A 57671-nucleotide genomic window follows, 5' to 3' on the forward strand; every position below is an offset into this window, starting at 1 on the left:
GTTTGGCGGCTACCGGCAATCGGGCAACGGGCGCGAATATGCCGATTGGGGCATCCATGACTTTACCGAAGTGAAGGCCCTTGTCGGCCATGGCGGGGCCTAGGCGATGCGGTACGGCTATATCGGTCTTGGCAATCTGGGCGCGAAATGCGCGGCCTGCCTGCTGCGCAAAGGCTTTGCCGTTACGGTGACCGATCTGGACCGGGCGCTGGCAGAACCCTTGATCGCGCTGGGCGCGGACTGGGCGGATGATGCCGCCGGGGTCGCGGCGCGGGTCGATCACGTCATCACCTGCCTGCCCTCGCCTGCCGTCTCGGCCCGGGTGCTGGACCAGATTCTGCCCGCCCTTCGACCCGGCGCGACATGGCTGGAAATGTCCACGCTGGGGCGTGACGATGTGCTGGCGCTGGGGGCAAGGGCAGAGGCGGCGGGCGTGCGGATGCTGGAACTGCCCGTGACGGGGGGCGTGCATCTGGCGGCGCGCGGTGAGATCACCATGCTGCCCGGCGGCGATGCCGACGTCGTGGAATTGCACCGCCCGGCGCTAGAGGCGATGGGCAACCGCATCTATCACATGGGGCCGCTCGGCTCAGCCTCGGTCATCAAGGTCATCACCAATATGCTGGCCTTCATTCACCTCAAGGCCTGTTCCGAGGCGCTGATGCTGGCCAGACGCGGCGGGCTTGACCTTGGGCAGGCATGGGAGGCGATCCGGGCCTCGTCGGGCAATTCCTTCGTGCATGAAACCGAAGGCGCGCTGATCCTCAACGGATCCTATGACATCGCCTTCAACATCGACCTTGCGCTGAAGGATCTGGGCTTTGCGCTGCAATTCGGGCGCGAATTCGGCGTGCCGCTAGATCTGGCCTCGGCCACTGAACAGACCTATATCGCCGCCCGCGCGGCCTATGGCGGTGACGCGCAATCGCCGATGATTGCGAAACTGCTGGAGGATCTGTTAGGCACCGATCTTCGTGCGCCGGGCTTTCCGGCGCGGCTGGAATAGTCTGACGCCCCGGAGATGACCGTGACCACCTATGACTATATCATCGTCGGCGCGGGCTCGGCGGGATGCGTGCTGGCCGAACGGCTGAGCGTGAACGGACGCTACAGCGTTCTGGTGCTTGAGGCAGGTGGAACGGATCGCCGGTTCTATGTCCATTTGCCTTTGGGCTATGGCAAGCTGTTCTATGATCCGGCGGTCAACTGGCTTTACCGCGCCGAACCCGATCCCGGCCTTGCCGGAAATGTCGATCACTGGCCGCGCGGGCGCATCCTTGGCGGTTCAAGTTCAATCAATGCGATGGTCTGGATCCGGGGCCACAGGACCGATTACGACGACTGGCAGGCATCGGCAGGCGGCAACTGGGGCTGGGAGGCCGCGCGCGACGCCTACCGCGCCATCGAGGATAATGAGGCAGGCGCGGATGACTTTCGCGGGCAGGGGGGCCCGTTGTTCATTTCCGCCAATCACAGCGATCTGCACCCGCTTTGCGAAACGTTCATCGCCTCGGCGCAGGCGGCGGGCCTGCCGCGCAATCCCGATTTCAACGGCGCGGAACAGGACGGCGCCGGAATTTACCAGATGACGATCAAGGGCGCGCGCCGCAATTCCGCCGCCCGCGCCTTTCTGCGCCCCGCGATGAAGCGCAGGAATGTCACCGTTCTGACCCATGCGCAGGCGACGCGCGTGCTGCTGGAGGGGCGCCGCGCCACGGGCGTGGAATATCGCCACAAGGGCACGCTGCATCAGGTTCGCGCGGGGCGTGAGGTGATCCTTGCGGGCGGTGCGATCAATTCACCGCAACTGTTGATGCTGTCGGGGATCGGCCCTGCCGCGCATCTGCGCGCGCAGGGGATCGAGGTTGCGCTGGATGCGCCGCTGGTAGGGCAGAACCTGACCGATCATCAGGGTATCAACTACACTTGGCGGATGACGGTGCCGACCTATAACGACGCGCTGCGCCCGTGGTGGGGCAAGCTGCGCGCCGGGCTGCAATATGTTCTGGGCGGGCGCGGGCCGCTGTCCAAGTCGATCAACCATGGCGGCGGGTTCTTCCGCACCTCACCCGACCTGACCCGCCCCAATATGCAGCTGTATTTTCAGGCATTTTCAACCCTGCTGCCGCGTGCGGGGGAAAGGCCGATCCTGCGGCCCGATCCGTTTTCGGGCCTGTCCATCGGTCTGTCAAACTGCCGCCCCGGCAGCCGGGGGGAAATCACGCTGGCCTCGTCTGATCCCTTTGCCGCCCCCCGGATCACGGCCAATGCCTTTTCGACCGAGGACGACGTGGCCGAGATGCTGGCGGCGGTGAAGATGCTGCGCCATATCGCGGCGCAGGATCCGATTGCGCCGCTGATTGCCGAAGAACTGCGCCCCGGCCCGCAGGTGCAGACGGATGAGGATCTGATCGCCGATTTCCGGGCGCGGTCGGGCACAGTTTATCATCCATCCTGCACGGTCAGGATGGGGCAGGATGCGGCGACATCGGTTCTGGACCCCGATCTGCGGGTCCGGGGCATTGCGGGGCTGCGGGTCTGCGATGCCTCGGCCTTCCCGACGCTGATCGGCGGCAATACCAACGCGCCCGCGATCCTGACCGGCTGGATCGGGGCGGCGCGTATTCTGGCGGATGCGGGCTAGTCCGCGCTCGTCAATGCGGCAATCTTGGCCCGCAGGCCCAGATCGGCGGTCAGCAGCGCGTCTTCCGCCGCAAGCCGGGCCAAAAGGTCCGGGCTGACCCGCTGCACGGCGTCATAGAACCCGTCCACCCCCGCAGGCCCTGCCGCCATCAGCCAGTGCTGCAAGACCTCGTTGAAGGAATAGGCCCCGCGTTCCAGCCGGAACTGCAGTCGGTCCCTCCAGCGCAGGGGATCTTCGGCATGGAAATGCAAAAGCGCGATTTCCGGCCCGAAATCCCCGCCCTTCACCCGCTCACCCGCCCGGAATGCGCCATGCAGGCGCGGCTCAAACCGCGAAAGCCCGGTGCGGAAGAAGCATTTTCCGGCCGAATGGCTCAGCACCCCCTGCGCCAGCAGCGGCGCAAAAGGGCCGAAGACGCGTTCGCGCGCCCCGGCCTTGTCCGCGCCCGACAGCGCGGCACGGAACTGGCGCGCGGTGAAGATGTCATCGGGCAGGGACGGATCATGCAGCGCCTCCCATGGCGCGATGCGATACATGGGTCGGTCTGCGGGCATCCGCGCCAGCACCGTGCCGATATCCTCGGATGCCAGAAGGTATTCATCCACGTCGATATGCCCGACCCAAGGCAGTTTGGTGGATTTGTAGACCGCCTGCATGTTGCGCCCCTGCCGGTTCTGATGCCGGTCGGGGCGCTTGTTGATAAGCGTCGTCCAGTAATCCATATCGCAGCGCGTGGCTGTTACCCGGTCGATCCCGGCAATTGCGTCAAAGGCCGGATCATCGGGATCGTCCAGAAAAATCCAGATATGCGCGGCCCCAAGGCCCAGATGATGTGCGATAAAGGCAAGAAGCTGATCCTGCGGCGCCTTCACCGTGGCGCAAAGCCCCCATGCCTCCCGCGCGGTCATCCGGTCACAGCCTGTTCAGAAGGTCGCGAGTCGGCCAGGCATCGGCGGGCAGGCCAAGGCGTTGCTGTTCCTTCTGCACGGCGGGCCGGGTCATCGCGCCCAGGATACCGTCGACGCTGCCCACATCATGCCCGCGCGCCTGTAATTTCTGTTGCAGCGCCTTCATGTCCCCCTCGGACAGTTGCGGATCGGGATTGCCTGCGTTGAAGACCGGCGCGCCCTGCAATCTTGTGCCGAAATAGGCGGCCGTCGTGACATAGACAAAGCTTTTATTCCATTCGAACAGCACGTTGAAATTTGGATAGACCAGAAAGGCCGGTCCCTTGCGCCCCTCGGGCAGCAGGATGGAGGCAGGCAGATTGCCGGCCAGTTTGCCATGGCGCGGCACAACGCCCATCCGGCCCCATTCCGCCGCCGACAGTTGCTTGTCCAGCCCGGTTTTCGACCAGTCCAGATTGGCCGGAACGGTCACTTCCTGCAACCACGGCTCCCCCTTGCGCCAGCCCAGATCGCGCAGCATCCGCGCGCCTGACAGGATCGCATCGGGGACGGATGTTTTCAGCGTCACCTTGCCGTCGCCATCGCCATCGACGCCGCGTTCCAGAATATCGCCGGGCAGCATTTGCACCATGCCGATTTCACCCGCCCATGCGCCGGTCGTGCGTGCGGGGTCCAGCATGCCGCGTTGCCACAACTGCATCGCGGCATGGATCTGCGGCTGAAACAATTCCGGGCGGCGGCAGTCATGACCAAGGGTCGCCAGCGCATTGACCGTGTTGAAATCGCCCTGCACCGCGCCGTAATCGGTTTCAAACGCCCAGAAGGCCAGCAGGATGCCGGGCGGCACGCCATAATCCCGCGCCGCCCGGTCGAAAATCGCCTTGTGCCGTTGCGCATTGGCCGCGCCGTTGCTGATGCGTCCCTGACTTATCAGGCGGCGCGAAAAGTCGGTAAAGCTCATCCGGAACACGCCTTGGGCGCGGTCGGCCCGGATCACGCGCTGATCCTGCTGCACGCCTGCAAAAAAGCGGTCCGCATCGGCCCGGGAAAAGCCACGTTGCTGCGCCTCGGCCTTGATCGCCTCGATGAAGCCCGGAAAACTGCCGCCGCACGGCGCGGCAAGGGCCGGGGCCGCGATCAGGGACAGGCCCGCCGCAACAAGGGGGGCCGCAAACAAGCGTGCGGCGCAGGGGGGGGCAGCAAATCGCATCGGTAAACTCCTCAGGTCACTTGCGGGCCAGAGTATCAGCGCAGGACCGCAGGGCAACCGTCAGATCAGCCAGAGCAGGATCACGATCCCGAGCATCAGCCCCCATGTGCGCCACAGTGCCCGCACGCCTGCGTCGATATCGGCCGGGCCGGGGTCGCGGCGGCCCTCGGGCCAGACCCATGGAAAATCCTGCCATTTTCCGCCATAGCTGCGCGGCCCCGACAGGGCACAGTTCAGCACCCGCGCCAGCGCCGCTTCGGGCCAGCCCGCATTGGGCGACCGGTGCAGCCTTGCATCGCGCAGGATCGGGGCGGGGTCGGTATGGCCATGCGCCAGCGCGATCAACAGCGCGGTCAGCCGTGCGGGGATCCAGTTCAGCCCGTCATCCAGCCGCGCCGCCGCCCAGCCGAATTGTTCATGGCGCGGCGTGCGATGGCCGATCATGCTGTCGGCGGTATTGGTGATCTTGTATATCATCAGGCCCGGCAGGCCCGCGACCAGAAACCAGAAGGCCGGGGCCACTACCCCGTCCGACAGGTTTTCACCGGCACTTTCAATCGCGGCGCGGGCCACATCGGAGGCCTGCATCGCGCCGGTATCGCGCCCCACGATCTGTGCTACCGCGCGCCGCCCGTCGCCCAGCGACAGGCGCAGCGCGTCAGCCACCGCCTGGACATGCTGCACAAGCGATCGCTGCGCGATCAGCACCGCCGCCAGCAAAACCTCCAGCAGACCGTAATCCGGCAGCCATGCGATGATCGCGCCGATCAGCCCTGCCGCCAGCGCCAACCCGGCCATGGCCAGCGTGCCCTTCAGCCGCCGCATGTTGCCCCGGTTCAGCCGCGCATCGGCCCAGCCGACCGCGCGCCCCATCAGAACCGCCGGATGCGGCCAGCGATCCCAGATCGCGCGCGGCTCTCCGGTGGCGGCATCCAGCAGCAAGGCCAGCGCCAGCATGCCCGCACTCATGCCTGCGCCTGCTGTGCCATCCGACCGATTCGCGCCTGCTGTCCGTTCATCCGCATCCCCTGTCCGCCATTGCGCCCAGAAAACCGATTTACCGGGAACTGGCAACGTCCCTCGGGCGTTTGACGCACAACCTTTGGGGGAAAGAGGATGTGAAACCCGCGCTGTCGTCACATTGTCTTGATTTTAAGAGATAAGGCCGCACACTCTGGACTCAGGGGAGAAGTGAGATGTTGGAATTCCTGTCGAAAGAAGTGGCTGAAGGTCTGGCGCTGGCGCAGCAACGGGCCGCGCGGCGCAAATCGCGCCTGCGTATCCATGTCGGTGGTGAGATCTATCCGGTCCTGCGGCTGTGGGACGACGGGCTGGCGCTGGACGCGTCCCAGATCCCGGCGCTGCGGGGGCTGATCGACCTTTATGATGGCGGGCGGCATATTTCCCAATGCCTCATCATCGCGTCCGAGGCCGAGAATGGCGAGTTGATCTGCGATTTCAAACGCTCAACCGCCGTGGCCGATCACGCGCCGCGCGATTACTGGCTGGATGAGAACGCCCCTTCGGGCTATCTGCCGCACAACTGAGGATTGCTGCCCTGACACATGGCCGCTGGCGGACCCGATAGGCCCCGCCAGCAGAAATCAGATGTCATTGCAGGTCGGCAAAGGCCGCCTGCAGTCGCGCCACTGCCGCCTCGACCCGTGCGCGCGGCGTTGCGATGTTAAAGCGCAGGAAGGTTTCCCCGCCCGCGCCAAAGGTTTCGCCATGGTTCGCGGCGATTTTGGCGGTGCCCTGCACGCGGGCCTTGAATTCATCCGGGGCCATGCCGGTGCCCTCAAAATCCACCCAGGACAGATAGGTGGATTCCAGCGGCATCGAGGCCAGACCGGGGATTGCATTCACGCCGGCATCGAAAATCCGGCGGTTTCCGTCCAGATAGTTGTTCAGCGCATCGACCCATGCCGCCCCGTCGGGGGAATAGGCCGCCTCGGCCATGAACAGGCCAAAGGAATTGGCCGAAATGCCCAAGGCCCCCATCCGGGCGGCAAAGCGCGACCGCAGGCCGGGATCGGGAATGATGACATTGCCGGTATGGCCGCCCGCGATGTTGAAGGTCTTGGTCGTCGCAGTCAGCATCACCAGACGGTCCAGCATATCGGGTGCCGCCAGCGGCATCGGGATATGGCGATGGGCGGGATAGACCAGATCGTGATGGATCTCATCCGAGACAAGGATCAGCCCATGCCGCTTGCAGAAATCGGCAACCCCGCGCAACTCTGCCTGCGTCCAGACCCGCCCCCCGGGATTGTGCGGGGAACAGAGGATCAGCATCTTCTCCCGCCCGGTCATCTGCGCGTCCCAAGCGTTGAAATCCATCTGATACCGGCCATCGCGCCGGGCAAGATGACATTCGACCACCTCACGCCCTGCCATGCGGATGACGCGGGCAAAGGCGTGATAGACCGGCGTCATCAGCACGACCCCATCACCGGGCGCGGTGAAGCTATCGACACAAAGCGCTGTGCCATTCACCAGCCCATGGGTCGTGAAAATCTCATCGCGTTCGACCGACCAGCCATGGCGCGTCTGCATCCACCAGCGGATCGCGTCACGATAGGGGGTATCATCGCCGTAATAGCCATAGATGCCATGATCCAGCATCCGTTGCAGCCCGGCCTGCACACAGGCGGGCGGGCGGAAATCCATATCCGCAACCCACATCGCCAGCCCGTCCTGCGGTGAGACGCCATAAAGCGTTTCCATCATGTCCCATTTCACGGAATGAGAACCGCAGCGGTCGATTTCTTCGTCAAAACTCATCTTGAACCCTGTTGTTTTTTGGTAAAGCTGCCGCGCCTTCGGGGCGAAGTCCAGCCCCGTCGATGGATAAGCTGTCAGCCTTTCTGCGCGGCGGCGCGCAACGCACTCAGCGTTTGCCCGGTGGTCAGCATTTCGGGATCCAGCCGCAATTCAATGACCGCGACCTTGCCCGAGGCCCTTGCACGCCCGAAGGCGTCAGGGAATTGCGCCTGATCGGTAACCGTTTCGCCATGGCCGCCATAGGCGCGGGCCAGCGCCGCGAAATCGGGATTGGCAAGATCCGTGCCGGACACGCGGCCCGGATAATGGCGTTCCTGATGCATCCGGATCGTGCCGTAACGTCCGTTATTGGCGACGATCACGATGGGGCTGGCCCCGTGCTGCACCGCGGTCGACATCTCGTTCAGCGTCATCTGGAAACAGCCATCGCCCGCCATGCAGACCACTATGCGGCCCGGATGTTCCAGACTGGCCGCCACCGCCGCCGGAAAGCCATAGCCCATGGAACCCGAGGTCGGGGCAAGCTGCGTGCCCGCGCGGCGGAAGCTGTAATAGCGATGCAGGAAGGCCGCGTAATTGCCCGCGCCATTGGTGAGAATCGCCTCTGGTGGCAAATGGGCGGCAAGCCATGTCACGACATCTTCCATCCGCACCGCGCCGGGGGTGGGCAGGGGGCGCTGCCAGGCCTCATACTCTTGCCGCGCGGCGGCCCGCCAGTCGGCCCAGTTGCCGGGTTGCGCCGGAACCCCGGCCAAGGCCGCCAGCATCTGCGGGGCAGGGGTCATGATGCCGGGATCGGGGCGGAAGACGCGGCCCAGTTCATCCGGGTCGGCATGGATATGCACGATGCGGGGACCGGGGCGGGTGGGGTCCAGCCGCTCATAACCATCGGTCGCAATATCGCCCAGACGGGAGCCCAGAACCAGCAGCAGATCCGCCGCCGCCAGCCGCGCGCCCAGTTTCGGGTTCATCCCCACGCCCAGATCCCCGGCATAGCAGGGATGGGCATTGTCCATCCGGTCCTGACGGCGGAAACTGACTGCGACCGGCAGATCCCAGGCGGTGGCAAAAGCGGCCAGATCATCGGCGGCGGTCTGGGTCCAGCCCGGCCCGCCCGCGACAACCAGCGGGCGTTTGGCACCGGCCAGCGCATCGCAGACCGCCTGCACCTGTGCGGCACTCACTGCGCCGGGTTGCGGCGCGGGGGCGGGAAGGTCCGCAACCTCGGCCCGGCTCGACAGCATATCCTCGGGCAGGGCCAGAACCACCGGCCCCGGACGCCCCGAACGCGCGACATGGAAGGCCCGGGAAATATATTCCGGCAGGCGCTCGATCTGGTCCACCTCGGCGGCCCATTTCGCCAGCGGGGCGAAAAAGGCGCGGTAATCCACCTCCTGAAACGCCTCACGGTCGCGGTGATGGCGCGCGATCTGGCCGACGAACACCACCATCGGCGTGCTGTCCTGCCTTGCCACATGGATGCCCGCGCTGGCATTGGTGGCCCCCGGCCCGCGCGTGACAAACAGAACACCCGGTTCCCCGGTCAGCTTGGCATGGGCCTCGGCCATCATCGCCGCCCCGCCTTCCTGACGGCAGACGATATTGGCGATGCCGCTGTCGCGCAGCCCGTCCAGCGCGGCAAGGAAACTTTCCCCCGGCACCGAAAAGACCCGCCGCACGCCCTGTGCAACCAGTTGATCCGCCAGTATCTGCCCGCCATGCCGCATCGGTCTCTCCCATCATCTGCGGGCCGAGACTGCGCCAGCGCCGCGCGGGGCGCAAGGGCGCGGCAGGGCCCGCATCACAGAAGCAGCGCCAGAACGCCGCTTAACGTCAGGAATGAGGCCGCTGTCGCCAGCAAAAGCGCGAGTGAGGCAAGACGCTCAAGCCCCTGTTCCTGCGCAAAGATCGGATAGACGCCGATCATCGGCACGGCGGTCGTGACCAGAAGGCTGATGCGCAGCGCAGGGTCCAACCCGGTCAGGCCAAGGGCTGCGACCAGTCCCAGCCCCGCCAGCGCCATGGCCGGATGCAGGATCAGCTTGGCCGTCGCGATCTGGCTGGCCCGGGCCAGATCGCCCCGGGGCGTGACCCCGGCCAGCGATCCGCCGATCACGAACAGCGCCAGCGGCACCGAGGCGGTCGACAACATCCCCGTCACCCGGTCCAGAACCTCGGGCACCGGCAGGGCCAGCGACGCCCAGACCAGACCTGCCGCCATGGCGATTGTCAGCGGTCGGCGCAGCAGATCGCGCGCGATATGCAGCACAAGGGCCGCCTTGCCGCCCGGGCGTTCAGATCCGGCCGCAATCAGGATCAGACACAGCGGGATCATCACCAGATTTTCCACCATCACCCCCATGGCCAGCACGGCGGGGGCGGTCTCGGGCACGGCAAGGGCAAGGATCGGAAAGGCGAAATAGCCCGAATTGGCACAGGAGGTGCCCATGACGCAGATCCCGGCCTCGGGAAGCGGCAGGCCCTGCACCCGGCGGAACCAGACCAGCGCCACCAGCAGCGTGGCGACCGAGGCGCCGGCATAAAGCGCCAGATAAAGCGGGTTCACGATTTCGGCCGGGTTGCGGCTGGCCAGCGCGTTGAACAAGAGCGCGGGCAGGGCGATATTGATGACGAAGCGCCCGATGATGCGCATGTCCGCGCCCGAGAACAGACCCGAGCGCACCGTGCCCCAGCCAAGCGCCACGATGGCAAAGATCGGCAGGGTGATGGCGGCGATGGTTCCCATTCCCGCGCGGCCTCAGCCGATCCGCCCGCGCAGCCCCCCGGTCTGGCCCCGGTCCAGCAGGATATGGTCAAGGATTACACAGGCCATCATCGCCTCCCCCACCGGAACGGCGCGGATGCCGACGCAGGGGTCGTGGCGGCCCTTGGTGACCAGTTCGGTCTCCTCCCCCGAAACGGTGACGGTCTGGCGCGGGGTCAGGATCGACGAGGTCGGCTTGACCGCAAAGCGCGCGACCACATCCTGCCCGGTCGAAATGCCGCCCAGAATGCCGCCTGCATGGTTCGACAGATAGACAGGTCCATCCGGCCCCATGCGGATCTCATCGGCATTGTCCACGCCGGTCAGGGCCGCGGCGGCAATGCCCTCACCGATCTCGACTGCCTTGACCGCATTGATCGACATCAGCGCTGCCGCAAGGTCGCTGTCCAGCTTGCCATAGACCGGCGCGCCGATTCCGGCAGGCACGCCCGAGGCGGTGACTTCGATCACGGCACCGACCGAATTATGTGATTTACGCAAATCGTCCAGATAGGTGGCCCAGTCTTTGGCAGCTTCAGCATCGGGCACCCAGAAGGGGTTCTGTTCGATTTCTTCAAGATCGAACCGCGCCCGGTCAATGCCGCGCGCCCCCATCTGCACCATATAGCCGGTGATGCGCAGCCCGGGCACCAACTGCGCCAGAACTGCCCGCGCGACGCCGCCCGCCGCAACCCGCGCCGCCGTTTCCCGCGCCGAGGACCGCCCGCCGCCGCGCGGATCGCGCAGCCCGTATTTCTGGTGATAGGTGATATCGGCATGGCCGGGGCGGAAGCTTTGCGCGATCTCGCTGTAATCCTTGGACCGCTGGTCGGTATTCTCGATCATCAACTGGATCGGCGTGCCGGTGGTCCGCCCCTCATAGGTGCCCGACAGGATGCGCACCTCATCAGCTTCGCGCCGCTGGGTGGTGTATTTGTTCTGCCCGGGTTTGCGCCGGTCCAGCCAGGGCTGGATATCGGCCTCGGTCAACGCCACGCCGGGCGGGCAGCCATCGACCGTCGCGCCAAGGGCTGGTCCATGGCTTTCGCCCCATGTGGTGACGCGGAAAAGATGGCCGAAACTGTTGAAGCTCATGGCGGTGCGGTTCCCGGTGCTGGCTTTTTCGATCCGCCCCGGCATAGGCCATTCGCGGGTCCGGGGCAATCGGCCTTGCCTTTTTGCGCCCCGTCCCATCTTGCAGGAACGGAAGGGCGGTTTGCGCGTTTTCCAGTCCCGCAGAGCGGGCAGGCAAGGAAGGGACAGCCATGAAAGACCGGATCATCCAGATCGCGGGCGCCGTCGTGATTGTGGCGCTTGGGGCGCTGATCGGCACCAGTTTCACGCCGGGCGCGTGGTATGAGGGGCTGACCAAACCGTTCTTCACGCCTGCTCGTTGGGTCTTCGGCCCGGTCTGGTCGGTGCTTTATGCGATCATAGGCTGGGTCGGTGCGCGGAAATTCCTTTATGGCGGCGCGCGCGGGCTTTGGGCCGCGCAGATGGTGGTCAATTTTCTGTGGACCCCGGTTTTCTTTGGCATGCAGATGCCGCTCGCTGCCTTGGCGGTGATTGCCGTACTCTGGTCGCTGATCCTTGCCTTCATCCTGCGCGAATGGCGCGCCGATCGGATCTCGGCGCTGCTGTTTCTGCCCTATCTGGCTTGGGTCAGCCTTGCCACGGCGCTGAATGCCGCGATTGTGCTGCTGAACTGACGGGCGGCCTTGGCAGGAAGATCTCAGCCTTCGCTGCTGCGGATCGCGTCCAGAAAGGCGATTCCGAAACGCTCGGTGCGCTGCGTGCCCATGCCGGGAAGGCGTTCAAGCTCGGGCAGGGTGGCGGGCCGGGCCTCGGCGATCTGCCGAAGCGTCGCATGGGTGCAGGACAAGGGCTTGTCGATCCCCAGCGGCCCCCGCGCCAGCCGTTGCTGTGCGGCCTCCAGCCGGTCATAGACCGCGCCCGCATCGCGACCCGCCAGCCGCATGCGTTGCGGATGCAGGCCGTCGGCAGTGCCGTTGATAACCTCCAGGAAGGCGCGGCCATAGCTGTCCAGCTTTTTCGCGCCGACGCCATTGATGCGCGCCATGCCATCCAGATCGCGCGGCCGGGTCTCGGCCATCTCGATCAGGGTGCGGTCGGGAAAGATCACGTAGGCCGGAACACCCGCGCCTTCAGCCAGTGCGCGGCGCTTGGCCTTCAGCGCCGACATCAGCGGCGCATCTTCGTCCGAGACCAGCGCCTTGACGGCCACCCGGGGACGCGCGGTCTCGACGGTGTCGCGGCGCAGGGTGACGGGTTCTTCCCCGCGCAGGATCGGGCGGGCGGCCTCGGTCATGCGCAGGGCACCATGGCGTTCGGCATCGGGGCGGACCAGATCCAGCCCCATCATCTGCCGGAACACCGCGCCCCATGCGGGTTTCGTCAGTTCACGCCCGACGGCGAAGGTGGGCAACTGGTCATGGCCGCGCTGGCGCACCTTTTCGGTCGCATTGCCGGTCAGGATATCGATCAGATGGCCCGCTCCGAAACTTTCGCCTGTGCGCAGGATCGCCGACAACGCCTTGCGCACAGCATCGGTCGCATCGAATACCAGCGCCGGACGGTCGCACAGATCGCAATTGCCGCAGGCTTCGGCGCTTTCCCCGAAATATCCCAGCAGCACCTGACGGCGGCATTTCACCGCCTCGGCAAGCCCCAGCAGCGCATTCAGCCGCCCGTGATCGGCCTCTTTGCGTTCGGGCGGGGCCTGCCCCTCGTCGATCTGGGACCGGCGCAGGCGAATATCGTCGGGACCATACAGCGTCAGAGTTTCCGCCGCCGCCCCGTCGCGGCCCGCACGCCCGATTTCCTGATAATAGCCTTCGATGGATTTCGGCAGATCCGCATGGGCGACCCAGCGGATATCGGGCTTGTCGATCCCCATGCCAAAGGCGACCGTCGCCACCACGATCAGCCCGTCCTCTCGCTGAAAGCGGATTTCGGTGGCGCGGCGGTCCTCGGCATCCATGCCGCCATGATAGGCGGTCGCGGGATGGCCCGCCTCACGCAGAGCCTGCGACAGGGTTTCGGTCTTGGCGCGAGTGCCGCAATAGACGATGCCGGACTGGCCCTTGCGCGCTGCCGCGAAGTCAAGGATCTGGCGGCGCGGGCTGTCCTTCACGGCAAAGGCAAGGTGGATATTGGGTCGGTCAAAGCCGCGCAGGAAGGTCGCGGGGGCCACCCCGTCGAACAGCCGCATGACGATCTCGGCGCGGGTTTCTTCATCTGCGGTGGCGGTAAAGGCGGCCAGCGGCACATCCAGCGCGCGGCGCAACTCACCGATGCGCAGGTAATCGGGGCGGAAATCATGGCCCCATTGGCTGACGCAATGCGCCTCATCCACGGCGATTGCCTGCACGCCCACGCGCCGCAGCATCTGCACCGCCGAGGCCGAGGCCAGACGTTCCGGTGCCATATACAGCAGTTTCAGCCGCCCCTCATCAAGGGCTGCAAAGACCTCTTCGGTTTCGGCATCGGTATTGCCCGAGGTCAGCGCCCCCGCCTCTACCCCCGCCTCGCGCAGGGCGCGGACCTGATCACGCATCAGCGCGATCAGCGGTGAGATGACGACCGTGACACCGTCACGGCACAGCGCGGGCAACTGGAAGCACAGCGATTTGCCGCCCCCCGTGGGCATGATCGCCAGCGTGTTCTGCCCGGCAAGCACGGCATCGACGATCTCTTCCTGCCCGGGACGGAAGGCGGAGAAACCGAAGACGCTGGATAGATGGTCGGTGGGGGTGGGCATCGGGTCAGTAAAAGGCCGCCGCGTTGTTGATCAGCACGATCCGCAGCGCATAGACGCCCAGAAGCACGATCAGCGGTGCCAGATCAAGGCCGCCCATCTGCGGCAGCACTGACCGAACCCGGCCATAGACCGGTTCCAGCAGGCGGTTCAACCCGAACCAGATCTGTGCGACAATCGGCTGGCGCAGGTTCAGCACCTGAAAATTGATCAGCCAGGACATGATGATATGCGCGATGATGATGAACTGCGCCACATCAAGGATCAGCAGCAATATCTGCAACAAAGAGGTCATGCGCGGCTCCGGTCCACAAGAGGTTGTGGATTGGTAACGCGCGCCCCCCAAAAGGGCAACAGGTTCCGCAGCGTTTTGCTTGACGCGCCCGCTGCGGCGCGGCATCGCGGGGCAAAAGGAGTGCGCGCATGTATCCCTATCTTCGCATGGTCAAGGAATTGTGGAAATTTCGCAACGCCCCCGCCTTGCCGATCCTTGGCACCCATGTCAGCCATCACCGCTGCTGGCCGCAGGATATCGACCCCTGGATGGAGTTGAACAACGGGCGCACTCTGACGATCTATGATCTGGGCCGCCTTCCCTTAGGGGCGCGGGTGGGGTTGCACCGGGTACTGAAGGCACGCGGCTGGGGCATGGCGGTGGCTGGCAATTCGCTGCGCTATCGCCGCCGTGTGAAGATGTTTGATCGGGTCGAAATGCGGTCGCGCTGCATCGGCTGGGACAACCGGTTCATCTATATGGAACAAAGCATGTGGAAGGGCGGTGAATGCAGTTCCCACATGCTGCTGCGCTCGGCGATCACCTCGAAGGCGGGGATCGTGCCACCTGCCGAAATGCTGAGGGCGCTAGGGCAGCCGGAGGAAAGCCCGTCCCTCCCGGACTGGGTTCAGGGCTGGATCGAGGCCGATGCGACGCGGGTCTGGCCACCGCTGCGCGGCGAAGACTGACCGCAGGGTGGGCGCCGCCGCGCCTTGTTCGTCGGGCTTTGCCGGTCTTCAGGGGGCGGACAGGGGCGTACCCCTGTCCGATTTCTTAAGGCGCGCGCGAGCTGTCAGGCCGCGTTCTTGCGCGCCGCGGCACGGGCGCGCATTGACTGAATGCCCTTGAACAGGGTCCACGCCCAGAGCAGCAGCACCGCAACCCCCAGACCCGCCGCAACGGGGCGTTCGAAGAACTCAAGGAACGACCCGTCGGACTTGATCATCGAGGTCAGGAACATCCGTTCGAACATGCCGCCCAGAACCAGACCCAGAATGATCGGCGCCACGGGAAAGCCGTTTTCTTCCAGCACCCAGCCCAGAATGCCCATCGCCGCCATCAGGATGATGCCATAGACCGAATTGGTCATCGCAAAGGCCCCAACGATGCAGAGGCTGAGCACGATGGGCAAAAGCACACGACGCGGCACGCGCAGCACCGGGCGCGCCACCTTCACCGCCGCCCAGCCCAGTGGCACCATCACAAGCGCCGCCAGAATGAAGATCATGAAGACGGCATAGATCAGTTGCGGATTCATCAGGAACACGGTTGGCCCCGGATTCATTCCCTTCATATACAGCACGCCGATCACGATGGCGGTGATGCTGTCGCCGGGAATGCCGAAAACCAGCGCCGGGATCCAGGACCCCGCAACGGCCGAATTGTTTGCCGCCGAGGCATCGACCAGCCCTTCGACATGGCCCTTGCCGTATTTCTCGGGCGTTTTCGAGAAGCGTTTGGAAACGGCATAGGACATCCATGCCGCGATATCGGCGCCTGCGCCCGGCAGCGCGCCGATCAGCGTGCCAAGGGTCGACCCGCGCAGGATGTTCTTGGGATAGGTCCAGATCACCCCGCCGACGCCCTTGAAAAGCGGCCCGCTGGTGGGTGGCACATCCTGATGGGTTTCCTGCCCGCCCAGCCGGATCATGCCGCGCAGGATTTCCGCCAGCGCGAAAAGCCCGATCATGGCGGGAATGAACTCGATCCCCGACAGCATGTCGATCTGCCCGAAGGTGAAGCGTGGCACACCGGATGTTGGGTCCAGCCCCACCGTTGCCAGCGCCAGCCCGATCATCAGGGCGACCGCCGCCTTCAGCGGATCTGTCGAGGCGATGAAGATCGCGCAGGACAGGCCAAGGGCTGCCAGCCAGAAATATTCGAACGAGGTGAACAGCAGCGCGAATTCCGCCAGAACCGGCGCCCCGAGGATCAACACCGTCACGCCGAACAGCCCCCCGATGCAGGAGACGATGATATTGGTGCCAAGGCTGAGGTTCAGCTTGCCCGCGACGGACAGGCGGTAACTGTCCTCGACATAGGCGGCGGAGGCGGGCGTACCGGGGATGCGCAGCATCGCGCCGGGAATGTCGCCTGCAAAGATTGCCATGCCGCTGGCGGTGACGATGGCCGCCAATGCCGGGATCGGATCCATGAAGAAGGTCAGCGGCACCAGCAAGGCAACCGCCATCGTTGCGGTCAGGCCGGGCATCGCGCCCATGAACATGCCGAAAGCCCCGGCGAAAAGAACGACCAGCAGCACCTGCGGGTCCATGACCAGCAGGAAGGCCTGCCCGAGAACATCGAGGGAGGGCAACATGTCAGAAGAACCCTTCGATAAAGCCGCGGGGCAGGGGCACGCGCAGCAGCACGGCAAAGGCCCACCAGCAGAACAGCGTGGTGCAGATCGCGGCGATGATCGCGGTCAGCGGGCGCACCTCGTGCCACAGGAAGATCGCGAGCAGGGAAATTACCGAAACCGGCATATAGCCGACATGCGGCGCGACAAGGATCTGGCCCAAAATGGCCGCGAAAATCAGGATGACCGACCCGATGCCCGCCACCTGCCGCAGGGGCGGCAACAGCGAGATCATTGCATGGCGCACACCTGCGCGCCGCCATGTCAGTTCCCGCAGACCCAGAAGCACGCCCGCGATGATGAACCCGCAGCCCAGCAGCGTTGGCAGCAAGGAGGCGCCGTAAGGCTGGCCCGAAAAGGCCGGAAAGCCGGACGCCGTCCAGATCATGAACAGTCCCAGCAGGATGAACAGCGCCCCGGACAGCGCATCTGACAGTTGCATTCGGTCTCCCCTTCCCGAGATGCGGACAGAGGCGCCGCAGCGCCTCCGTCCCCGTGGTGATCAGGATCGTGGGCCGATCAGCCCTGCACAAGCCCTGCGGCGCGCATCGCAACGCCCATGGTTTCATCCGTGGCGGCCATGGTCGCGGCATGTTCCGCCGGCGGCTGATGGATGACGCCAAAGCTGCGCGAAGCCATGAATTCGGTATATTCCGGATCCGCCGCAATCTCCGCCAGCGCGGCAGACAGTTTGTCGGCCACATCGGCTGGCAGGTCCTTGGGACCGCAGATGCCGCGCCAGACCGCGATCAGGAAGTCGCCCGCATCCGATTCCATCAGCGTCGGCACGTCGGGATGGGTGCCCAGACGCTCTTCGGCCATGATGGCAAGGTTCACGGCACGGCCCGCATCGACCATGGCCTTGGTTTCGCCAAGCGAGACCGGCACCAGATCGACACCGCCCGCGATCAGGTCCTGCATGCCCGGCGCAGCGCCTTCCGAGGGCACCCAGGTCACATGGTTCGGCTCAAGCCCCAGCGCTTGCAGCCAGCCGACCAGCGCAAGGTGCCAGATGCCGCCCTGTCCGGTGCCGGTGGCCTTCATCTCGCCCGGTGCCGAGGCCTTGATCGCCTCGACCAGTTCCCCGATGGTGGACCAGCCGGAATCGGCGCGCACAGTAATTGCGGGCGCATCGGCATTCATCAGCCCAAGCGGCGTGAAATCGGTCGAGGTCAGTTCGGTCAGCCCCTGATGGTGCATCATCGCGATTTCCACGGTGACGACGCCCAGCGTGTAGCCATCCGGGGCAGAGGTCGCGATGGCCGAATGGCCGACAACGCCCGACCCGCCGGTGCGGTTCACCACGTTCACGGGCTGGCCCAGACGCCGCTCCAGCAGCGAGGCGATCACCCGGCCGCAGGCATCGGTGCCGCCGCCGGCACCCCAGGGCACGATCATGGTGATCGGGCGGCTGGGATAGTCCTGCGCGAAGGCGCGCATCGGCGCGGTTCCCGCCGCCGCCAAGGCGGCAGCGCCAGCGATCACGCCACGGCGTGTCGGTTTGAAAGATGTCGTCATATCGGTTCCTCCCAAGTGAACGACAACCCCTCACGCGTCATGCGCGGGGGCCTATTTCAGGCGATCTCTGCCGCCCGGAATTCCTGCTCGGCCTCCAACAGGGACCGCGCGGCCAGGGCAACCCTGCCCCGGTCACGATCTGGAATCGGTGATGATGGTGCAATGATCATACCAGTATCCGCAATACCCGATTGTCTGATTGCCTCGTGCAGCACGCGGATTTCATTGATCTCCCCGCGCAGGGCCTCCAGCGGCAGCAGCGGTTGCAGCAGCGCTTCGGCCCGCGCCCGGTCACCGGCCTGCAGGGCCCGCAGGATGGCCATCGACAGGGCAGGCGCGATGCAGACACAGCCCGCGGTAAAGCCCGCCAGCCCGTAATCGGCCAGATGCGGCAGGGCAGGCGGCTCACCAAAGCCCGAGATGATGCGCTCGGCCCCGATCGCCGCGATGATCGCATCCAGATAGGCGTCGCGCGCCCCGTCGCTGCGCGGAACCGCATATTTCACGCCAAAGACCACACCCTCGGCGCAAAGCGTGTCCAGATCCGCCGCAGCGATATAGCCATCGGTCTTGATGTAGATCAGCAGTTGCACGCCCGATCCGGCATGAAAATTGCGCAGCGCGGTCATCATGCCCTCCCGAGTCAGTGGCGGACCCATCGGCAGCAGCAGGGCCACCGGGAAATCACGGGTTCTCAGAATCTCGGCCTGATCGGCCAGCTTGCCGCCATCCGGCCCGACCGATGGCAGCAGCCATGTATCGGGCGCAACCAGCGCCGTCAGCCGGTCCAGCCAGTCGGCATAGCGCGACATCGGCCAGTGATGGACCAGCGCATTGCCGCCATAAAGGATCGTCGAGACGCCCCCCGCCTCAAGATGCCGGATGATCGCGCCATTCGCGGCATCACTCATATCGCCCGCCGCATCGCGGGCAAAGGGTGGCACGGCCATCACGGCGCGGGCCAGATCGGCGGGGGTGACTGTGCGGCGCATGGCTTGGCTCCGGTAAAAAGCAGTTGGGCCACCTAGCGATGATTCGCATAATTAGTCAATAGTTGTAAAATCCGTTTTGCCGGGCTATGGCAGGCCGCGACAGGGACTTCAAGGCGCCCCATGGCGCGGGAGACAGGCAGAATGAAACCAATCCGGGTGGCGATCGCGGGTGCAGGCGCGATCAGCAGTTTTCATCTTCACGGATGGCAGGCCCAGCAGGGTGTCGAACTGGTCGCGATCTGTGACCCCGACCGCAACCGCGCCGCGGAACGCGCCGCAGAATTCGGCATTCCGCAGGTGTTTGACGATGTGGCGCTGATGCTGGATGCCACCCGCCCCGATGCGCTGGACATCATCACCCCTGTTGCCAGCCATGCGCCGCTGGTGCGGTTGGCGGCAGACCATGGCATCCACGTCATCTGCCAGAAACCCATGACCCCCACCGTGGCCGAGGCCGAGGCGCTGATTGCCGAGGTGGGTGAGCGTATCCGTTTCATGGTGCATGAGAACTACCGCTTCCGCCCGCATTACGCGGAAATGATCGCCCGCCTTGCCGCCGGCGCGGTCGGCCGCATCCGCCATGTGCGCCTGACGGTCCGCGCCTCATCGTTGCATGACTATCCGGGCCGGGTGCCCTTCCTGCTGGGCCGCCAGCCCTATCTGGCGCAGTTCCCGCGTCTGCTGGTCTTTGAGGTGCTGATCCATCATCTGGACGCCCTGCGCGCCATGCTGGGGGAGATGGAACCGCTGGCCGCTATACTGGACCGGATCAACCCCGTGCTGGCGGGGGAGGATGCGGCGCTGGTGACGCTGCGCACGCAGACGGGCGCGCTGGTCCAGATCGACGCGAATATCTCGGCCCCCGGTCATCCGCCCCTGCCTGCCGACCGGCTTGAGGTGATGGGGGAAACCGACACGCTGATCCTTGATCATGACCGCATCACCCTTCTGTCCGACCCCGATACCGTGTCACTGCATGATCTGGCGGCGAATTATCAGGCCTGTTTCACAGGGGCCGTCACCGAATTCGTCACCGGGCTGCGCACGGGCGGCGCCTTTGCCACCGACCGGCTGGACAATCTGCGGACCTTGCGCCTGATGGAAGCCATCTACAGACTGGCGGGCGTGGCGATCTGAAGGAAACGGGCAATGCAGCGCGAACCGACATTGGCCGATCAGGTCTATGACCGCCTGCTGCGCGCGATCATGACAGGCGATTATGCGCTGAACGCGCGCCTGCCCGCAGAGGAGTCGCTGGCCGTGGCCTGCGGCGTCTCACGCCCTGTCCTTCGCATGGCACTGGCCCGGCTGCGCGATGACGGGATCGTTGCGGCGCGGCGCGGATCGGGCAATTATGTTCTCCGCCGTCCTGCGGCGTCGGTGGTGGATTTCGTGCCGCTGGGGTCGATCACCGATATCCAGCGCTGCTATGAGTTCCGGCTTGAGGTGGAATCAGCCGCCGCCTTCTGGGCCGCCCAACGCCGGACCGAGGCCGATCTGGCCGCGATGCGCGCCGCCCATGACCGGATGGAAGCCCTGTACACCGCCCGCGACAAGGGGGTCGAGGCCGATCAGGCCCTGCATCTGGCCGTAGGGCGCGCCACGCATAACCCGTTTTTCGCCTCGGTGCTCGATTCGCTGGCCAGCCAGATCGGTTTCGGGATGAACCTGTCGCGCAGCCTGACGCTTCAGGCCGCCCCCGACCGGCAGGCCGAGGTCATGGCCGAACATGCCGCCCTGATCGACGCGATTGCGGCCCAGAACCCCGATGCGGCCCGCGCCGCCATGCAGGCCCATATCGCCGCCGCCCGCGACCGGATGTTCGAAGGGGGCTGAGCGCCCGCGCCCCCCTTTTTCTGTCCGTAAATATCCCGGGGGGTGAAGGGGGGCTGGCCCCCCTTCCTGAGGCGATCAGTTCACAAGACCCGCATGGCGCATGGCCGCGTCGATCCGGCCCTTGGTCGCGTCGGTCAGCCCGACCAGCGGCAGGCGCACCTCATCCGAACAGAGGCCAAGCCGCGACATGCCATATTTCGCCCCCGCAAGCCCCGGTTCAAGAAAGATCGCCTCATGCAACGGCATCAGCCGGTCCTGATAGTCCAGCGCGCGGGCATAATCCCCCGCCAGCGTCGCCTCCTGAAACTCGGCACAAAGCCGGGGTGCCACATTGGCGGTGACCGAAATGCAGCCCACGCCGCCATGGGCGTTGAAACCAAGGGCGGTCGCATCCTCCCCCGACAGTTGAATGAACTCCGGCCCGCAGGTGATGCGCTGCTGGCTGACGCGTTCCAGCTTGCCGGTCGCGTCCTTCACGCCCACGATGCGGGGCAGCCTCGCCAGCACGCCCATCGTTTCGGGTGACATGTCCACGACTGAACGGCCCGGAATATTGTAGATAATGATCGGCAGGTCGCAGCAGTCATGCAGCGCGGTGAAATGCGCGATCAGCCCGGCCTGGGTGGGCTTGTTGTAATAGGGCGTCACGACAAGGGCGGCATCGGCGCCCACGCGCTCGGCATGGCGGATCAGGCGGATGCCTTCGACCGTGTTGTTCGATCCGGCCCCCGCGATCACGGGGATGCGCCCGGCGGCGGCCTTCACCACCTCTTGCACCACGATCTCATGTTCTTCATGGCTCAATGTAGGGCTTTCGCCGGTCGTGCCCACCGGCACGATGCCATGGCTGCCCTCGGCCACGTGCCAGTCGACAAGTTTCTTCAGCGTGTCCAGATCCAGCGCACCGTTCTTGAACGGCGTCACCAGGGCAGGCATTGACCCTCTGATCATGACACGCATCTCCTTTGACATCGGGCCCCCGGTCCTCGAGTCGCCCTTCTTGGTTTCCTCGCGCCTTCTAGCCTTCGCCCGGAAGATTGCCAAGCGCAGGCAGGGCTTTGCCGCAACCGGCGCGTTGGCGCGGATGTGAGTTGCGGCGGCCCGGGCGGAATGGCAGGTTGCGTCCCATGAAAACGCATTCGTTCCGACTGAGCCGCGCCCTGCCGCTTTTTTCCGCCATCCTGTTGACGGGGCTGGCTTCTTTTGCCGTACCCGCGCCGCTGCGGGCCGATCCCGCCGCCCTGCGCGCGGCATTTGAGGCGGCATCGGCGCGCGACTGGGACCGCGCCCTTGCGCTGGCCCCGCAGGGTGTGGGGCGCGATCTGGTGGAATGGCAGCGCCTGCGCGCAGGTGAGGGGCTGCTGGGGGAGTATGAAGATTTCATCCGCCGTCATCCCGACTGGCCCGGCATGGACTATCTGCGGCGGCAAGGGGAAACCGCCGTCGCCCGCTCAAACACGCCGGACCGGGTTCTGGCATGGTTTGCACAAGGCGATGCGGTCACCGCCGAGGGTACGATGGCGCATATCCGCGCGCTTCAGGCGCTGGGACGCGGGGATGAGGCGGCGGCGGTCGCGCGCCGTGCATGGGTCGGTCTGCGTCTGACGGCGGCCGAGGATTCGGCGCTGCTGGCGCAGTCGGGGCAGGCGCTGGCCATCGCGCATGAGGCGCGGCTGGATGCGCTGCTCTGGGCTGGTGAGGCGGCCGAGGCTGAACGGATGCTGCCCCGGGTTCCGGCGGGCTGGCAGGCGCTGGCCCGGGCGCGCATGGCGCTGCGGGCCGATGCACCGGGGGTCGATGCACTGATCGAGGCGGTTCCGGCCGCGCTGCGTGATCATCCCGGCCTAGCGCAAGAGCGGTTCACATGGCGGATGCGCCGGCAGTTCTGGGACGGCGCACTGGATTTGCTGACCGAACGCTCGGCCAGTGCGACGGGGCTGGGCCATCCGGCGGAATGGGGCAGGCGGCGGATCCAACTGGTCCGGCAGTTGCTGTCCGACGGTCGCCCCCGTGACGCGCTGCGCGCCGCGACACCCCATCATCTGACCTCGGGCGGCGATTTTGCCGATCTGGAATTCCTTGCCGGCTGGATCGCGCTGCGCCATCTGAATGACCCTGAACGCGCGCTGGGCCATTTCCGCCATCTGCGCGACGGGGTCTCGACCCCGATCAGCCTGTCGCGCGGCCATTACTGGGAGGGCCGTGCGCTGGAGGCGCTGGGCCGGGCCGATGCCGCGCAGGCCGCATATCGCGCCGGGGCCGCGCATCAGACGGCCTATTACGGGCTGTTGGCAGCAGAGCGGCTGGGCCTGTCGCTGGATCCCGCGCTGGCCGGTGGGGGGCAGAGGGTCGACTGGCGGCAAGCGGGTTTTGCGCAAGGATCGGTCATGCAGGCCGCGCGGCTTTTGCTGCAGGCAGGTGATCGCGGGCTGGCGCGGCGCTTCCTGCTGCATCTGGCCGAAGGCCTTGATGCAAGGGGGCTGGAGGCCTTGGGCGACTACGCGCTTGAGGCGGGTGAGCCGAATTTCGCCGTGCTGATCGGCAAAGAGGCGGCAGGGCGCGGCATCATCCTGCCGCGCGCCTATTTCCCGGTGCCTGAACTGGTGCCTGATGGCCTGCCTGTCAGCCGGGCCCTTGCCCTGTCCATCGCGCGGCGCGAAAGCGAATTTGCCGCCGATGTGCGCAGCCCCGCCGGGGCGCTGGGGCTGATGCAGGTCATGCCGGGCACGGCAAAACTGATGTCCGACAAGCTGGGCATTTCCCATTCCGTGCCGCGCCTGACCTCTGACCCGCCCCATAACGTGCGCCTGGGGGCGGCCTATCTGGCGCAACTGGTCGAGGAATTCGGCCCCTCGGTCGCGCTGATCGCCTCGGGCTACAATGCCGGGCCGGGACGCCCGCGCCGCTGGGTCACCGAATTCGGTGATCCGCGCCAAAGTTCGGTCGATATGGTGGACTGGGTTGAAACCATCCCCTTTGCCGAAACGCGGACCTATGTGATGCGGGTGGTGGAATCGCTGGTCATCTATCGCGCGAAACTGCGCGGCAGCCCGGGGCCGGTGCGGGTGATTGCAGAACTGCGGGGCGGATAGATCTGTCGCGGCGCAAGGGGGGCGCTGCCCCCACCTCTTTGGCTCTCGCCAAATTCACCCCCCGGGTTATTCGGTGACAGAAAAAAGGCCGGAGGGAGCCGAGGCGACAGGTCCGGCGCCGCATTGCGTCAAGGATTGCGTGGCGCGCGGGCTTCGCTTAAATCGGCGGGCATGAAACGCCCTATCCTGATCCATCCCGACCCGAGGCTGAAAAAACGGTGCGATCCCGTCGGCGACGTAACGCCCGAGATCGGCCAATTGGCCGAGGACATGCTGGCCACCATGTATGACGCGCCCGGCATTGGGCTGGCCGCGCCGCAGATCGGCGTGATGAAACGGCTGCTGGTCATGGATTGCGTCAAGGATCCGGAACTGCCGCCGCGTCCGATGGTGCTGGTCGATCCCGAAATCACATGGGCTTCGGAGGATCTGAACCAGTATGAGGAGGGTTGCCTTTCGATCCCGGACCAATATGGCACGGTCAGCCGCCCGGCCATCGTTCGGGTCGCATGGACCGGGCTGGACGGCCTGCGCGCCGAGGAGGAGTTTTCGGGTCTCTGGGCGACCTGCGTGCAGCATGAGATCGACCATCTGAACGGCAAGCTGTTCATTGATTATCTGGGACCGCTGAAGCGCCAGATGATCACCCGCAAGATGGAAAAGCTGAAACGGGATCTGGCGCGGCGCGGCTGATCCGGGCCTGTGTCAGGGGTACAATATCGCTCTCGACAAGGACACGAATGCGGCGCAGGGTGCGGCCCGTCCGGATCGGGGGGCGGTTTTCGTTCCGTCACGACCCGGGGGCGGTGTCACGCCCAGTCCTGAAAACAGCGCCCGAAAGCCGAAGATGACCCTTGCAGCCCCTGTTCCGACGCGTGCCCGAACCCATCTTGCCGTTCTGGTCGTCCTTGGCATCACCCATCTGCTGAACGATCTGATGCAGTCACTGATCCCGGCGGCCTATCCGATCCTGAAAGAGGCCTATGCGCTGGACTTCGTGCAGATCGGGCTGATCACCATGACCTTCCAGATCGCCGGATCGCTGCTGCAGCCGGTGATCGGCATGGTGACCGACCGCCACCCCGCGCCCTATTCGCCGGTCGTGGGCATGATGTTCACCCTGTCGGGGCTGGTCAGCCTTGCCTATGCGCACAGCTATGCGCTGATCCTTGTCTCGGTCGCGCTGATCGGGATCGGTTCCTCCATCTTCCACCCCGAGGCGACGCGGATGGCGCGCTATGCGGCAGGCGGGCGGCAAGGGCTGGCGCAGGGCATCTTTCAGGTCGGCGGACAGGCGGGCGGTGCGCTGGGGCCGGTTTTCGCCGCGCTGATCATCGTGCCATGGGGCCAGCCCAGCCTTGCGCTGTTCGCGGTGGCGGCCCTGTGTGCCATGGCGATGCTGACATGGATCGGCGCGCAGCAGCGCGCGATCAGCGCCGAATTTGCCGCCCGCCGCGCCAGTGCGGCGGCGGCTGGCGGCGGGCTCCGCCATGCGCCCATGACCATCGCCGTCGGGCTGGTCGTACTGACCTTCCTGATGTTCACCAAGAACGCTTATGGTGAAAGTTTCCGGTCCTTCTATACCTTTTACCTGATCGACCGCTTCGGCCTGTCGATCCCGGAATCGCAGATGATGCTGTTCATCTTCCTTGCCGCCGCGGCGGTGGGGGTTCTGATCGGCGGCATCGTGGGCGACCGGATCGGGCGCAAGCGGATCATCTGGATTTCGGTTCTGGGCCCCTTGCCGCTGACGCTGATCCTGCCGCATGTCGATCTGTTCTGGACCGGGGTTCTGACGGTGCTGATCAACCTCATCATGGCCAGCGCCTTCGCCTCGATCCTGATCTATGCGATGGAATTGCTGCCCAACCGGATCGGGTTGATCGGCGGGCTGTTCTACGGGCTGAATTTCGGCCTTGGCGGCATTGCGGCGGCCCTTCTGGGGGTCATGGCCGACCGCTATGGCATCGAGACGGTCTATCACATCTGCGCCTTCATGCCGCTTGCGGGTCTGATGGTCTGGTTCCTGCCCACGATCGAGGAGGAACAGGGATGACCGCGCGCCCCTGTATCCCATGGCCCGACCCCCGCCTGCGCCGCGCGGCTGCACCGGTTGAGGCGGTCACGGATGAGATCCGCGCGATCTGGGCCGATATGGTCGATACGATGGAGGCGATGCCGGGTTACGGCCTTGCCGCGCCGCAGATCGGGGTGATGCTGCGCCTGGCCGTGGTCGATTGCTCGACCGCGCGTGGGCAGGCGGTGCTGATGGCCAATCCCGAGATCCTGCATGCCTCGGGCCAGCTGCGCGAGCATGAGGAAGTATCGCCCAACCTGCCGGGGGTTTCCGCCGTGATCCGCCGCCCGCGCGCGGTGACGGTGCGGTTTCTCAACGCGGGTGGCGCGGTCGAGGAGCGCGATTTCGTGCATCTCTGGGCGACAAGCGTGCAGCATCAGATCGACCATCTGGCCGGGCGGATGTATTTCGACCGGCTGGGCAAGGTGAAGCGCGACATGCTGCTGCGCCGCGCCCGCAAGACGGCGGGCTGAGCGTCAGGCGGGCTTGACCGCCCAGCCCGCCACGCTAGACCTGCGCCGATGCGGCAGGACGAAAGGGGCAGACCGATGCGCGTGATCTTCATGGGAACGCCGGAATTTTCGGTGCCGGTGCTCGACGCGCTGGCGGCGGCGCATGAGGTCGTGGCCGTCTATTGCCAGCCGCCCCGTCCCGCCGGGCGCGGCAAGAAGGACCGTCCTTCGCCTGTGCAGGCACGGGCCGAGGCGCTGGGGCTGCCGGTGCGGCATCCGGTCAGTCTGAAGGGGGCCGAGGCGCAGGCGGAATTCGCCGCGTTCAAGGCCGATGTCGCGGTGGTGGTGGCTTACGGGCTGATCCTGCCGCAAGCCGTTCTGGACGCGCCGCGTCTGGGATGCCTCAACATTCATGCCAGCCTGCTGCCGCGCTGGCGGGGGGCCGCGCCGATCCATCGCGCGATCCTTGCGGGCGATGCCGAGACCGGCATCTGCATCATGCAGATGGAGGCGGGGCTGGATACCGGCCCTGTGCTGCTGCATCAGGCGGTGACGATCGGGGCCGAGGACACCACCGCCGATCTGCACGACCGGCTGTCCGCGCTGGGGGCGGGGCTGATTGTCCGGGCGCTGGACGGCCTGCCCGGTCTGACCCCGGTGCCGCAACCCGTTACGGGCGTGACTTATGCCGCCAAGATCGACAAGGCGGAGGCTAGGGTCGACTGGACCCTCCCGGCGGTTGAGGTGGATCGCCAGATCCGGGGGCTGTCGCCCTTTCCCGGCGCATGGTGCCTGATCGGGGCGGAACGGGTGAAGCTGCTGCGCTCCCGCATCGGGCATGGCGATGGCGCACCCGGGGAGGTGCTGGAGGGTCTGACCATCGCCTGCGGCACGGGCGCTGTCGAGTTCACACTGGCACAGCGCGAAGGCAAGCGCCCGATGGAGGCGGCGGAGTTCCTGCGCGGCATGGTTCTGCCGGACCGGCTGGACTGACCCCGCATATCCCGCCGCATCGCTTGACCCGCAGACCCCGCCGGGGCAGGCTGCGGCAAGAAATCTGACCGCAGCAGGGGGATCTCATGCCGATCATCGCGCTGGTCATCATCGGGGCCGCTGCCGGGTTTCTGGCGACACGGCTGATGCGGGTGCAGACCGATATTCCGACAACCATTTTCATCGGTATCGCCGGGGCGCTGATCGGCGGGCTGGTGCTGCGCTTTCTGCTGCTGCTGACCGGATGGGCGGCGGGGGTCGTCGGTGCGGTGCTCGGGGCGATGTTGCTGATCTTTTTGTGGCGGCAGTTCATGTCGGGGCGCTGACCGGGTCTGCTCTGCGCCGCGCCTGTCAGCCCATTTCGGCGCGGTAGCGATCCGAGGCATAAAGAAACCCCGCGCCGATCAGATCGGCCGTGCCGCGATAGGGCCGGGCATCGGGCAGGTCGGGCGTGAAATCATCCCCCGCCGTGACCGCCGCCAGCCGCTTTGCATCCTCGGCATGGTCCCAAAGCCCCGCCGCGACCGAGGCGCGGTCGCGCGCCTGCCAGTCGCCCGCCAGCTTGTAATGCCGCAAAAGGCCGGTCACATCCGCCACCCGCACCCGACCCGCGCAATGCGGATGGCGCATCAGGTCGATGCCGGGGCGATTGCGCAGCAGGGAATGTTTGTAAAGATGGCATTCCTCACCGAACAGGCTGCGCCGCGCGCCGCCGATCAGCAGCCGCACGCCCGGATCGTCGCACAGATTGTCCCGCAGGAACCAGTCCAGCGGATTGGCCGCGCCTGCGTGATAGAGCAGGGCGGTCAGTTCCCCCATGGCCCAGCGGTCGAAGGCCGCGACCGAAGCCGGATAATCCAGCGCCTTCGTGTCGCGATAGGGCCGGTCGGTAAGCAGATCCAGCATCTGTGCCACCAGTGCCGTATAGCCATGCCGCGCCAGATAGGCGGTCAGCCGCGGCAGCGCATCCGGCGCGCCGTCCAGCAGCGGCGCCTCGAACATCTCATCGGCATCGGCAAACAGCACCCAGCCGCCGCGCAGCACCTGTCGCGCGATACCTGCGCGCAGCAGGCTTTCATGGCGTTTGGCGGGCATCGGATTCTGCACCACCGTCACCTGCGGAAAACCGGCGGCAATCGCGGCTGTCGCATCGCGCGACCCGTTGTCGATCACCACCAGATGCCGCGCGCCCCGCGACAGGTGATGCGTGATGAATGGCCCGATATGCCATTCGGCATCCTTCATCAGCGTGACCACCGCGCAATCGGTATCGCCCAGCGTCACGCGGGCCGGGCCATGGATCACCCGGCTGTGATGCCAGAGCGCGGCACGGTCGCGCAGGCCTGCCATGCGCCGCGCAATCCCCGCCGTGATCCGATCCGCCATTGCCATTGCCTGTCCTTGTTCCATTCCGGCTTGTCGATCCGCCCGGTGCAGGCTATCCCGGCCCTGCGTGGCGTCAATGACCAACGGCGGCGACCAACGGCTGCGACCAAGACAGGACCCTGCCTGCAAACGCGCCAGCCCGCGCAGGGATGCCTGAAAAGCCTGCTTTCCCCCTTCATGACCCGGAAAAAAAGACCCTCGGATATGGGGCCGCATTGCCGGGCATCGCTAGGACGCGCGCCCGCCGCCTAGCCTTGATCCGTTACAAACGCGCCTGTGACGTCAGGGGCCATCCGTCCATCGGGTCCAACCCGCCAGCGTTCCGGTGCATTTCAGGGGAGGAAGACATGAGGAAATGGCTTGTTGCGTCCGTTTCGGCGGCCGCGCTGGTTCTGCCCGGGGCAGCGCTGGCACAGGACAGTATCAAGATCGGCGTTCTTGTCGCGCTGGAGGGGGCCTTTGCCGCCGGCGGCTCGGATGCGGTCCGCAATATCGAACTGGCGATCAGCGAAGCCGGCGGTATGGCCGGCGGCAAGGCGATCGAGACGGTGATCGCGCCGACCGACACGACGCCGGACACGACCATTCGTCAGGCCCGCAAACTGGTCGAACAGGATGGCGTCGATTTCGTCGTCGGTCCGCTGTCAGGTTCGGAGGGCATCGCTATCCGCGATTTCGCCAAGACGGTGCCCGACAAGGTGTTCATCAACGGCATTTCCGGGGCGCTGGAAATGACATGGGTTGATCCGGCCCCCAATGTCTACCGCTTCAATCTTGACGGGGCGCAATGGGGTCAGGGTCTCGGCTCGTATGTCGTGAACGAAAAGGGCTGGACGAAGGTCGCCTCCATCGCCGCCGACTACTCCTTCGGCTATACGAACTTCCTTGGCTTTGCGGTGGATTTCTGCCGCGCGGGCGGTGAGATCGTCGAACGGTTCTGGGTGCCGCTGGGATCGTCTGACTTTGGCGGTGTGATCGCGCAGATGCCTGATGACGTCGATGCCATCTATCTGGGCATGGGCGGCACGGATGCGATCAACTTCCTGAACCAGTATGATCAGGCCGGGGCCGATACGAACCTGATCGGCGGCACGATCATGGCCGATGCGACGGTCCTGACCTCGCGCGGGCGCGCCAAGGAGGCGCTGGTCGGTACGCCCACCTCGGGTGCCTTCGCCCCCGACAACCCCGATCCGGCATGGCAGGAATATCTGGCCAAATATCGCGCCTTCGAAGGTGACGAGGCAAAGGTGCCCTCGCTGTTCGGCGTGGGCTATCATGTTGCGATGCTGGCCGCGATTCAGGCGCTGAACGAGGTCGAGGGTGATCTGTCCAACGGGCAGGAAAAGTTCAAGGCCGCGCTGGCCGGGCTTGAGCTTGCCTCGCCGCTGGGCACGATCACGCTGAATGAAAACCGTCAGGCCACGGGTTCGGTCTTTGTGACCGAGGTTGTCGAAGGCAGCGACGGCAATCTGGAGGCCGTGTTCAAGGCCCGGCAGGACGGTGTCACCCAGACGCTTGGCCTGACGGCGGATGAGTTCCGCGCCATGGGTCTGCCCTCGCGCGATACGCCGGATTGTGACGCCCTGCGCGGCGGCTGATCGGCCATCGAACCTGTCCCGCAGCCCCGGCCACAGGGCTGCGGGATGACAGGATGCGGGCCGCAAGGGCCCGCATCCGATTTCCGGGCAATGCCCCCCCAAGCCGGTCCCCGCAGGCAGGCCAAAGGTCGTCCGTTCAGGCGCCCGGCCCGGCACGGAACATGACAGTCCTTGCCTTCCGCGCGCCCGTTGCGTGCGGCTGACCGGAGGCGCCCCGCATGTCGCTTATCGCCTATCTGACCCGGATCCATTTCGCCGATTCGGTGGTCGAGGATGCCCTGCCCGAAGAGGTCGCGCGGCTTGGCCTGCGCCATATTCTTTTGCTGACCGATGCGCTGGCGGGCCCCGAGGGGCTGGGAGAGCGCGTTGAATGTCTGCTGCCGGTCGAATGCGACGTGACCCGCGCCGATGCCGCGCGCCCACTGGCCGATCTGCGCCTATTGCTGCAGGACGCGGAATGCGACGGGATCCTTGCCATGGGCGGTCCGCTGGTCATGGATCGCGCGGTCGAACTGGCCCGGATGCCGGGACATGCCCCCGGGCCCGCAGGACGTGAGGGGGCGCGGAACGCCACGATTCCGGTCATTGCCGTGCCGACCACCACCGCCGCCATCGGCCTGCCGGATGTCGCGGTGACGGCCAAGGGCCTGCTGCGCAATGACTGCCGCCCGCTGCCCTCGGTCATTCTGTGCGATCCGACGCTGACACTTTGGGCCGGGCCCGAGGTGACGGCGGCTGCGGGCATGGATGTGATCGTCCATTGCGTCGAGACCTATCTGAGCACGACATGGAACCCGCCCGCCGATGGCATGGCGCTGGACGGGCTGCGCCGTGCCGCGCGCTGGATCGACCGCGCCGTGACGGCGGGCGGCGATTATGACGCGCGGCGCGAAATGATGGCGGCGGCACTGAACGGGGCACTGGCCGGACAGAAAGGGTTGGGCGCGACCCATGCGCTGTCACAGGCCGTTGAGGCCTGTCTGGCCCCGACCGCCCCGCATGGCCGGTTCCATGCGGCCTTGCTGCCGCCGGTCCTGCGCTTCAACGCGCCCGCCTCGCAGACCCGCTTTACCGCGATTGCCGAGGCGATGGGCCTGCCGGTGGGGCGCGATCTGGCGCAGTCGCTCGCCGATCTGGGCGCGCGTCTGGGCCTGCCGGTGACGCTGGCGGGACTGGGTCTGGATGCAACGCTCAGCAATGAGATCGCCGCCCGCGCCGCCGAGGATGTCGCCAACCGCACCAATCCCCGCCACGCAACGGCGCAGGACTACCGCGATCTGCTTGAGGCCGCCGCGATATGACCTGCCACCATCCCCGATGCGGTGATCTGAAATCATACCGATTTTCCACCGTCTTGCTGCGCCCGGGGCCCGGCCGGCCGACATGGGGCAGATCCTTGCTTGTGGAAATGGCGAATCACGCTACCATACCAGAAGACTGCATCGGGAGAATGCGGGAGGGAGGATCATGAGTAATGCCGTAGCCGTGTTTCACGGCGATTTCGGACGTGTCTGTCTTTATTCGATGGATCGCACCATGGTTCCCCATGGCCATCGTGAGGGGCATCTTATCTTTCACGTTCAGGGTCCCCCGGGGGAGGTCGTGGTCGAGGACCGCGCCTTTCCGCTTGCCCCCGGGCAGGCCGTCGCGATCAGCCCCTGGCAGGCGCATTATTACCGGATGCGCGATCTGAGCACCCCGACGCTTTTACTGGTCCTGTATATCCGGCCGGTCTGGTTTCTCGAGGCCAGCCGCCATGCCTCATCCTCGCTGCGGTTCGGCCGGGTCGGGGTCGAGGTGACGGATCATCTGGCGCGGCTGGTCTATGGCGCGGCCCATTCCATGACCGATCCCGATTATGACGATCCGCTGTTCGAGGACCGGCTATGCACGCTGACGCAGGCCGCGTTTGATCAGTCCTGGCAATGGACGCGGCGCGGGCCTGCCTTCACCGGCCCGGATCTGACGACGCGGGATTTCCGCATCCGCAAGGCGATGCGGGCCTTGCAGGAACGGCTGGGCGATGTGCTGGAACTGGATGAGATCGCGCGGCAGGCGGGTCTGTCACGACCGCATTTCTACAAACTGTTCCGGTCGCATGTCGGCGTGACACCGAATGTCTATCTCAATGCCCTGCGCATGGAACGCGCTATCGAGAAACTGACCGCGACCGAACAGGCCGTCACCGATATCGGGCTGGATCTGGGTTTTTCCAGTCAGGCCAGCTTCTCGCGCTTCTTCATCGCGAACGGGGTGGTGCCTCCTTCGGTCTATCGGCGCAGTGCGCAGCGCGTCCTGATGTAGCCCCGGCGTTTTCGGACGCGGTGCCGAACCGCAAGACTGTCGGGTATGGGGTTTTGTCTCCTGCGCGCTAGGGTCGGGTGATCAGGGATAAGGACCAATCGGGCAGGGGAGGGCCTGGGCGTCGCATGCGGGATTTTATTGCGAAAAGACCGGTCTGGTCGGCGATCATCGCCCTTGTGCTGGCGGTGCTGCTCTGGCTGGTGCTGGCGCCGTGGACCGAAGCCATGGAGGAGGCGTTCGGACGCAAGCGCGTCTTTCTGAACGCGATCTTTTCAGGCATCACGCTTGGTGCGCTTTACTTCCTTGTCGCGGCTGGCTTCACGCTGATTTTCGGGCTGATGCGCAATGTCAATCTGGCGCATGGCTCGCTTTACCTTCTGGGCGGCTATCTGGGCTTTGAGGTTGTGGAGCGCACGGGATACTGGCTGCTGGCCTTTCCGGTGGTCTTCATCGTGATCGCGGCGCTGGGGCTTTTGCTGCAGCATCAGGTCTTTCGCCGGATGGAGGGGGAAGAGCTGCGCCAGACCATGGTGACCATCGGCCTGTCCATAGTGCTGGCCGATATCATGCTGTGGATCTGGGGCGGGCAGTCCTACACCATCCTGTTGCCCGACTGGCTGTCGGGGCCAATGACCCTGCCGATCCATTCAGGCTATGACCGGTCGGGCGATGTGGCCTATCTGCGATATCCGCTGGTGCGGATCGCCATTCTGGTCGCGGCTATCGTGATCGGGGTCGCGATGTGGTTCACCTTGAACAAGTCGCGTCTTGGCATGCTGATCCGGGCCGGGGTGGATGACCGTGAGATGCTGACCGCGACCGGGATCCGCATTCAATATGTCTTTCTTGCGGTGTTCGGCTTTGGCGCGGGCATGGCCGGGATTGCCGGGATCGTCGGCGGCTCCTTCCAGTCGCTCAGCCCGGGTGAGGATACGCGCTTTCTGCTGGCAAGCCTTGTGGTCGTGATCGTGGGCGGCATGGGATCCATTCCCGGTGCGGCCATCGGCGCGCTGGTCATTGGCCTCGCCGATCAGGTCGGGCTGGTCTATGCCCCGACCTATTCGGTCGTGTTCACCTTCCTCATCATGGCTGTCGTGCTGGCATTCCGCCCGCAGGGCCTGTTGGGGCGCTGACGGAGATGGCCGTGACCGACACCCCGCCCCCCGGCGCCCGCAACGCGACCCCGCCCGCAGGCGCGGCCCGACCGTCCGGACAGGAAGGTGGCGCCCCCGGTTCGGAACAGAAACTGTGGATCGAGCGGATCCCCGCAGGTTGGTGGGCGCTGGCCATCGTGCTGCTGTTCATGCCGGCCGTTGCCAATAACTTCTGGCTGTTTCAGGTCTTCGGCTGGACCTTCATCCTTGGCATGATCGCACTCAGCCTGATGTTCCTTGCAGGCTATGGCGGCATGGTCAGCCTGATCCAGATGTCGGTTGCCGCGATGGGCGGCTACATGGTCGCGATCCTCGGCCCCTCAGGGGTCGAGACGATCAGCCTTGGCCTGCCCTGGTGGCTGAACATCCCGCTGGCCATCCTCATCGCGGCGGTCTTTGCCACGCTGGTCGGCGCATTGGCCGTGCGGACCGAGGGGATCTACACGATCATGATCACCCTCGCCATTGCCAGCGCATTCTTCTACTTCACGCGGCAGAATTACGGAATTTTCAACGGCTATACCGGGTTCAACCTTGTTGTCCCGCCCATGCTGTTCGGGGTCGACTGGCGGCAGCCGGTTGCGTTCTACTATCTGTCGCTGGGCCTTGCGGTGCTGTGTTATGCGGCAGTCGTCTATGTCTCGCGCACGCCATTCGGGCTGGCCTTGCAGGGGGTGCGCGACAATCCGCGCCGCATGGCCGCATTGGGGTTCAACGTCACCGCGCACCGGATTGCCGCCTATACATTCGCCGGGGCGATTGCCGCAATCGGCGGGATCCTTCTGGTCTGGCAGAACTCGCAGATCGCCCCCGGCACGGCGGGCCTGCCTGCGGTGTTCGACATTCTGGTGATCGCGGTAGTGGGCGGCTTGCGCCGCCCGTCGGGCGCCTTCATCGGGGCCTTGATCTATGTGCTGCTGCGCACCTTCAGCCCCGATGTCCTGACCGCGTTCGAACTGTCGAATGAGCGTTTCAAGCTGCTGATCGGTCTGGGCTTTCTGGTGGTGGTCTTCTTTTCGCCCGACGGAATGCTGGGCCTTTATGACCGCTGGAAGGCGAACCGGGGCCGCCGTGACCCGCTGACCGGGAAGGAGCGCGAGTGATGGATGGGGCGCGTGAAACCGGGGCGGTGACCGCCGCAAGGGCCGGGATTGCCGGGGCCACGACCGGGGCCGCACTGGAGCTGCGCGGCGTCACCAAGATGTTCGGCGCGCTGGCCGCAATCTCGGATGTCACGATGACCGTGCGCCCCGGCGAGCGTCGCGCGGTGCTTGGGTCGAATGGCGCCGGAAAGACAACGCTGTTCAACTGCGTCACCGGGGATTTCCTGCCAACGTCGGGCACGATCCGCCTGTTCGGTGAGGATGTGAGCGCCTTTCCCGCGCATGAACGCATCCGGCGCGGATTGCGCCGCACTTATCAGATCTCTCTGCTGTTCACCGGGCTGTCGGTGGCTGACAATGTCTATCTGGCCTGTCGCGGCGTCAGCCGGGGACGGTTCTCGCTTCTGCGGCCCCGCAAGGGTGATCCGCTGCTGACGCGCAGTCTGGAACTGGTCGAGGCGGTGCATCTGACCCCGCATCGCGATCAACTGGTCAGCGAACTTTCCTATGGTCAGCAGCGCCAGCTTGAGATTGCACTGGCCCTTGCCGGCGCGCCGCGCTTCATCCTGTTTGACGAACCGGCGGCGGGCCTGTCCCCAACCGAACGGCGGGAACTGGTCGCGATCCTGACCGGCCTGCCGTCGCATATGGGGTTTGTCATCATCGAGCATGACATGGATGTTGCCCTGCGCGTCGCGGAATCGGTGACGATGATGCATAATGGCCGTGTCTTCAAGGAAGGCACGCCCGCCGAAATCGAGAACGATGCCGAGGTGCAGGAGCTTTACCTCGGAGGGGGGCACCATGGCTGAACGTCAGGGACCGCCCGCGCTGGAGGTCAAGGGGCTCAACGTCTTTTACGGTGCTTCCCATGCGCTGCAAGGGGTCGATCTGCGGCTGGGATCCGGGGTGCTGTCGGTCGTGGGTCGCAACGGCATGGGCAAGACCACGCTGTGCAAGACGATCATGGGGCTGGTGCCTGCGGCGGGCGGGTCCATCCTGTTCCGGGGTCAGCCGGTTCTGGGCAAGACCCCTGCCGAGATTGCGCGCATGGGCATCGGCTATGTGCCGCAGGGCCGCCGCCTCTGGCGGTCGCTGACGGTGGATGAACATCTGCGCATGGTCGCGGGCAAGCCCGGGCCATGGTCGGTGGAACGGATCTATTCCACCTTTCCGCGCCTTGGTGAACGCAAGGGCAATGGCGGCGCGCAGCTTTCGGGCGGGGAACAGCAGATGCTGGCCATCTCGCGCGCGCTTTTGCAGAACCCGAAACTGCTGGTGATGGATGAACCGACCGAGGGTCTGGCCCCCGTCATCGTCAGCCAGGTCGAGGAGATGCTGCTGCAACTGGCCGAGGAAGGCGAGATCGACGTTCTGGTGATCGAGCAGAATATCGGGGTTGCCTGCGGCGTCGCCGATACCGTGGCGATCATGGTGAATGGACGGATCAACCGCACCGCCCCGGCGCGCGAACTGGCCGCAGACCGCGACTTGCAACAGCGGCTTCTGGGCGTCGGACGGCACGGGGATGAGGACGGTCCCGCCCCAGAGGCAGGGCAAGGCGCCGACAAGGCGGCCCCCACCGGACCGGTCCGGATTTACCTGTCGAACCCGAAACTGCCGACCCGCTGGTCACGCCCCGCCCCGGTTGAGGCGATCGAGCGCGCCGCCCGCATCGTGACCAGCGCGCCCGTGGCCAGCCCGCAGGGGCAGACCGACCTGCGCCCGCTGGCCGCCCCCGGCGCGCAGGTCGTGCTGGTGGCCGGAACGCTGGACACCAAGGGGGAAGAACTGCGCTTCATCCGCGACCGGATCCGCGCGGCGGGCCTGCCGGTGCGTCTGGTCGATCTGTCCACCTCGGGCGGCCATTCCGGGGCCGAAGTGCCGGCGCATCTGGTTGCGGCCTTCCATCCGCGCGGTGCGGCGGGGGTGTTTACCGGCGACCGGGGCACATCGGTCGCGGGCATGACCGAGGCTTTCGCCCGCTGGATCGCGCGGCAGGACGGGATCGCGGGCATCATCTCGGCCGCCGGATCGGGCGGTACCGCCATCGTGGCCCCGGCCATGCGCGCCCTGCCGGTTGGGGTGCCGAAACTGATCGTGTCCACCGTCGCCAGCGGTGAGGTGCGCCAATATGTCGGCCCTTCAGATATCATGATGATGCATTCGGTCGCCGATGTGCAGGGGCTGAACGTGATCACCGAGGATGTGCTGGGCAATGCCGCCGAGGCGATGGCGGGCATGGTCCGCGCCCGCCGCGCGGCGGCCCCCCGGCCCGATAGGAAACCCGCCATCGCGCTGTCGATGTTCGGGGTCACCACACCTTGCGTGCAGCAGATGACAGCCGCCCTGAAAGAGGACTGGGATTGCCTTGTCTTCCACATGACCGGGATCGGTGGGCAGTCGATGGAAAAACTGGTCGAGGGCGGGCGCGTCGCAGGCGTGATCGACGCCACCACGACGGAAATTGCCGATATGCTGTTCGGCGGGGTCTTTCCCGCGACCGAGGACCGGTTCGGTGCGGTGATCCGCCGCCGTATGCCCTATATCGGTTCGGTCGGCGCGCTGGATATGGTGAATTTCGGCGCGCGTGACACGGTGCCGGTGAAGTATCAGGGCCGGACGTTCTATCAGCACAATCCGCAGGTCACGCTGATGCGCACGACCCCGGCCGAAAATGCCGAAATGGGCAAATGGATCGGGGAACGGCTGAATCTGATGGAGGGGCCGGTGCGGTTTTTCCTGCCCGAAGGCGGGGTTTCCGCGCTGGATGCCCCCGGTCAGCCCTTTGACGACCTGGCCGCCCGCCGCGCGCTGTTCGAGGCGCTGGAGGCGACGGTGCGCCAGTCCACCACACGGCAGCTGATCCGCCTGCCGCAGAATATCAACGACCCGGCCTTTTCGGCGGCGATGGTGGCAGCGTTCCGCAGCTTCCATGACAGCCCCCGCAAGCCGCGCAGAAAGGACCGCAAGCCATGATCCCGCGCGACAAGATCCTTGAAAAGTTCCGCGACATGATCGCGCGCGGCCAGCCCATCGTCGGCGGCGGGGCGGGCACCGGCCTGTCGGCGAAATGCGAAGAGGCGGGCGGGATCGACCTGATCGTGATCTACAATTCGGGCCGCTACCGCATGGCCGGGCGCGGCAGTCTGGCCGGGCTGATGCCTTACGGTGATGCCAATGCCATCGTGATGGACATGGCATCCGAGGTGCTGCCGGTGGTGAAACACACCCCCGTTCTGGCTGGGGTCTGCGCGACCGATCCGTTCCGCCTGATGGACCGGTTTCTGGATCAGGTGAAGGCCGCAGGCTTTTCCGGTGTGCAGAATTTCCCGACCGTGGGGCTGATCGACGGCACCTTCCGCGCCAATCTTGAGGAAACCGGCATGTCCTACGGGCTGGAGGTCGACATGATCGCATCGGCCCGTACCAAGGACATGCTGACCACGCCCTATGTGTTTTCGGAAGAAAACGCCGCCGACATGGCGCGCGCAGGCGCGGATGTGATCGTCGTGCATCTGGGACTGACGACGGGCGGCAGCATCGGGGCGGAAACCGCGCTGAAACTGTCCGATTGTCCCGCCGTCGTCGATGCACAGGCCGAGGCCGCGCTGCGCGTGAACCGGGATGCCATCATCCTTGTCCATGGTGGCCCTGTCGCCATGCCCGAGGATGCCGAGTTTATCCTGAAGAACACCACGACCTGTCACGGCTTCTATGGCGCGTCTTCCATGGAGCGCCTGCCGACCGAACTGGCGCTGACCGAACAGACCCGCGCCTTCAAGGCGATTACAGGCAAGGCGTTTGCGGGAAAAGGAGGGCAGGCATGACGATGATCCTGCTTCGGGCGCCGCCCCCCCACCCGCTCCCTCCCCCACGAGGGGGGAGGGACGCGCCCCGACCTGACCCGGCGCGCGCGACCCGCCGCCAGACCCCCGCCACCGCAAGACGCGAACCGACCACAGAGGAGCGACCGACATGACCGGGCAACTCATCGGACAACTGATCCTTTGGCTTATCGTGGCCATTGTCGCCATCTTCATCCTGTACTGGGTGATGCACTGGCTTTATCGCCGCTCGACCAAGGAAGTGGCCTTCGTGCGCACAGGTTTCCTTGGCGAAAAGGTCGTGATAGACGGCGGCGCCTTCGTCTGGCCGATCATCCATGACATCACCCCCGTCAACATGAACGTCCTGCCGCTGAAAGTGGCGCGCACCAAGGGTGAGGCGCTGATCACGCGTGACCGGATGCGGGTGGATGTCGAGGCGGAATTCTATATCCGCGTGCGCCCCGAACGCGCTGCCGTCGCCATGGCGGCATCAACGCTGGGACGCCGCACGCTGGAGCCGGAAAGCCTTCATGCGCTGCTGTCGGGCAAGTTCGAAAGCGCGATGCGCGCGATTGCCGCCGAAACAGATATGGGCTCGATGCATGAAAACCGCGCGTCCTATGTCAACCGCGTGCGGGATCTGGCGCAGGAGGATCTGCAAAAGAACGGGCTGGAACTGGAATCGGTCGCGATCCTTGATATCGACCAGACCAGCCTGGAATATTTCAACCCGTCGAACCGGTTTGATGCCGAGGGTCTGACCACGCTCATCCGCGAGATCGAGGAGCGGCGCAAGCTGCGCAACGATATCGAGCAGGATACGATGATCCAGATCCGCGCGCGCAATCTGGAGGCCGAGAAACTGGCGCTGAATATCGAGCGTGAGTCTGAATCTGCCCGGCTGGAACAGGAACGCGATGTCGAGTTCCGCCGCGCCCAGCAACGCGCCGAACTGGCCCGCGAACGCGCGCAGCGCGAGACCGAGGCCGAGGAGGCCCAGATCACCGCCCGTGAGGTGATCGAGATGAAGCGCATCCTGAATGAGCGGACCATCGCCGAGGAGCGCATCAGCTCGGAACGCGAGGTGCGCGGCAAGGAGATCGCCCGCACGCAGGCCATCGAGGCCGAAGAGATCGCCGCCAAGGAGACCACCGAAAAGGCCCGTATCCTGCAGGAACGTGCCATCCGTCAGGCCCGCATCGAACAGGAGCGCAGCACGCAATCGGCCGAGATCGAGAAGCAGCAGGCGCTGGATGCCGCCGAGATCACGGCGCGCGAATCCACCGAACGCGCCCGTATCGCGCAGGAAAAATCCGTGACCGAGGCCCGCATCGCGCGGGACCGTGAGACGCAGACCGCCGAGATCGCGCGCCAGAAGGAAATTCAGGCCGCCGAGATCGAAGCCGCCGAAGCGACCGAGAAACGCCGCATGGCCCAGACCCTGCTGATCAACCAGACCCGCATTTCCGGTGAGGAAAAGGTCAGGATGCAGGAAATCACCCGCGCCCGGACGCTGGACGAGGCCGAGATCGTCGCGCGGGAGGCTGTTGAGCGCGCCCGCATCGCGCAGGCCGCCGATGTGAATGAGGTGCGCATCGCCGAGGATCTGCGGATCCGCGGGCTTGAGATCGCGCGGCAACAGGCGGTGGAAGCCGCCGAGATTGCCGCCTCGCAGGCGACCGAGGCCGCCCGCATCGCGCGTGAGAAACAATTGGCTGCCGAACGGATCGCCGCCGATGGCACGACCCGCGAACAGGAAATCTCCCGCGACAAGGCCATTGACGAGGCCCGCGTTGCCGCCGAGGAGGCGGTGGAGGCCGCCCGCATCGCGCAGCGTCGCAAGCTGGAGGCTGACCGCATCGCCGCCGCCGAGGCGACACAGGCGCGGGAAATCGCGCAGCGCCGCAAGTTGGATGCCGAACGCATCGCCGCCGAAGAAGCGACCCGTTCGCGCGAGATTGCGCGCGAACGCGAGATCGAGGCCGCCGATATCGCCCGGCGCGAAGATACCGAACGCGCCCGCATCACGTCGGACCTGAAACTGGAGCAGGACCGCATCGCCAGCCAACGCACCCGCGAGGTCGAGGATATCGAGCGCAAGCAAGCCGTTGAGGCCGCCGATCAGGCCCGTGTCGTGTCGCTGGCCGGGGAACGCGCCAAGGCGGCGGCGGCAGATGCCAGCGTCAAGCAGGCCCAGATCGCCGCACAGCGCGATGTGGACTCTGCCGAGGTGGACCGCGAGCGTGTCGTCGAGGCCGCCCGTCTGGAACGCCGCCGCAGTCTGGAACAGCTGGAGATCGCCCGCGTGCAGGCCCTGCGCGAGGCCGAGATCGAAAGCCGCGAGGATGTGGAACGCGCCCGGATTGCCAGCGAGCGGCAGTTGGACGAGATCCGCATCGACCACGAAAAGATCCGCCGCGAACTGGAAATTGGCCGCGAAAAGGCGGTGGAAACCGTGCAGATGGACAAGGCCATCGCGCTTTATCAGAAATCGCTTGAGGAAAGCGCTGCCCGCGCCGAGGCCGATGCCGCCCGCGCCCTTGCCGCGCAGGCCGAGGAAAAGGTCAAGACGGTGCGGGATACCGAAGTGGCCAGCCGCAAGAAATCCATCGATGTGCTGATGGCGGAAAAGGCCGCCGACGAAGCGCGCCATATGGCGACCGCCGCACAGCTTCGCGCCGTGGTCGAGGCGGAGGCTGCGAAACTTCTGAACGAGGCCGAGAACATCCTGACCGACGAGGCGCGGCATTCGCTGTTCCGTCGCAAGCTCCTGGAACATGTCGAGGGTATTGTCACGGCCTCGGTCAAGCCCTTGGAGAAGATCCAGGACATCCGCATCATGCAGCTTGATGGCATCCATGGCGGCGGCTCCGGCTCGGGCGGCAGCCCCACGGATGAGGTCATCAATTCCGCGCTGCGCTACCGGGTGCAGGCGCCGCTGATCGACGGTCTGTTGGCCGATATCGGAATCGAGGGCGGCAACCTGACCAAACAGGGCGGGCTGATCCGCGAGGCGTCCGACATGCAGCGCATCAACGAGGCCGCGAAGAAGGCGACCAAACCCGATGCCAAACCGGATGGGGAGAAGAAGTAGATGGCCCGCGTCTATGTCTCATCTGTGATCGACGCGCCCGTGGCCAAGGTCTGGGAACGGGTGCGCGATTTCAACGCCCTGCCGCGCTGGCATCCGCGCATCCGCGACAGCCGGATCGAGAATGGCGAACCGTCCGACCGTGTGGGCTGCGTGCGCGATTTCCACCTGCAGAACGGTGACCGGCTGCGCGAGAAACTGCTGGGCCTTTCGGATTACGATTACTTCTGCACCTATGCGATCCTCGAAAGTCCGATGCCGCTGACCGATTACATCGCGACGCTGCGCCTGACCCCGGTGACCGATGGCGACAAGACCTTCATCGAATGGTCGGCGGAATTCGAATGCGCGCCCGAGGCCGAGGCCGATCTGGTGGCAGGCATTGGCGGCAATGTCTTTCAGGCGGGTTTCGACGCGCTGAAGCGGCAGATGGCGGGCTGAGATGGTCAAGGTCGTCAAAAGCGCGATCCTCAATGCCCCCGTAGAAGCGGTCTGGGAGGTTCTGCGCGATTTCAACGGCCATGACCGCTGGCACCCGATCGTGGCCGAAAGCCATATCGAAAAGGGCCTGCCCGTCGACAAGGTGGGTTGCGTGCGCAACTTCCGTCTGGCGGGCGGGGAAAACCTGCGCGAATTGCTGCTGACCATGTCGGATGCCGATATGGCCTTCAGCTATTGCCTGCTGGAAACGCCGGTGCCGCTGCTGAACTACGTCGCCCATGTGCGGCTGTTGCCGGTGACCGATGGCGACCGCACCTTCTGGCATTGGGAAAGCCGGTTCGACACGCCCGCCGGGCGGGAGGCAGAGCTGCAGCAGATGGTTGGCGAAAATGTCTATCAGGGCGGGATCAACGCGGTCCGCGCCTATATGGGGCTGGAGGAAGGCTGATGGCGGTGACGGTGGAAACCCATGGCGCGCTGGCCGATGCGGCGCGCGCAATGGCGGGGGGCGGCACCTATATGGGGGGCGGCACCGTCCTGATGCGGGGTGTCAATGACGGCTCGGTACAGGGCCGCCTTTTGCGCAGCACGGACCCCGCGCTGCGCGCGATCCGCGCCACGGGCGACGGGTTCACATTGGGGGCAGGGGTCACGATGGCCGATGTTCTGGCCTCACGCGATTTGGAGTTCCTGCATCCCGTCGCGCGCGTGATCGGCGGCCCGCAGGTGCGCGCAATGGCAACGGTTGGCGGCAATCTGTTCGCCCCCCATCCCTATGGTGATTTCGCAACGGCACTGCTGGCGCTTGGCGCGCGGGTGGTTCCGGCGGCGGGTGGCAGCCCCCGCCCGCTGGACGATATCCTGCGCGACCGTGCCCGCCCGCACCTTCTGGCCGCGATCGAGGTGCCGCGCCCGCGCGATGCCCGCGCCTTCGGCTTCCTGAAGGTCAGCCGGGTGAAGCCCAAGGGGGTTTCGGTCCTGTCCATCGCGGCCCATCTGCCGCGCGATGGCGGACGACTGCGCAATGTTCGCGTCTCTTACGGTGCCATGGGTCCGGCACCCCTGCGCGCGGTCTCGGTCGAACAGGTGCTTGAGGGGCAATCGCTGGACCCCGCCACCATCGCCCGGGCGGCGCAGGTCGCCGCCGAGGGGCTGGACCCGCCCACGGACCCGATTTCCTCGGGCTGGTATCGGCGTGAGGTGGTCGGCGTACATCTGAAACGGCTTCTGGAAAGGATGGCGTGATATGGCGATGAAACCCGTCACATTCACCCTCAACGGTCTGGCCAAGGCGGCCTTTACTGAAGACGGGCAGAACCTCTTGGATTTCCTGCGCCGGGGCGTGGGGGATATGGCCCCGAAATATGGCTGCGGGCAGGGGGGCTGCGGCGCCTGCACGGTGCTGCTCGATGGTGTGCCGCATCTGTCCTGCCTGACGCTGGCCGAAACGGTTGAAGGCCGCCGCGTCGATACCGCCTCGGGCCTTGCAGGAGCCACGATTTCACCCCTGCAAGAGGCGTTCATGGATCGTTTCGCCGCGCAATGCGGCTATTGCACGCCTGGCATGCTGATGGCCGCAACCGCGCTGCTGGCGAAAAACCCGCGCCCGAACCGCGACGAGGTGATCGAGGCGATTTCCGGCAATATCTGCCGCTGCACCGGATATGAGCCGATCATCGCCGCCATTCTGGATGTGGCCGAAGGGAGGGTCGGGGCATGAAGGATATCCCCATGGTCGGCGGCAACATGATCGATTTCCGCAAGGAATTCTTTGCCGATGAACGCCCCGAGGTTCTGAACGAGATCGGCAAGCCGACGCGACGGCAGGACATCACGGGCCATGTCACGGGCCGCTCCCCCTTCTATGACGATCATCAGTTCGAGGGGCTGTTGCATATGCGCTGCCTGCGAAGCCCGCATCATGCGGCGCGGATCCGGCGCATCGACAGCACGGCCGCCGAAAAGATGCCCGGCGTGGTGCGCATCGTCACCGGGCGCGATGTGCCGCGCAACCTGAACACGCTGCTGAGCCTGCTGGATTTCGGCATCGACGATGAACCGATCATCGCCACCGACCGCACCCGTTACCGGGGTGAGGCCGTGGTGGCCGTTATCGCCCGCACCGACCGCGAGGCCCGCGACGCCGCCGCCGCCATCCGCGTGGACTGGGAGGTGCTGCCCCATGTTCTGGATGTGGAAGAGGCGGTCAAACCCGGCGCGCCTGCGGTTCTGGACATCTATCCCAACAACAAATTCGCCTATCACGGCAAATACGACCATCAAAAACTGCGCTTCGGCGATGCCGAAACCGCCTTTGCCCAGGCCGATCATGTGATCGAGGGGCGCTATCAGATGTCGCCCATCGAACAGGCCCCGATTGAGACCTGCGGTGCCATCGCAGCCCCCGAACAGGATGGCCGCTATGTCTGCTATACCTCGACGCAGGCGCTGTTCTTCTCGCTCGGAACGGCGGCCAAGGTGCTGGACCTGCCTTCGTCGCGGCTGCATTTCATCGGCGGCACCGTGGGGGGTGGCTTTGGGGGCAAGGTCGACAGCATCCATGAACCCATGGCCATTCTGGGCGCGATCCTGACGGGCCGCCCGGTGAAATTCATGTGGGACCGCGAAGAGGAAATGCAGGTCGGCGCGCCGCGCGGGGCCGAGCTGTGGTATGTCAAGGATGCGGTGATGCGCGACGGGCGCATCATCGGGCGGAAATTCACCGGCTATTTCGACAGTGGTGCCTATACCCGCCTGTCCAGCTACGCGATCATCAAGGGCGTCGGCCATCTGCCGGGGCCTTACACGATCCCGAATGTCCATGCCGATGTCTATTGCGTCTATACCAACCGCACGCCTGCGACGGCGATGCGCGGCTTCGGCATCACCGGCGTCGATTTCGCCATCGAGGCGCATATGGACAAGGTGGCCGATACGCTGGGCATGAACCCGATCGAATTGCGCCTGCGCAATGCGTATCGGGACGGTGACATGAAGGCGCATAGGCGGCTGGCCAAGAATTGCGCGCTGATCGAATGTTGTCAGGTCGTGGCCGAAAAGGCGGGGGTGAAACTGTCGCCTGAACTTGCAGCCCTGTCCTCGACCAAGGGCGGAGGCGGGGATCGCGCGCAGATGCCCGCCTTCACCCGCACCGATGAAAACGGCCGGGTCGAAGGCTACAAACCCTGGAGTTATGCGCGCAAGGATGGCGCGAAACGCGACCCGATCCCGCCGGGCATGGCCCCGCCGCCGCAACAGCCTGCACCGACCTATCAGGCCTCTCGCCCCCCGTCCCCCTCGTGGGGAGGGGATGGGGGAGGGGGGCAGACCCAAAGCGGAGGCAGCGCCCCGCCCGCCAGCCCGCCACCCAATCCGCCTGCAGCCCCCGCCCGCCCTGGCGCGATGCGCTTTTCGTCCCTCTCTGGTTTTCGGAGGCGCTGACATGACCATCCATCGCGGACGCGGCTTTGCCTGCATCAACTATCCCATCGGGATGAACCTTGGCGGCGACCCGTCTCAGGCGCTGGTCCATTCCAACCCCGACGGAAAATTCACGGTCGCGCTGTCGGCCATTGACCTTGGGCAGGGCATGAAATCGGTCTGCCGCCAGATCGCCGCCGAAACCCTCGGCATCCCGGTCGAGGATGTCTATGTAGATACCGCCGACAGTGATACCGGCCCGCATGACATGGGGTCTTTCGCAAGCCGTGGCACGCACCGGATGGGCAATGCCGTCATCATGGCCGCGAAAGAGGCGCGTTCGGTGATGCTGGAGGCCGCCGCCGAGGAACTGGAGGTGGACCCCGCCGATCTGGTGACCGATGGCAAGGGCAATATCCATGTGAAGGGCGCGCCCTCGCGGTCAATCACCACCATGGCCGCGTCGCAGGCGGCGCAGTTCCGGCAGGGCCGCACCATTGCCGGGCGTGGCATCTTCCTGATCCCGCTGTCGGATGTGGACCCCGAAACCGGTGAGATGACACCGGTCACCACCTTCGCCCATGCCGCGATGCTGGTCACGGTCGAGGTCTGCGACGAGACCGGAGAGGTGACCGTGACCGATATGCAATCGGCCTATGAGGTTGGCCGCGCGCTGAACCCCAAGCTGGTGGAACAGCAGTTGCGCGGCGGCGCATGGATGGGAATGTCGCATGCCGCATGGGAAACGACCGAGCCACATTATCCGTCGCGCGACCATGGCGCGGTGGATTTCAACGGCTATCTGATGCCGGGGCCGGGGGACCTCGCGCCGCATCATATCTCGATCCTCGAACGCCCTGCGGCTGATGGCCCGTTCGGCGGCAAGGGGCCGGGTGAGATGTGCGCGAACCCGGTGCTGCCTGCCGTGGTCAATGCCGTCTTTGATGCGGTGGGCGTGCGCATCGACGCGCTGCCGGTCACGCCGGAAAAGGTGCTGCGCGGGTTGAAATCGCAAGGCGGTGCAAAGCCGCGCCAAAGGCTCTGACGCCATGGCGGTGCGCCCTTCCATCCTTGGCATCGACGGGCCTGAACCGCTGGCGCGGTCCCTGCGCGATGCGCAATATATCGCGGATGAGGGGCTTTCCACCGCCGCCTATCTGGCGCTGGCGCTTGGCAAGCCGCTGCTGCTGGAAGGCGCGCCCGGTGTCGGCAAGACCGAGGCGGCCAAGGCCATCGCCTCGGTTCTGGGGCGCGAACTGATCCGCCTGCAATGCTATGAGGGGATCGACGCCGCCGCCGCCATGTATGAATGGAACTTCCCGCGCCAGATGCTGGCCATCCGGCAGGCGGGGGAGGGCTATGTCAATCTTTACGCCGATGATTATCTGATTGCCCGGCCCCTGCTGCTGGCCCTGCAAGAGCCGCGCGCGCGGGTGCTGCTGATCGACGAGATTGACCGCGCCGATCCGGAGTTTGAGGCGTTTCTTCTGGAATTCCTGTCAGATTTCTCGATCTCCATCCCCGAACGCGGCACGATCCGCGCGGCCGAGCCCCCGGTTGTCCTGCTGACCTCCAACCGCACCCGCGAATTGCACGAGGCGCTGCGGCGGCGCTGCGTCTATCACTGGATCGGCTATCCCGATCCGGCGCTTGAGGCGCAGATCGTGATGATGCGGGCCTCCAGCGTGGCGCAGGAAACCGCGCATCGCGTGACCGCCGCCGTCAACCGGCTGCGCGCCGAACCGTTGGCCAAGCCCCCCGGCGTGGCCGAAACCGTGGAATGGGCCGAGGCCGCGACGCTTCTGCACAATCAGGGCGCTGCCTGGCCTGCCGCCTTTGCCCGCGCCATCGGGGTCGCGCTGAAGGATCAGGACGATCTGGCCTTCACCGCGCCGCGTCTTGACCAGCTTATCACGGGGGCGGCATGACGGCCCTGTCTTCATTCTGGCAAAAACACGTTTGGGGTGCGCGCCCCTGCGGAGGAGGTGCTGACAGCCCCCTTGGCCCCGCCAGCCCCCCTGACCCAGTCAGACCGGGGGCAACCCGATGATCCCCCGCGCGATCCGCCCCTTCCTTGCCTTCCCGCAGGCCCTGCGCGCTGCGGGCCATCCGGCGGCACCCGAACAGGTGCAGTCCTTCCTTGCCGCTGTCTCACTTCTGGGGCCGGGCTCGATCCGCGATATCCGCCGCGCCGCGCATGCGATCTTCGGCCCCGGCCCGGACCGGAGCGAGGAATTTGACGAGATCTTCGACATAATCTTTCTGGGCCGCACGTTCTTTGCCCCCGCCGAGGGCGAGGTCGAGGAGCTTCCCGAAAGCTATGATGCCGGGGAGTTCGACCTGCTGCCCGAACCGGATGAGGAAGATCCCTCGGGGGCCGAGGCCACGGCGCTGGAACGGCTTTTTGCCCGCAGCCTTGCTGCCGGTGATCCCGATGCAATGCTGCGCGCCTTTGCCCGGGCGCTGCCCGCGGCGCTGCCGCGCCGCCGTTCCCGCCGGATGAGCCCCGGCAAGGGGCCGCTGCCCGATCCGGCCCGTGCCTTTCGTGAGATGATGCGCCGGGATGGAGAGATTTCCCGCCTGCCCAGCCGTCGCCGCCGGATGCGCCAGCGCCGCGTGCTGATGCTGCTGGATGTGTCGGGATCGATGAAATCGGGCACCGAGGATGCCTTGCGCCTTGCGCACCGTCTGATGCAGGCCGGGGAACGGGTCGAGGTTTTCACCCTTGGCACCCGTCTGACCCGGGTTTCCCGCGCGTTGAAACACCGCAATCCCGATCAGGCGCTGATGCTGGCCTCGGGGCTGGTGGCCGACTGGGATGGCGGCACAAGGCTGGGGGAGGCGCTGGCGGTGTTTCTGTCGGTGCCGCGCTTTGCCAGTTTTGCCCGTGGCGCGCTGACCATCATCCTGTCCGACGGGCTGGAACGCGGCGGCCCCGAGGCGCTGACGGCGGCCGTATCGCGGCTTGCGGGGCTGTCATGGTCGGTTCTGTGGCTGTCGCCGCTGGCCGCCGATCCGGCCTATCGCCCCGAAACCGCCGCGATGCAGGCCATTGCGCCATTGCTGGACCGGCTGGGCGACGGGTCGCGCCCGGACCGGATTGCCCGGGAAATCCTTGATTTCGCGAAAGGAGCGCGCAGATGATCGACGCGCATTTCCATATCTGGCGGCAGGCCGATCTGCCCTGGCTGATGGGTCCGATGCAGCCACGCATCTTCGGCCCCTATGAGCCGATCCGCCGCGATTACCCGGTCACCGAATATCTTGACGATATCGCGGGGCTTGGCGTGACCAAGGCGGTCTATGTGCAGGCCAACTGGCCGCCCGACCGCGCCGAGGCCGAGGTGAACTGGCTTGAGGATACGGCGCTGGCCTCGGGCTGGCCGATGGGGATCGTGGGCTATGCCGATATGACGGTGCCCGATGCCCGGCCCGCGCTTGACCGGCTGGCGCGGTCTCCGCGCCTGCGCGGCATCCGCCAGCAATTCCACTGGCACGAAAACCCGATGTATCGTTTCGCGGCCCATTCCGACCTTTGCCGCGATCCGGCGGTTCAGCGCAATATCGGCCATCTGGCCGATTACGGCTGGTCCTTTGATCTGCAGGTCTTTGCCGGACAGCTTGCCGGGGCCTGCGACCTGCTGGATGCCTGCCCGCGCGTGAATTTCATCCTGCAGCATGCCGGGATGCTGGAAGACACCAGCGCCAAAGGCCGGGCCGACTGGCAGGCGGCGATGACGGATTATGCCCGCCGCCCCAATGCGTTTTGCAAGCTGTCGGGATTCGGCACCTTCATCCATCGCAACGATCCCGCGCATATCCGCTGGCTGGTCGAAACCTGCGTCGGCATCTTCGGGGCCGAACGTTGTCTCTGGGGCTCGAACTTCCCCATTGAAAAGCTCTGGACCAGCTATTCCGCCCTTCTGGGCGCGCATCGCGATGCCGCGGCCTCGCTGACCGAGGCACAGCGCCGCGCCATCTTCACCGACACCGCAAGCCGGGTTTACCGGCTCTGACATCAGGGAGGCCTTCATCATGGCACTGGAAATCAAGATACTGGATTACGGCGATATCGAACTGGAAAGCTCGTTCCTTGTTCTGGGCCGCGATTGCGGGCGCCGGCGCCGTGTGCCGGTCTATGGTTTCCTGATCCTTGGCGGCATCTATCCGATTGTCGTCGATACCGGATATCGCGACAATGCGATCATGGAAACGCTGGGAATGCGGGGTCTGCAATTCCACGAAAACATGATTGAACGCCAGTTGGCCAATCACGGCGTCAAGGTCGGCGATGTGCGCTATGTGCTGCACACCCATCTGCATATCGACCATGCGGGCAAGGATGACTGTTTCCCGATGAACACCACCGTGGTCATCAACCGGCGTGAGATGGAATATTCCGTCTCGGGCCTGATGCATCCGCAATATCCCAAACCCGATATCATGCATCTGGTCGAACGGCTGCACACCCCCGGCGCGTTGCGGCTGGAGGATCTGGAGATCGCGGGTGAGGTCGAGATCATCCCCGGCGTCACGATGGAGGCGGCAGGCGCCCATACCGAAGGGTCGATGAATGTCCATGTCGAGACCGCCGAAGGCCGCGCCACGATCTGTGGTGATGTGATCTATGATTTCAACGATCAGATCATCAACCCGCTGCGCAGCTTTGGCCCCGAAGAGTTTCAGGTCACCGGCAACCATGGCGGATCGAAGCGCGATGAAAAGGCACAGATCAGAAAGCTGCTGAACAAGTCAAAATTTCTGCTGCCGATCCACGACAAACCGGCGAAAATCGAACATGGCGTGGTCGTGGGGCGGCTGGACATGTCTGTGCCCGGCCCGGTCAGCCAGTCGGTCCCGCTGCGCAACTGGTTCCCGGTGTAAGCCATGGCCCATAGCGCGCTTGACCCGAGCTTTCGCCGCCTGATCGACGAACACGCCCCGGTTCGTCAGGCGGGCAGCGGCTTCATCTTCACCGAAGGGCCGATCTGGCATCCGGTGGACAATTACCTGCTCTTTTCCGACATGCCCGGCGATACGCGCCGCAGGCTGGACGGGGCGGGGGTGCGTGAGGTTGCGCGCCCCTCGAACAAGGGCAACGGCATGACCTATGATGCCGATCTCAATCTGCTGGTCTGCGAACATTCCACCAGTTCGGTCGCGCGTATCCGCCCGGATGGCACGCGGGAGGTGCTGGCCAGCCATTTCGAGGGGCGGGAACTGAATTCGCCCAATGATATCGTCGTGAAATCGGATGGTTCGATCTGGTTCACCGATCCCTGGTATGGCCGTATGCCGCATTTCGGGGTGGAACGGCCCCGGCAACTGGGCTGGCAGGGGGTGTTCCGCATTCCGCCGGGCGCGCGGCCGGGGGCGGAACCCGACCTGATGGTGGACCGCTACACTTTCACCCAGCCCAACGGGCTGTGTTTCTGCCCGGACGAATCGAAACTTTACATCAACGATACCGAACAGGCGAATATCCGGGTCTATGACGTTACCCCGCAGGGGCTGAAGAATGGCCGGATCTTTGCCAGTGGCCTGCGCGACAGTCTGCTGCCCGGTGTTCCGGACGGGTTGAAATGCGACGCCGAAGGCAATGTCTGGTGCTGCGCGCCGGGGGGGCTTTGGGTCTATGCGCCTGATGGCCGCCTGATCGGCAAGGTCTCGGTCCCCGAACTGCCCGCGAATTTCCATTGGGGCGGGCCGGACTGGCGCACGCTTTATGTCTGCGCTACGACCTCGGTCTATGCGATTCCCGTCAAGGTGGGGCCGAAGCCCGAACCTTTCATGCGCGCGCGCCCGGCTGCGCGGTCGGCTGCTGCTGAAGGCGGGGCCGGTGCTGCTGCGGCGGGATCATCGGGCGATGACCTGCGGCTGGATGCGTCACGCGCGGCGCTGATCATTCAGGACATGCAGAACGACGTGGTGATGGAGGGCGGCGCCTTTGCCGCCTCGGGCAGCCCGGCCCATTGCCGCGAACAGGACGCGATTGCCAATATCGCACGGCTTGCCGCGCGCTGCCGCGAACTGGGCGTGCCGGTGATCCATGTCTGGTTCGTCCGCCGGGCCGATGGGGCCGACATGACGCTGAATGCGCCGCTGTTCGAAGGGGCGGTGGATGCCAATGCGCTGGTCGAAGGGACATGGGGGGCGGAACCCGTGCCGGGGCTGGAGGCGAAGCCGGGTGATTATATCGTCACAAAGAACCGGATGAGCGCCTGGGAAGGCACGCGGCTGGAAACGATCCTCAAGGCCAACGGCCGCGATCTGATCATCGAGACCGGCGCCTGGACCAACATGAGCATCGAACACACCGCGCGCACCGGGGCCGACAAGGGCTATGTCATGGTCATCCCCGAGGATGGCTGTTCGACGATGAATGCCGACTGGCACCGCGCCAGCGTGGACTATGCGATGCAGAATGTGGCGCTGGTGACCAAGACTGCCCGGGTGATCGCAGCTCTGGGCTGAACCTGGCCGGGCAAGGGGGAGGCTGTCTGCCTCCCCGGTCCGGTTCCCGGCCCCCCCTCCGAAGGTATTTTGGCCAAGATGAATGGGAGTGGACCCTAGCCCCATTCGGGGTGATGGGCGCGGGCCAGTGCGGCAATCAGATCGGCGCGGGTGACAAAGCCGGTCAGGCGCCCACCCTCCAGCACCGGGATGCCCTGCTGCCCGCCCTCGGCCAGCAGGTCGATCAGCGTGCCAAGCGGGGTGTCCGCCCCGGCCGTCGCCACGGCGGGCACCATGGCATCACGCGCCATCGGCACCGCTGCCTGCTGCCCCGCCCGGATCAGCCGTGACAGAACGCCCCGATCGGCCGGTTGCTGTTCGATCCGCCGCCAGTAGCGCAGCAGGTCGCTTTCGCCCAGAAGGCCCAGAAACATGCCGCTTGCATCGGTGACGGGCAGGGTGCGCACGCGATGTTCGTTGAAGATTGAGGCCACATCGGAAAGCGGCGTCTCGGGGCGCAGGGCCACGACCTGCCGCGTCATCAATTCCCGGCAGGCCACGCCGTCAAACAGATGCGTCGCGGCCTCATGATGCGCGGCGGCGATCAGCCGTTCCAGATCACCGGCGCCGATATTGGCATCCAGTTGCAGCCGCTGCAGAATCGCCTCAAGCGCCGCGCCGTCAAGGGCAGGGCGCAACCCGACCTTGCCTTCGATCTGCGGCGCATGGGCGACTGGCTGACGGAAGGGAAAGCGCCGACCGGTCACGCGGTTATAGATCGCGGCACAGGCCAGCAGCAGGCAGCTTTCCATGAAGACCGGCACGAACGCGTAGGAAAAGCCGATTTCCCGCACGACATCCGCCGCCAGCACCGTGCCAAGCGCCACGCCCGCCGCCGGGGGATGCAGCGCGCGCAGCCGCATCATCGCCATCATCGACAGCGTGACCGACAATCCCAGCGCCAGCCATGTCGGACCCAGAACCAGCACCAGTGCCACCCCGATCAGGGCCGAAACCGTATTGCCCACCACCGCCGACCAAGGCTGCGCCAGCGGGCTTGACGGGACGGCAAAGGCCAGAAAGGCCGTGGCGGCGAGCGGGGCGACCAGAAAGATCGAGGCCGCCCGCCCGCCCGAAAGCGGGAAAAGCTGGCTCATCAGCCCGAAACACAGAATCAGCGCAAGCCCGGTCCCGACCGAGGCGCGCAGCATCTCCATCGCGGGCGGATTGGCGATGGCCGGACCCAGCGGACGCCAGAATCGCGGATCGCGCCAGGGGGCTGGGCGGTCCACCCTTGAGTTCCGCGCCTCAGGGGCGGGGGGCTCACCGGGCTTCTGGTCCGGTTCCGCTTCCTGTGTCCCGCTCATCTGACCGAGGCGATGCGCAAAAGCGCACGTTCAACCAGCGCCATTCCCGGCGCGCGGGAGGAGGAGCGCAGCGTGAGGTCGGTTTCCAGCAAGAGTTGCAGCGCGCGTTCGGCCTGCGCGCGGCCCAGACCCTGCGCCTGCCGCACCATGGCATCACGGCGGGGACCGAAGACCGGCGGGCGCATGCGCGTGAGGCCCGCCTCGGGGCCGCCGGGATCAGAGGCCGCCAGATGCAGGCTGCGGAAATGGCGCAGCGCCATGATGCAAAGCGTGACCGGCGCGACACCCTGACCTTCCAGCCGCCGCATCAGCGTGCCGATGGCGCTGCGCCGTTTCTCGGCGGCGGCATGGATCACCTCATCGACCTCGGCCTCGATGGTGCCGGGGGCAAGGGCCGCCACCTCTTCGGGCGCAAGCGGGGTGGCATCGCCCCATTTGTAAAGCGCGATCTTTTCCAGCATCTGCCGGAAATCGCCCGGATCCAGCGCGCGCGAAAGGGCGGTCAGATCGGTCATCGCGGCGGGTGCAATGGCGGAGAGGCCAGCGCGGGCCAGTTCCGCCTCGATTTCCTCGCGCGTGGGGGGATCGTCATAAAACCCGATGGAGACGGTATCGCCGCGATCCTCGAACAGCTTTTTCAGCGCGGATTTTCCTTTGAGCTCGCCTGCCGTGACCACAAGCACGGCATCGCCGGGGCGCCAGTCCGACAGGGCGGTGGCCAGCAATGGCGCCAGACCGTCGCCCGCATCCTCGACAAAGGCGACACGCGGGCCGGGAAAGAAGCTTTGCGCGCGCAGCGCATCCGACAGCGCCGCCCCGTCGCGCCGCAGATCGGCGGCGGTCATACGGGCAAGGCGCATCTCGGCCTCGCCCTCGGGGCCGATCAGGGCCAGAATCGCCTCTTGCCGCTTCATCGCGACCCGCATGGGGTCGGCGCCGAAGATCAGCAATCCCGCCTTGGTCGCATCGGGTTTAGCCAGATATTTCGCGGCGGAGGGCCCCGAAAGTCTCATTCCGCAGACCAGCTGCCGGATGTTGCCAGAAGCTGCGTGACGATCTGATCGGCCAGAATCCGCATCAGGCGGCGCTGCGCATCGCCCTCGGCGGCAAGCCCGGCCACGGTTGAACCGGTCGCGGAATGCGAGGTGAAGCTTTCGGCCCGCCCGGCGGCAAGCTGCGTGTCAGTGCCCAGATCGCGCAGCGTCCAGTCCACGACACCGTTCAGATTGTAGCGCGTGATCGCATTGTCGGTGGTGATGGCAACACCGGTGGATTTCAGCCCGATCTCATAGGACAGGCCATAGCGCGCCGCCTGTGCCGGGCCCAGCCGTTCCTCAAGCCGTTTGACAAGGTTGAAGCCGAACCCGTCGCGCGGCGCGTCCGCCAGCACGGCGTTCTGCAGCTTCAGCCCCGGCCCGCCCGGCCCGTAAGCCGGGGCAAAGCCGCATCCCGCCAGCACCCCGGCGGGAAAAAAGGCAAGAAAGGTTCTGCGGTCAGATGACGACATTGATGATCCGTCCCGGCACCACGATCAGTTTCTTCACCGGCTGCCCGGCGATGAACTTGATCACAGCTTCATCCGCCAGCGCGATCTTTTCAACCTCGGCGGCAGGCATATCGGCAGGAACCGTCACTTCGGCGCGGCGCTTGCCGTTGATCTGCACGGGCAGGGTGACGGTATCGGCGATCAGCAGGGCGGGGTCTGCCTTGGGCCATGGGGCCTGCGCGACAAGACCCGTGCCGCCCTGCATGGCCCAGATTTCCTCGGCCAGATGCGGCACCATGGGTTGCAGAAGCTGCGCCATGACGCGCATCGCGTCGCGCTTGGCCTCACCGCCCGCCGTGGATTTCGACAGCGTATTGGTGAAGGCGTAAAGTGCCGCCACCGATTTGTTGAAGGCGAAACCTTCAATCCCCGCCGTCACATCGGCAATCGCGCGGGCCGTGGCGCGGGCAAGGTCGCGGTCGGCGTCATTCGCGGCTGTTTCGTCGCGCGTGATTTCATCGGCGATGCGCCAGACGCGGGCGAGGTGTTTCGCAGTCGCCTCCGCCCCGGAGGAGGTCCATTCCACATCGCGTTCGGGCGGGCTGTCGGACATCACGAACCAGCGCGCGGTATCGGCACCGTAAGCCGCGATGATGTTCATCGGGTCGACGACGTTTTTCTTGGATTTCGACATCTTGGCGGACGGGATCACCTCAACAGCCGTGCCGTCCTTCAGCGTGGCACCGCCTTCCGAACGCTGGATGTCTTCGGGCAGATGATAGACCGGACGGCCCTTGTCGTCCCGCGTCATGTAAATCTCATGCGTCACCATGCCTTGGGTGAACAGCGCGTTGAAGGGCTCAATGGCTTTCGCAGGCAGATGCCCGGTCCTGTGCATCGCCCGGGCAAAGAAGCGGGAATAGAGCAGATGCAGAATCGCATGTTCGATCCCGCCGATATACTGGTCCACGTTCATCCAGTAATCGGCCTCCGCCGCATCCGTGGGCGTTGCGGCATGAGGGGAGGTGAAGCGCGCGAAATACCACGACGAATCAACGAACGTGTCCATCGTGTCGGTTTCCCGCCGCGCCGGTGCGCCGCAGGATGGACAGGCACAGTTGCGCCAGGTCGGGTGGCGGTCCAGCGGATTACCCGGCACGTCGAATGTCACGTCATCGGGCAGGCGGATCGGCAGGTTTTCCTTCCGCTCGGGCACCACGCCGCAGGCATCGCAATGCACCACCGGAATCGGGCAACCCCAGTAACGCTGGCGGCTGATGCCCCAGTCGCGCAGCCGGTAGTTCGTCACCCCACGCCCGACGGCCTGCGCCTCGCAGAACGCAATCGCGGCATCCACCGCCGCGGCCCCGGTCTGCACCTCATCGCCCGCGAAACCGCGGATATACTGCACGGGCTGATCCTTGGGCGGCACAAAAGCCTCGGTCAGTTCGGCCTCTTCCGCGCCTTCGGGACCAAAGACCGGCGGAATCGCCAGCCCGTATTTCGTCGCAAACTCGAAATCCCGCTGGTCATGCGCCGGGCAGCCGAAAATCGCGCCGGTGCCGTAATCCATCAGGATGAAATTCGCGATGTAAACGGGAAGTTCCCATTCTGTATCAAAGGGATGGCGGACCCTGATACCGGTATCCATGCCACGTTTCTCGGCGGTTTCCAGCGCCTCGACCGATGTGCCGATGCGGCGGCATTCGGCCACGAATTCGGCCACGGCGGGGTCGTGGCGCTCCAGATGTTTCGCCAGCGGATGATCGGGTGAGATCGCGGCGAAACTTGCCCCCAGCAGCGTATCGGGGCGGGTCGTGTAGACCTCCAGCCGGTCAAACCCCTCGGGCGCATCGACCGTGGAAAAGGCGAATTGCAGACCCCGCGACTGCCCGATCCAGTTGGCCTGCATCAGCCGCACCTTTTCGGGCCAGTCCTTCAACCCCTCAAGCGCCGCCAGCAATTCCGCCGAATAGTCGGAAATCCGGAAAAACCATTGCGTCAGCTCACGCCGTTCGACCGCAGCCCCTGACCGCCAGCCCTTGCCGTCGATCACCTGTTCATTGGCCAGAACCGTCATGTCCACCGGGTCCCAGTTCACCACGGCGTTCTTGCGGTAAACGAGGCCCGCCTCCAGCATGTCCAGAAACATCGCCTGCTGCTGGCCATAATATTCCGGGTCACAGGTCGCGAATTCGCGGCTCCAGTCGATCGACAGGCCCAGCGGTTTCATCTGGTCGCGCATGTCGCGGATATTGCCGTAGGTCCAGTCTTTCGGATGGCCGCCGCGTTCCATCGCGGCGTTTTCGGCGGGCATCCCGAAGGCGTCCCAGCCCATCGGATGCAGCACCGAA

53 protein-coding genes (2 of these 53 running past the window's edge) are annotated in these 57671 nt (G+C 65.6%); 34 read left to right on the forward strand and 19 right to left on the reverse strand.

All coding sequences use genetic code 11. The features are described from left to right. The 3 genes in view from JL811_RS12555 to JL811_RS12565 are tightly spaced (at most 21 nt apart) and all read left to right on the forward strand, a layout consistent with a single transcriptional unit that may run on beyond the window. Positions 1–103, forward strand: the 3' end of a protein-coding gene (locus JL811_RS12555) for an aldehyde dehydrogenase family protein (RefSeq protein ID WP_202689047.1). The gene continues 1334 nt to the left of window position 1, outside the view; the window shows 103 of its 1437 coding nt (coding positions 1335–1437); its start codon lies off the left edge, out of view; it ends in the stop codon at positions 101–103. A 3-nt stretch (positions 104–106) separates the two neighbouring features. Further along, positions 107–1006: an NAD(P)-dependent oxidoreductase gene (locus JL811_RS12560; RefSeq protein WP_202689048.1), complete on the forward strand. Its 900-nt coding sequence runs from the start codon at positions 107–109 to the stop codon at positions 1004–1006. Positions 1007–1027: 21 nt separating this feature from the next. Next, on the forward strand, positions 1028–2644 hold the full coding sequence (locus JL811_RS12565) for a GMC family oxidoreductase N-terminal domain-containing protein (protein ID WP_202689049.1): 1617 nt from the start codon (positions 1028–1030) through the stop codon (positions 2642–2644). On the opposite strand, the gene JL811_RS12570 is transcribed toward JL811_RS12565, so the two are convergent. From JL811_RS12570 to cbiB, 3 genes are read right to left on the reverse strand one after another with little or no spacing between them, the layout of a single operon-like run. Continuing rightward, the gene (locus tag JL811_RS12570) at positions 2641–3552 is read right to left on the reverse strand and encodes a glycosyltransferase family 2 protein (RefSeq protein WP_202689050.1); all 912 of its coding nucleotides are present in this window, start codon (positions 3550–3552) and stop codon (positions 2641–2643) included. The two genes, JL811_RS12565 and JL811_RS12570, sit on opposite strands and share 4 nt — an antisense overlap. A gap of 4 nt (positions 3553–3556) precedes the next feature. Further along, positions 3557–4762, reverse strand: coding sequence for a lytic murein transglycosylase (locus JL811_RS12575; RefSeq protein WP_202689051.1), 1206 nt, complete (start codon positions 4760–4762; stop codon positions 3557–3559). A 60-nt stretch (positions 4763–4822) separates the two neighbouring features. Then, entirely contained in the window at positions 4823–5731 is a 909-nt protein-coding gene (gene cbiB, locus JL811_RS12580) for an adenosylcobinamide-phosphate synthase CbiB (RefSeq protein ID WP_202689052.1), read from the reverse strand. A 227-nt stretch (positions 5732–5958) separates the two neighbouring features. Here cbiB and JL811_RS12585 point away from each other — a divergent pair, with 227 nt between their 5' ends. Further along, positions 5959–6309: a hypothetical protein gene (locus JL811_RS12585; protein ID WP_202689053.1), complete on the forward strand. Its 351-nt coding sequence runs from the start codon at positions 5959–5961 to the stop codon at positions 6307–6309. Between the two features lie 64 nt (positions 6310–6373). Here the strand turns inward: JL811_RS12585 and JL811_RS12590 are convergent, their stop codons facing one another. The 4 genes from JL811_RS12590 to aroC all read right to left on the reverse strand — a co-directional run bounded on the left by JL811_RS12590 (position 6374) and on the right by aroC (position 11405). Next, entirely contained in the window at positions 6374–7546 is a 1173-nt protein-coding gene (locus tag JL811_RS12590; RefSeq protein ID WP_202689054.1) for a MalY/PatB family protein, read from the reverse strand. Between the two features lie 74 nt (positions 7547–7620). Next, positions 7621–9273 (reverse strand): thiamine pyrophosphate-binding protein, encoded by a 1653-nt coding sequence (locus JL811_RS12595; protein WP_202689055.1) that lies wholly within the window; start codon positions 9271–9273, stop codon positions 7621–7623. A 74-nt stretch (positions 9274–9347) separates the two neighbouring features. Continuing rightward, positions 9348–10292, reverse strand: coding sequence for an AEC family transporter (locus tag JL811_RS12600; protein WP_202689056.1), 945 nt, complete (start codon positions 10290–10292; stop codon positions 9348–9350). A gap of 12 nt (positions 10293–10304) precedes the next feature. Further along, positions 10305–11405, reverse strand: a complete 1101-nt coding sequence (aroC, locus tag JL811_RS12605) for a chorismate synthase (RefSeq protein WP_202689057.1) — start codon at positions 11403–11405, stop codon at positions 10305–10307. 170 nt (positions 11406–11575) lie between these two features. Between aroC and JL811_RS12610 the strand changes: the two genes are divergently transcribed. After that, complete coding sequence (locus JL811_RS12610) at positions 11576–12019, forward strand: TspO/MBR family protein (RefSeq protein WP_202689058.1); 444 nt, start codon at positions 11576–11578, stop codon at positions 12017–12019. A 23-nt stretch (positions 12020–12042) separates the two neighbouring features. Here the strand turns inward: JL811_RS12610 and recQ are convergent, their stop codons facing one another. Both recQ and JL811_RS12620 read right to left on the reverse strand, forming a co-directional pair. After that, positions 12043–14091, reverse strand: a complete 2049-nt coding sequence (gene recQ, locus JL811_RS12615) for a DNA helicase RecQ (protein WP_202689059.1) — start codon at positions 14089–14091, stop codon at positions 12043–12045. A 4-nt stretch (positions 14092–14095) separates the two neighbouring features. Next, positions 14096–14383, reverse strand: a complete 288-nt coding sequence (locus tag JL811_RS12620) for a YggT family protein (RefSeq protein ID WP_202689060.1) — start codon at positions 14381–14383, stop codon at positions 14096–14098. A gap of 128 nt (positions 14384–14511) precedes the next feature. Here JL811_RS12620 and JL811_RS12625 point away from each other — a divergent pair, with 128 nt between their 5' ends. Further along, entirely contained in the window at positions 14512–15051 is a 540-nt protein-coding gene (locus tag JL811_RS12625; protein ID WP_202689061.1) for an acyl-CoA thioesterase, read from the forward strand. A gap of 104 nt (positions 15052–15155) precedes the next feature. On the opposite strand, the gene JL811_RS12630 is transcribed toward JL811_RS12625, so the two are convergent. The 4 genes from JL811_RS12630 to JL811_RS12645 all read right to left on the reverse strand — a co-directional run bounded on the left by JL811_RS12630 (position 15156) and on the right by JL811_RS12645 (position 19231). Beyond that, entirely contained in the window at positions 15156–16682 is a 1527-nt protein-coding gene (locus tag JL811_RS12630) for a tripartite tricarboxylate transporter permease (protein WP_202689062.1), read from the reverse strand. Position 16683: 1 nt separating this feature from the next. Further along, a complete protein-coding gene (locus JL811_RS12635) occupies positions 16684–17163 on the reverse strand; it encodes a tripartite tricarboxylate transporter TctB family protein (protein WP_202689063.1) in 480 nt (159 codons plus the stop codon). Positions 17164–17240: 77 nt separating this feature from the next. Further along, positions 17241–18239, reverse strand: coding sequence for a tripartite tricarboxylate transporter substrate binding protein (locus tag JL811_RS12640; protein WP_202689064.1), 999 nt, complete (start codon positions 18237–18239; stop codon positions 17241–17243). A gap of 56 nt (positions 18240–18295) precedes the next feature. Then, positions 18296–19231, reverse strand: coding sequence for a beta/alpha barrel domain-containing protein (locus tag JL811_RS12645; RefSeq protein WP_202689065.1), 936 nt, complete (start codon positions 19229–19231; stop codon positions 18296–18298). Positions 19232–19372: 141 nt separating this feature from the next. Between JL811_RS12645 and JL811_RS12650 the strand changes: the two genes are divergently transcribed. Together JL811_RS12650 and JL811_RS12655 are read left to right on the forward strand one after the other, a co-directional pair. Beyond that, positions 19373–20368, forward strand: a complete 996-nt coding sequence (locus JL811_RS12650) for a Gfo/Idh/MocA family protein (protein WP_202689066.1) — start codon at positions 19373–19375, stop codon at positions 20366–20368. Positions 20369–20380: 12 nt separating this feature from the next. Then, on the forward strand, positions 20381–21067 hold the full coding sequence (locus JL811_RS12655) for a FadR/GntR family transcriptional regulator (RefSeq protein ID WP_202689067.1): 687 nt from the start codon (positions 20381–20383) through the stop codon (positions 21065–21067). Between the two features lie 75 nt (positions 21068–21142). On the opposite strand, the gene dapA is transcribed toward JL811_RS12655, so the two are convergent. Then, positions 21143–22018, reverse strand: a complete 876-nt coding sequence (dapA, locus tag JL811_RS12660) for a 4-hydroxy-tetrahydrodipicolinate synthase (protein WP_202689068.1) — start codon at positions 22016–22018, stop codon at positions 21143–21145. A gap of 176 nt (positions 22019–22194) precedes the next feature. Here dapA and JL811_RS12665 point away from each other — a divergent pair, with 176 nt between their 5' ends. The 6 genes from JL811_RS12665 (at position 22195) to JL811_RS12690 (ending at position 28007) form a co-directional block, all read left to right on the forward strand. Next, positions 22195–24159 carry a lytic transglycosylase domain-containing protein gene (locus tag JL811_RS12665; protein WP_202689069.1) on the forward strand — a complete coding sequence of 655 codons (1965 nt, stop codon included), beginning with the start codon at positions 22195–22197 and terminating at the stop codon, positions 24157–24159. A gap of 171 nt (positions 24160–24330) precedes the next feature. Beyond that, positions 24331–24852: a peptide deformylase gene (gene def / locus JL811_RS12670; protein ID WP_202689070.1), complete on the forward strand. Its 522-nt coding sequence runs from the start codon at positions 24331–24333 to the stop codon at positions 24850–24852. A 154-nt stretch (positions 24853–25006) separates the two neighbouring features. Continuing rightward, a complete protein-coding gene (locus JL811_RS12675) occupies positions 25007–26215 on the forward strand; it encodes an MFS transporter (protein ID WP_202689071.1) in 1209 nt (402 codons plus the stop codon). After that, positions 26212–26709: a peptide deformylase gene (def, locus tag JL811_RS12680; protein ID WP_202689072.1), complete on the forward strand. Its 498-nt coding sequence runs from the start codon at positions 26212–26214 to the stop codon at positions 26707–26709. Before JL811_RS12675 ends, def (JL811_RS12680) begins: the two co-directional genes overlap by 4 nt. 75 nt (positions 26710–26784) lie before the next feature. Beyond that, positions 26785–27681 (forward strand): methionyl-tRNA formyltransferase, encoded by an 897-nt coding sequence (gene fmt, locus JL811_RS12685; RefSeq protein WP_202689073.1) that lies wholly within the window; start codon positions 26785–26787, stop codon positions 27679–27681. A gap of 86 nt (positions 27682–27767) precedes the next feature. Then, on the forward strand, positions 27768–28007 hold the full coding sequence (locus JL811_RS12690; RefSeq protein ID WP_202689074.1) for a GlsB/YeaQ/YmgE family stress response membrane protein: 240 nt from the start codon (positions 27768–27770) through the stop codon (positions 28005–28007). 25 nt (positions 28008–28032) lie between these two features. On the opposite strand, the gene JL811_RS12695 is transcribed toward JL811_RS12690, so the two are convergent. Further along, positions 28033–29073, reverse strand: coding sequence for a glycosyltransferase family 2 protein (locus JL811_RS12695; RefSeq protein WP_202689075.1), 1041 nt, complete (start codon positions 29071–29073; stop codon positions 28033–28035). A gap of 341 nt (positions 29074–29414) precedes the next feature. Here JL811_RS12695 and JL811_RS12700 point away from each other — a divergent pair, with 341 nt between their 5' ends. The 20 genes from JL811_RS12700 to JL811_RS12795 all read left to right on the forward strand — a co-directional run bounded on the left by JL811_RS12700 (position 29415) and on the right by JL811_RS12795 (position 52485). Beyond that, on the forward strand, positions 29415–30668 hold the full coding sequence (locus tag JL811_RS12700; RefSeq protein WP_202689076.1) for an ABC transporter substrate-binding protein: 1254 nt from the start codon (positions 29415–29417) through the stop codon (positions 30666–30668). Between the two features lie 218 nt (positions 30669–30886). Then, entirely contained in the window at positions 30887–31969 is a 1083-nt protein-coding gene (locus tag JL811_RS12705) for a dehydroquinate synthase/iron-containing alcohol dehydrogenase family protein (protein ID WP_202689077.1), read from the forward strand. Positions 31970–32135: 166 nt separating this feature from the next. Continuing rightward, positions 32136–32972, forward strand: a complete 837-nt coding sequence (locus JL811_RS12710) for an AraC family transcriptional regulator (protein WP_202689078.1) — start codon at positions 32136–32138, stop codon at positions 32970–32972. Between the two features lie 125 nt (positions 32973–33097). Further along, entirely contained in the window at positions 33098–34105 is a 1008-nt protein-coding gene (locus tag JL811_RS12715; RefSeq protein WP_202689079.1) for a branched-chain amino acid ABC transporter permease, read from the forward strand. Positions 34106–34116: 11 nt separating this feature from the next. Next, positions 34117–35229, forward strand: a complete 1113-nt coding sequence (locus JL811_RS12720) for a branched-chain amino acid ABC transporter permease (protein ID WP_337924747.1) — start codon at positions 34117–34119, stop codon at positions 35227–35229. After that, the gene (locus tag JL811_RS12725; RefSeq protein WP_202689081.1) at positions 35229–36041 is read left to right on the forward strand and encodes an ABC transporter ATP-binding protein; all 813 of its coding nucleotides are present in this window, start codon (positions 35229–35231) and stop codon (positions 36039–36041) included. Before JL811_RS12720 ends, JL811_RS12725 begins: the two co-directional genes overlap by 1 nt. Next, the gene (locus JL811_RS12730; RefSeq protein WP_202689082.1) at positions 36034–38208 is read left to right on the forward strand and encodes an ABC transporter permease; all 2175 of its coding nucleotides are present in this window, start codon (positions 36034–36036) and stop codon (positions 38206–38208) included. Before JL811_RS12725 ends, JL811_RS12730 begins: the two co-directional genes overlap by 8 nt. Continuing rightward, positions 38205–39059 carry a phosphoenolpyruvate hydrolase family protein gene (locus JL811_RS12735; protein WP_202689083.1) on the forward strand — a complete coding sequence of 285 codons (855 nt, stop codon included), beginning with the start codon at positions 38205–38207 and terminating at the stop codon, positions 39057–39059. Before JL811_RS12730 ends, JL811_RS12735 begins: the two co-directional genes overlap by 4 nt. A gap of 148 nt (positions 39060–39207) precedes the next feature. After that, positions 39208–42153: a flotillin family protein gene (locus JL811_RS12740; RefSeq protein WP_202689084.1), complete on the forward strand. Its 2946-nt coding sequence runs from the start codon at positions 39208–39210 to the stop codon at positions 42151–42153. After that, positions 42154–42591, forward strand: a complete 438-nt coding sequence (locus JL811_RS12745) for an SRPBCC family protein (protein ID WP_202689085.1) — start codon at positions 42154–42156, stop codon at positions 42589–42591. Between the two features lies 1 nt (position 42592). Beyond that, positions 42593–43039 (forward strand): SRPBCC family protein, encoded by a 447-nt coding sequence (locus JL811_RS12750; RefSeq protein WP_202689086.1) that lies wholly within the window; start codon positions 42593–42595, stop codon positions 43037–43039. Continuing rightward, a complete protein-coding gene (locus tag JL811_RS12755; protein WP_202689087.1) occupies positions 43039–43836 on the forward strand; it encodes an FAD binding domain-containing protein in 798 nt (265 codons plus the stop codon). The genes JL811_RS12750 and JL811_RS12755 overlap by 1 nt, the downstream gene beginning before the upstream one ends. 1 nt (position 43837) lies before the next feature. Further along, complete coding sequence (locus tag JL811_RS12760) at positions 43838–44311, forward strand: (2Fe-2S)-binding protein (RefSeq protein ID WP_202689088.1); 474 nt, start codon at positions 43838–43840, stop codon at positions 44309–44311. Continuing rightward, entirely contained in the window at positions 44308–46032 is a 1725-nt protein-coding gene (locus JL811_RS12765; RefSeq protein WP_202689089.1) for a xanthine dehydrogenase family protein molybdopterin-binding subunit, read from the forward strand. The genes JL811_RS12760 and JL811_RS12765 overlap by 4 nt, the downstream gene beginning before the upstream one ends. 1 nt (position 46033) lies before the next feature. Next, a complete protein-coding gene (locus JL811_RS12770) occupies positions 46034–47056 on the forward strand; it encodes a xanthine dehydrogenase family protein molybdopterin-binding subunit (protein WP_202689090.1) in 1023 nt (340 codons plus the stop codon). A gap of 4 nt (positions 47057–47060) precedes the next feature. Next, on the forward strand, positions 47061–47939 hold the full coding sequence (locus JL811_RS12775) for an AAA family ATPase (protein WP_202689091.1): 879 nt from the start codon (positions 47061–47063) through the stop codon (positions 47937–47939). 118 nt (positions 47940–48057) lie between these two features. Beyond that, positions 48058–49155 carry a VWA domain-containing protein gene (locus JL811_RS12780; protein ID WP_202689092.1) on the forward strand — a complete coding sequence of 366 codons (1098 nt, stop codon included), beginning with the start codon at positions 48058–48060 and terminating at the stop codon, positions 49153–49155. Further along, on the forward strand, positions 49152–50027 hold the full coding sequence (locus tag JL811_RS12785) for an amidohydrolase family protein (RefSeq protein WP_202689093.1): 876 nt from the start codon (positions 49152–49154) through the stop codon (positions 50025–50027). Before JL811_RS12780 ends, JL811_RS12785 begins: the two co-directional genes overlap by 4 nt. A gap of 19 nt (positions 50028–50046) precedes the next feature. Then, a complete protein-coding gene (locus tag JL811_RS12790) occupies positions 50047–50895 on the forward strand; it encodes an N-acyl homoserine lactonase family protein (protein WP_202689094.1) in 849 nt (282 codons plus the stop codon). A 3-nt stretch (positions 50896–50898) separates the two neighbouring features. Continuing rightward, the gene (locus tag JL811_RS12795) at positions 50899–52485 is read left to right on the forward strand and encodes an isochorismatase family protein (RefSeq protein ID WP_202689095.1); all 1587 of its coding nucleotides are present in this window, start codon (positions 50899–50901) and stop codon (positions 52483–52485) included. A gap of 95 nt (positions 52486–52580) precedes the next feature. Here JL811_RS12795 and JL811_RS12800 read toward each other — a convergent pair whose 3' ends face one another. The 4 genes from JL811_RS12800 to leuS all read right to left on the reverse strand — a co-directional run. Further along, on the reverse strand, positions 52581–53756 hold the full coding sequence (locus JL811_RS12800; RefSeq protein ID WP_202689096.1) for an HPP family protein: 1176 nt from the start codon (positions 53754–53756) through the stop codon (positions 52581–52583). A 71-nt stretch (positions 53757–53827) separates the two neighbouring features. Continuing rightward, positions 53828–54844: a DNA polymerase III subunit delta gene (gene holA, locus JL811_RS12805; protein WP_202689097.1), complete on the reverse strand. Its 1017-nt coding sequence runs from the start codon at positions 54842–54844 to the stop codon at positions 53828–53830. After that, a complete protein-coding gene (lptE, locus tag JL811_RS12810) occupies positions 54841–55338 on the reverse strand; it encodes an LPS assembly lipoprotein LptE (RefSeq protein WP_202689098.1) in 498 nt (165 codons plus the stop codon). Before lptE ends, holA begins: the two co-directional genes overlap by 4 nt. Beyond that, on the reverse strand, positions 55325–57671 hold the 3' portion of the coding sequence (gene leuS, locus JL811_RS12815; RefSeq protein ID WP_202689099.1) for a leucine--tRNA ligase. It continues 209 nt past the right edge of the window; 2347 of the gene's 2556 nt are visible here — the last part of the coding sequence; its start codon lies beyond the right edge, outside the window — the gene reads right to left on this strand; it ends in the stop codon at positions 55325–55327. The genes lptE and leuS overlap by 14 nt, the downstream gene beginning before the upstream one ends.

The sequence above is a fragment of the Szabonella alba genome, assembly GCF_016765775.1.
GTDB lineage: Bacteria > Pseudomonadota > Alphaproteobacteria > Rhodobacterales > Rhodobacteraceae > Szabonella > Szabonella alba.

Bases quoted from the DNA above. Each gene is read 5' to 3' on its own strand.
- JL811_RS12750 (WP_202689086.1), top strand. From the start codon at position 42,593: ATGGTCAAGGTCGTCAAAAGCGCGATCCTCAATGCCCCCGTAGAAGCG.
- JL811_RS12570 (WP_202689050.1), bottom strand. From the start codon at position 3,552: ATGACCGCGCGGGAGGCATGGGGGCTTTGCGCCACGGTGAAGGCGCCG.
- JL811_RS12725 (WP_202689081.1), top strand. From the start codon at position 35,229: ATGGATGGGGCGCGTGAAACCGGGGCGGTGACCGCCGCAAGGGCCGGG.
- JL811_RS12785 (WP_202689093.1), top strand. From the start codon at position 49,152: ATGATCGACGCGCATTTCCATATCTGGCGGCAGGCCGATCTGCCCTGG.
- fmt (WP_202689073.1), top strand. From the start codon at position 26,785: ATGCGCGTGATCTTCATGGGAACGCCGGAATTTTCGGTGCCGGTGCTC.
- JL811_RS12655 (WP_202689067.1), top strand. From the start codon at position 20,381: ATGCAGCGCGAACCGACATTGGCCGATCAGGTCTATGACCGCCTGCTG.
- JL811_RS12770 (WP_202689090.1), top strand. From the start codon at position 46,034: ATGACCATCCATCGCGGACGCGGCTTTGCCTGCATCAACTATCCCATC.
- JL811_RS12700 (WP_202689076.1), top strand. From the start codon at position 29,415: ATGAGGAAATGGCTTGTTGCGTCCGTTTCGGCGGCCGCGCTGGTTCTG.
- JL811_RS12705 (WP_202689077.1), top strand. From the start codon at position 30,887: ATGTCGCTTATCGCCTATCTGACCCGGATCCATTTCGCCGATTCGGTG.
- JL811_RS12745 (WP_202689085.1), top strand. From the start codon at position 42,154: ATGGCCCGCGTCTATGTCTCATCTGTGATCGACGCGCCCGTGGCCAAG.
- JL811_RS12585 (WP_202689053.1), top strand. From the start codon at position 5,959: ATGTTGGAATTCCTGTCGAAAGAAGTGGCTGAAGGTCTGGCGCTGGCG.
- JL811_RS12715 (WP_202689079.1), top strand. From the start codon at position 33,098: ATGCGGGATTTTATTGCGAAAAGACCGGTCTGGTCGGCGATCATCGCC.
- JL811_RS12630 (WP_202689062.1), bottom strand. From the start codon at position 16,682: ATGTTGCCCTCCCTCGATGTTCTCGGGCAGGCCTTCCTGCTGGTCATG.
- JL811_RS12690 (WP_202689074.1), top strand. From the start codon at position 27,768: ATGCCGATCATCGCGCTGGTCATCATCGGGGCCGCTGCCGGGTTTCTG.
- holA (WP_202689097.1), bottom strand. From the start codon at position 54,844: ATGAGACTTTCGGGGCCCTCCGCCGCGAAATATCTGGCTAAACCCGAT.
- cbiB (WP_202689052.1), bottom strand. From the start codon at position 5,731: ATGAGTGCGGGCATGCTGGCGCTGGCCTTGCTGCTGGATGCCGCCACC.
- JL811_RS12730 (WP_202689082.1), top strand. From the start codon at position 36,034: ATGGCTGAACGTCAGGGACCGCCCGCGCTGGAGGTCAAGGGGCTCAAC.
- JL811_RS12795 (WP_202689095.1), top strand. From the start codon at position 50,899: ATGGCCCATAGCGCGCTTGACCCGAGCTTTCGCCGCCTGATCGACGAA.
- JL811_RS12610 (WP_202689058.1), top strand. From the start codon at position 11,576: ATGAAAGACCGGATCATCCAGATCGCGGGCGCCGTCGTGATTGTGGCG.
- JL811_RS12780 (WP_202689092.1), top strand. From the start codon at position 48,058: ATGATCCCCCGCGCGATCCGCCCCTTCCTTGCCTTCCCGCAGGCCCTG.
- JL811_RS12755 (WP_202689087.1), top strand. From the start codon at position 43,039: ATGGCGGTGACGGTGGAAACCCATGGCGCGCTGGCCGATGCGGCGCGC.
- JL811_RS12675 (WP_202689071.1), top strand. From the start codon at position 25,007: ATGACCCTTGCAGCCCCTGTTCCGACGCGTGCCCGAACCCATCTTGCC.
- JL811_RS12650 (WP_202689066.1), top strand. From the start codon at position 19,373: ATGAAACCAATCCGGGTGGCGATCGCGGGTGCAGGCGCGATCAGCAGT.
- JL811_RS12665 (WP_202689069.1), top strand. From the start codon at position 22,195: ATGAAAACGCATTCGTTCCGACTGAGCCGCGCCCTGCCGCTTTTTTCC.
- JL811_RS12600 (WP_202689056.1), bottom strand. From the start codon at position 10,292: ATGGGAACCATCGCCGCCATCACCCTGCCGATCTTTGCCATCGTGGCG.
- def (WP_202689072.1), top strand. From the start codon at position 26,212: ATGACCGCGCGCCCCTGTATCCCATGGCCCGACCCCCGCCTGCGCCGC.
- JL811_RS12635 (WP_202689063.1), bottom strand. From the start codon at position 17,163: ATGCAACTGTCAGATGCGCTGTCCGGGGCGCTGTTCATCCTGCTGGGA.
- JL811_RS12560 (WP_202689048.1), top strand. From the start codon at position 107: ATGCGGTACGGCTATATCGGTCTTGGCAATCTGGGCGCGAAATGCGCG.
- JL811_RS12775 (WP_202689091.1), top strand. From the start codon at position 47,061: ATGGCGGTGCGCCCTTCCATCCTTGGCATCGACGGGCCTGAACCGCTG.
- recQ (WP_202689059.1), bottom strand. From the start codon at position 14,091: ATGCCCACCCCCACCGACCATCTATCCAGCGTCTTCGGTTTCTCCGCC.
- JL811_RS12620 (WP_202689060.1), bottom strand. From the start codon at position 14,383: ATGACCTCTTTGTTGCAGATATTGCTGCTGATCCTTGATGTGGCGCAG.
- JL811_RS12710 (WP_202689078.1), top strand. From the start codon at position 32,136: ATGAGTAATGCCGTAGCCGTGTTTCACGGCGATTTCGGACGTGTCTGT.
- lptE (WP_202689098.1), bottom strand. From the start codon at position 55,338: ATGTCGTCATCTGACCGCAGAACCTTTCTTGCCTTTTTTCCCGCCGGG.
- JL811_RS12575 (WP_202689051.1), bottom strand. From the start codon at position 4,762: ATGCGATTTGCTGCCCCCCCCTGCGCCGCACGCTTGTTTGCGGCCCCC.
- JL811_RS12625 (WP_202689061.1), top strand. From the start codon at position 14,512: ATGTATCCCTATCTTCGCATGGTCAAGGAATTGTGGAAATTTCGCAAC.
- JL811_RS12695 (WP_202689075.1), bottom strand. From the start codon at position 29,073: ATGGCAATGGCGGATCGGATCACGGCGGGGATTGCGCGGCGCATGGCA.
- JL811_RS12740 (WP_202689084.1), top strand. From the start codon at position 39,208: ATGACCGGGCAACTCATCGGACAACTGATCCTTTGGCTTATCGTGGCC.
- JL811_RS12735 (WP_202689083.1), top strand. From the start codon at position 38,205: ATGATCCCGCGCGACAAGATCCTTGAAAAGTTCCGCGACATGATCGCG.
- JL811_RS12760 (WP_202689088.1), top strand. From the start codon at position 43,838: ATGGCGATGAAACCCGTCACATTCACCCTCAACGGTCTGGCCAAGGCG.
- JL811_RS12790 (WP_202689094.1), top strand. From the start codon at position 50,047: ATGGCACTGGAAATCAAGATACTGGATTACGGCGATATCGAACTGGAA.
- JL811_RS12645 (WP_202689065.1), bottom strand. From the start codon at position 19,231: ATGCGCCGCACAGTCACCCCCGCCGATCTGGCCCGCGCCGTGATGGCC.
- JL811_RS12590 (WP_202689054.1), bottom strand. From the start codon at position 7,546: ATGAGTTTTGACGAAGAAATCGACCGCTGCGGTTCTCATTCCGTGAAA.
- JL811_RS12765 (WP_202689089.1), top strand. From the start codon at position 44,308: ATGAAGGATATCCCCATGGTCGGCGGCAACATGATCGATTTCCGCAAG.
- dapA (WP_202689068.1), bottom strand. From the start codon at position 22,018: ATGATCAGAGGGTCAATGCCTGCCCTGGTGACGCCGTTCAAGAACGGT.
- JL811_RS12595 (WP_202689055.1), bottom strand. From the start codon at position 9,273: ATGCGGCATGGCGGGCAGATACTGGCGGATCAACTGGTTGCACAGGGC.
- JL811_RS12640 (WP_202689064.1), bottom strand. From the start codon at position 18,239: ATGACGACATCTTTCAAACCGACACGCCGTGGCGTGATCGCTGGCGCT.
- def (WP_202689070.1), top strand. From the start codon at position 24,331: ATGAAACGCCCTATCCTGATCCATCCCGACCCGAGGCTGAAAAAACGG.
- aroC (WP_202689057.1), bottom strand. From the start codon at position 11,405: ATGAGCTTCAACAGTTTCGGCCATCTTTTCCGCGTCACCACATGGGGC.